Source organism: Streptomyces sp. NPDC058701, from assembly GCF_042715295.1.
Taxonomy (GTDB): domain Bacteria; phylum Actinomycetota; class Actinomycetes; order Streptomycetales; family Streptomycetaceae; genus Streptomyces.
The window spans coordinates 217,332-275,002 of sequence record NZ_JBHXSY010000003.1; the positions used below are offsets into that span (position 1 = coordinate 217,332).

Annotated in this window: 43 protein-coding genes and 1 pseudogene (2 of these 44 cut by a window edge); 21 read left to right on the top strand and 23 right to left on the bottom strand. The window is 74.5% G+C overall.

What is annotated here, in order from left to right; translation table 11 throughout:
* The 6 genes from ACFWW8_RS04490 to ACFWW8_RS04515 form a co-directional block, all read left to right on the top strand.
* Positions 1-447, top strand: the 3' portion of a protein-coding gene (locus tag ACFWW8_RS04490; RefSeq protein ID WP_386523486.1) for a BTAD domain-containing putative transcriptional regulator. The gene continues 1,458 nt to the left of window position 1, outside the view; the window shows 447 of its 1,905 coding nt (coding positions 1,459-1,905); its start codon lies off the left edge, out of view; the stop codon is at positions 445-447.
* A gap of 96 nt (positions 448-543) precedes the next feature.
* Complete coding sequence (locus tag ACFWW8_RS04495) at positions 544-3,843, top strand: amino acid adenylation domain-containing protein (protein ID WP_386523488.1); 3,300 nt, start codon at positions 544-546, stop codon at positions 3,841-3,843.
* A gap of 46 nt (positions 3,844-3,889) precedes the next feature.
* A complete protein-coding gene (gene glyA, locus ACFWW8_RS04500; protein ID WP_386523491.1) occupies positions 3,890-5,299 on the top strand; it encodes a serine hydroxymethyltransferase in 1,410 nt (469 codons plus the stop codon).
* Positions 5,296-5,985: a DUF2461 domain-containing protein gene (locus tag ACFWW8_RS04505; RefSeq protein WP_386523493.1), complete on the top strand. Its 690-nt coding sequence runs from the start codon at positions 5,296-5,298 to the stop codon at positions 5,983-5,985. Before glyA ends, ACFWW8_RS04505 begins: the two co-directional genes overlap by 4 nt.
* Positions 5,982-7,100, top strand: a complete 1,119-nt coding sequence (locus tag ACFWW8_RS04510) for a threonine aldolase family protein (protein WP_386523495.1) — start codon at positions 5,982-5,984, stop codon at positions 7,098-7,100. The genes ACFWW8_RS04505 and ACFWW8_RS04510 overlap by 4 nt, the downstream gene beginning before the upstream one ends.
* A gap of 23 nt (positions 7,101-7,123) precedes the next feature.
* Positions 7,124-7,705, top strand: a complete 582-nt coding sequence (locus ACFWW8_RS04515; protein ID WP_386523497.1) for a GNAT family N-acetyltransferase — start codon at positions 7,124-7,126, stop codon at positions 7,703-7,705.
* A 110-nt stretch (positions 7,706-7,815) separates the two neighbouring features.
* Here ACFWW8_RS04515 and ACFWW8_RS04520 read toward each other — a convergent pair whose 3' ends face one another.
* The 15 genes from ACFWW8_RS04520 to ACFWW8_RS04590 form a co-directional block, all read right to left on the bottom strand.
* Entirely contained in the window at positions 7,816-8,961 is a 1,146-nt protein-coding gene (locus ACFWW8_RS04520) for an acyl-CoA dehydrogenase family protein (RefSeq protein WP_386523500.1), read from the bottom strand.
* Positions 8,958-10,148 (bottom strand): acyl-CoA dehydrogenase family protein, encoded by a 1,191-nt coding sequence (locus ACFWW8_RS04525; protein WP_386523502.1) that lies wholly within the window; start codon positions 10,146-10,148, stop codon positions 8,958-8,960. The genes ACFWW8_RS04520 and ACFWW8_RS04525 overlap by 4 nt, the downstream gene beginning before the upstream one ends.
* Positions 10,149-10,158: 10 nt before the next feature.
* A complete protein-coding gene (locus ACFWW8_RS04530) occupies positions 10,159-11,562 on the bottom strand; it encodes a condensation domain-containing protein (protein WP_386523504.1) in 1,404 nt (467 codons plus the stop codon).
* Complete coding sequence (locus tag ACFWW8_RS04535) at positions 11,562-14,918, bottom strand: amino acid adenylation domain-containing protein (RefSeq protein ID WP_386523507.1); 3,357 nt, start codon at positions 14,916-14,918, stop codon at positions 11,562-11,564. The genes ACFWW8_RS04530 and ACFWW8_RS04535 overlap by 1 nt, the downstream gene beginning before the upstream one ends.
* Entirely contained in the window at positions 14,911-19,005 is a 4,095-nt protein-coding gene (locus ACFWW8_RS04540; RefSeq protein ID WP_386523510.1) for an amino acid adenylation domain-containing protein, read from the bottom strand. The genes ACFWW8_RS04535 and ACFWW8_RS04540 overlap by 8 nt, the downstream gene beginning before the upstream one ends.
* A gap of 297 nt (positions 19,006-19,302) precedes the next feature.
* The gene (locus tag ACFWW8_RS04545) at positions 19,303-20,574 is read right to left on the bottom strand and encodes an MFS transporter (protein ID WP_386523512.1); all 1,272 of its coding nucleotides are present in this window, start codon (positions 20,572-20,574) and stop codon (positions 19,303-19,305) included.
* 89 nt (positions 20,575-20,663) lie between these two features.
* Positions 20,664-21,734 (bottom strand): winged helix DNA-binding domain-containing protein, encoded by a 1,071-nt coding sequence (locus ACFWW8_RS04550; protein ID WP_386523515.1) that lies wholly within the window; start codon positions 21,732-21,734, stop codon positions 20,664-20,666.
* A 12-nt stretch (positions 21,735-21,746) separates the two neighbouring features.
* Positions 21,747-22,391, bottom strand: coding sequence for a 4'-phosphopantetheinyl transferase family protein (locus tag ACFWW8_RS04555; RefSeq protein ID WP_386523516.1), 645 nt, complete (start codon positions 22,389-22,391; stop codon positions 21,747-21,749).
* On the bottom strand, positions 22,391-26,329 hold the full coding sequence (locus tag ACFWW8_RS04560) for an amino acid adenylation domain-containing protein (protein WP_386523519.1): 3,939 nt from the start codon (positions 26,327-26,329) through the stop codon (positions 22,391-22,393). Before ACFWW8_RS04560 ends, ACFWW8_RS04555 begins: the two co-directional genes overlap by 1 nt.
* A 15-nt stretch (positions 26,330-26,344) precedes the next feature.
* Positions 26,345-27,556, bottom strand: coding sequence for a cytochrome P450 (locus tag ACFWW8_RS04565; protein ID WP_386523521.1), 1,212 nt, complete (start codon positions 27,554-27,556; stop codon positions 26,345-26,347).
* Position 27,557: 1 nt separating this feature from the next.
* Positions 27,558-27,839, bottom strand: coding sequence for an MbtH family protein (locus ACFWW8_RS04570; protein WP_386523724.1), 282 nt, complete (start codon positions 27,837-27,839; stop codon positions 27,558-27,560).
* Complete coding sequence (locus ACFWW8_RS04575; RefSeq protein WP_386523523.1) at positions 27,836-28,585, bottom strand: thioesterase II family protein; 750 nt, start codon at positions 28,583-28,585, stop codon at positions 27,836-27,838. Before ACFWW8_RS04575 ends, ACFWW8_RS04570 begins: the two co-directional genes overlap by 4 nt.
* Positions 28,586-28,588: 3 nt before the next feature.
* Entirely contained in the window at positions 28,589-30,571 is a 1,983-nt protein-coding gene (locus tag ACFWW8_RS04580) for a non-ribosomal peptide synthetase (RefSeq protein ID WP_386523526.1), read from the bottom strand.
* A complete protein-coding gene (locus tag ACFWW8_RS04585) occupies positions 30,568-32,076 on the bottom strand; it encodes an aldehyde dehydrogenase family protein (protein WP_386523727.1) in 1,509 nt (502 codons plus the stop codon). The genes ACFWW8_RS04580 and ACFWW8_RS04585 overlap by 4 nt, the downstream gene beginning before the upstream one ends.
* Before the next feature lie 157 nt (positions 32,077-32,233).
* The gene (locus ACFWW8_RS04590; RefSeq protein ID WP_386523529.1) at positions 32,234-33,214 is read right to left on the bottom strand and encodes a BTAD domain-containing putative transcriptional regulator; all 981 of its coding nucleotides are present in this window, start codon (positions 33,212-33,214) and stop codon (positions 32,234-32,236) included.
* Between the two features lie 173 nt (positions 33,215-33,387).
* Here ACFWW8_RS04590 and ACFWW8_RS04595 point away from each other — a divergent pair, with 173 nt between their 5' ends.
* The 3 genes from ACFWW8_RS04595 to ACFWW8_RS04605 all read left to right on the top strand — a co-directional run bounded on the left by ACFWW8_RS04595 (position 33,388) and on the right by ACFWW8_RS04605 (position 37,066).
* Positions 33,388-34,989: a tryptophan halogenase family protein gene (locus ACFWW8_RS04595; protein WP_386523532.1), complete on the top strand. Its 1,602-nt coding sequence runs from the start codon at positions 33,388-33,390 to the stop codon at positions 34,987-34,989.
* Positions 34,990-35,112: 123 nt separating this feature from the next.
* Complete coding sequence (locus ACFWW8_RS04600; protein WP_386523535.1) at positions 35,113-35,799, top strand: flavin reductase family protein; 687 nt, start codon at positions 35,113-35,115, stop codon at positions 35,797-35,799.
* Positions 35,786-37,066: a cation:proton antiporter gene (locus tag ACFWW8_RS04605; protein ID WP_386523538.1), complete on the top strand. Its 1,281-nt coding sequence runs from the start codon at positions 35,786-35,788 to the stop codon at positions 37,064-37,066. The genes ACFWW8_RS04600 and ACFWW8_RS04605 overlap by 14 nt, the downstream gene beginning before the upstream one ends.
* A gap of 110 nt (positions 37,067-37,176) precedes the next feature.
* Here ACFWW8_RS04605 and ACFWW8_RS04610 read toward each other — a convergent pair whose 3' ends face one another.
* From ACFWW8_RS04610 to ACFWW8_RS04620, 3 genes are all read right to left on the bottom strand, one after another.
* Complete coding sequence (locus ACFWW8_RS04610; RefSeq protein ID WP_386523541.1) at positions 37,177-37,599, bottom strand: universal stress protein; 423 nt, start codon at positions 37,597-37,599, stop codon at positions 37,177-37,179.
* Between the two features lie 9 nt (positions 37,600-37,608).
* The gene (locus ACFWW8_RS04615) at positions 37,609-39,126 is read right to left on the bottom strand and encodes an APC family permease (protein WP_386523543.1); all 1,518 of its coding nucleotides are present in this window, start codon (positions 39,124-39,126) and stop codon (positions 37,609-37,611) included.
* A gap of 97 nt (positions 39,127-39,223) precedes the next feature.
* Positions 39,224-39,817, bottom strand: a complete 594-nt coding sequence (locus ACFWW8_RS04620; protein WP_386523545.1) for a histidine phosphatase family protein — start codon at positions 39,815-39,817, stop codon at positions 39,224-39,226.
* A 211-nt stretch (positions 39,818-40,028) separates the two neighbouring features.
* Here ACFWW8_RS04620 and ACFWW8_RS04625 point away from each other — a divergent pair, with 211 nt between their 5' ends.
* Positions 40,029-40,610, top strand: coding sequence for an RNA polymerase sigma factor (locus ACFWW8_RS04625; protein ID WP_386523547.1), 582 nt, complete (start codon positions 40,029-40,031; stop codon positions 40,608-40,610).
* Here the strand turns inward: ACFWW8_RS04625 and ACFWW8_RS04630 are convergent.
* From ACFWW8_RS04630 to ACFWW8_RS04640, 3 genes are all read right to left on the bottom strand, one after another.
* Entirely contained in the window at positions 40,537-41,556 is a 1,020-nt protein-coding gene (locus tag ACFWW8_RS04630; RefSeq protein ID WP_386523550.1) for a MerR family transcriptional regulator, read from the bottom strand. The two genes, ACFWW8_RS04625 and ACFWW8_RS04630, sit on opposite strands and share 74 nt — an antisense overlap.
* A 123-nt stretch (positions 41,557-41,679) precedes the next feature.
* On the bottom strand, positions 41,680-43,056 hold the full coding sequence (locus ACFWW8_RS04635; RefSeq protein WP_386523552.1) for a cryptochrome/photolyase family protein: 1,377 nt from the start codon (positions 43,054-43,056) through the stop codon (positions 41,680-41,682).
* Positions 43,057-43,090: 34 nt separating this feature from the next.
* Entirely contained in the window at positions 43,091-44,698 is a 1,608-nt protein-coding gene (locus ACFWW8_RS04640; protein WP_386523555.1) for an SDR family oxidoreductase, read from the bottom strand.
* Between the two features lie 232 nt (positions 44,699-44,930).
* Between ACFWW8_RS04640 and ACFWW8_RS04645 the strand changes: the two genes are divergently transcribed.
* From ACFWW8_RS04645 to ACFWW8_RS04695, 11 genes are all read left to right on the top strand, one after another.
* Entirely contained in the window at positions 44,931-47,024 is a 2,094-nt protein-coding gene (locus tag ACFWW8_RS04645; protein ID WP_386523558.1) for an MMPL family transporter, read from the top strand.
* Positions 47,021-48,304, top strand: coding sequence for an NAD(P)/FAD-dependent oxidoreductase (locus ACFWW8_RS04650; protein WP_386523561.1), 1,284 nt, complete (start codon positions 47,021-47,023; stop codon positions 48,302-48,304). Before ACFWW8_RS04645 ends, ACFWW8_RS04650 begins: the two co-directional genes overlap by 4 nt.
* Positions 48,301-49,035 (top strand): DUF1365 domain-containing protein, encoded by a 735-nt coding sequence (locus tag ACFWW8_RS04655; protein ID WP_386523563.1) that lies wholly within the window; start codon positions 48,301-48,303, stop codon positions 49,033-49,035. Before ACFWW8_RS04650 ends, ACFWW8_RS04655 begins: the two co-directional genes overlap by 4 nt.
* Positions 49,032-50,264: a class I SAM-dependent methyltransferase gene (locus ACFWW8_RS04660; protein WP_386523565.1), complete on the top strand. Its 1,233-nt coding sequence runs from the start codon at positions 49,032-49,034 to the stop codon at positions 50,262-50,264. The genes ACFWW8_RS04655 and ACFWW8_RS04660 overlap by 4 nt, the downstream gene beginning before the upstream one ends.
* The gene (locus tag ACFWW8_RS04665; RefSeq protein WP_386523568.1) at positions 50,261-51,061 is read left to right on the top strand and encodes a DUF1295 domain-containing protein; all 801 of its coding nucleotides are present in this window, start codon (positions 50,261-50,263) and stop codon (positions 51,059-51,061) included. The genes ACFWW8_RS04660 and ACFWW8_RS04665 overlap by 4 nt, the downstream gene beginning before the upstream one ends.
* Before the next feature lie 111 nt (positions 51,062-51,172).
* Positions 51,173-51,652 carry an Lrp/AsnC family transcriptional regulator gene (locus tag ACFWW8_RS04670; RefSeq protein WP_386523571.1) on the top strand — a complete coding sequence of 160 codons (480 nt, stop codon included), beginning with the start codon at positions 51,173-51,175 and terminating at the stop codon, positions 51,650-51,652.
* Between the two features lie 45 nt (positions 51,653-51,697).
* Positions 51,698-52,375, top strand: coding sequence for an HAD family hydrolase (locus tag ACFWW8_RS04675; protein ID WP_386523573.1), 678 nt, complete (start codon positions 51,698-51,700; stop codon positions 52,373-52,375).
* A gap of 93 nt (positions 52,376-52,468) precedes the next feature.
* Positions 52,469-53,833 (top strand): cytochrome P450, encoded by a 1,365-nt coding sequence (locus ACFWW8_RS04680; protein ID WP_386523576.1) that lies wholly within the window; start codon positions 52,469-52,471, stop codon positions 53,831-53,833.
* Between the two features lie 162 nt (positions 53,834-53,995).
* Positions 53,996-54,247, top strand: a complete 252-nt coding sequence (locus ACFWW8_RS04685; RefSeq protein WP_386523579.1) for a hypothetical protein — start codon at positions 53,996-53,998, stop codon at positions 54,245-54,247.
* Positions 54,248-54,264: 17 nt separating this feature from the next.
* Positions 54,265-54,747 carry a hypothetical protein gene (locus ACFWW8_RS04690; protein ID WP_386523582.1) on the top strand — a complete coding sequence of 161 codons (483 nt, stop codon included), beginning with the start codon at positions 54,265-54,267 and terminating at the stop codon, positions 54,745-54,747.
* A gap of 314 nt (positions 54,748-55,061) precedes the next feature.
* Positions 55,062-56,186 carry an FAD-dependent oxidoreductase gene (locus ACFWW8_RS04695; RefSeq protein ID WP_386523730.1) on the top strand — a complete coding sequence of 375 codons (1,125 nt, stop codon included), beginning with the start codon at positions 55,062-55,064 and terminating at the stop codon, positions 56,184-56,186.
* 246 nt (positions 56,187-56,432) lie between these two features.
* Here the strand turns inward: ACFWW8_RS04695 and mltG are convergent.
* Together mltG and ACFWW8_RS04705 are read right to left on the bottom strand one after the other, a co-directional pair.
* Positions 56,433-57,285 (bottom strand): annotated as a pseudogene (mltG, locus tag ACFWW8_RS04700) (endolytic transglycosylase MltG).
* A 63-nt stretch (positions 57,286-57,348) separates the two neighbouring features.
* Positions 57,349-57,671, bottom strand: the 3' portion of a protein-coding gene (locus ACFWW8_RS04705) for an ABC transporter ATP-binding protein (protein WP_386523585.1). Its footprint extends 1,570 nt past the window's final position; the window shows 323 of its 1,893 coding nt (coding positions 1,571-1,893); the start codon falls outside the window, past its right edge; it ends in the stop codon at positions 57,349-57,351.

Consider the following 57,671-nt stretch of genomic DNA (forward strand, 5'->3'; position numbering starts at 1 on the left):
CGGATCGTCGGGACGCGGATCGCCGCCCGGCCGCTCTGCAGCCCCGACCGGCTGGCCGGCCGGCTCGCCGATCCGGCGACCCGGCTGCGGGAGCTGCACTCCGGCGACCTGGACGTGCACGCGTCGCTGCTGCCGTCCTGGCGGGCCGTGGCGCCCGAGGTGCGGGAGGTGTTCCCGGTCCTGGCGGGCCTCGGTCCGCAGCCGTTCCCCGCGGCGGACGCGGCGCTCACGCTGAACCGTTCGGAGGCGGAGGCGGAACGGCTGCTGGAGGCCCTGGCCGACGCCGCGCTGCTGGAGGTCAGCGGCGCGGACGAGCGCGGCCAGCCCTGCTACCTGTTCCACCCGCTCGTACGGCTCTTCGCGCTCTCCCTCGGGGAGGACGCGGCGGCCCCGGCCGAGCCCGCCGGCCGCGCGGAGCATAACCGGCGGCTAACTCACCGCCCCTAGCCTCGCCCTGCCCCGCAGCACGACACCCCCGGGCCGGCACCGGTCCCGGGGCCGCCGGCCCGTATCCGTACCCGTGACACCGAATGGAGTTGGACCATGACCGAGCTCCTGCCCGCCCGTGCGGACAGTGCCGTGTCCTTCCCGATGACCGAGACGCAGCAGGCGCTGATGATCGGGCGGAGCGAAGCCGTCGACCTGGGCGGTATCGGCTGCTACGGGTACTTCGAGTGGGAGCGCCCGGACCTCGATCCGGAACGCTTCGCGCAGGCCTGGCGCACGGTGGTCGCCCGCCACGACATGCTGCGCGCCATCGGCGGGCCGGACGGCACCTCCTGGGTCCCGTCCGACCCGCTCCCCTTCGACATACCGGTCATCGACCTCCGCGACCTGTCCGAGGACGCGGCACGGGAACGCCTGGCCGCACTGCGCGACGAGATGAGCCACGTGGTCTTCCCGGTCGGCAGCTGGCCGCTGTTCGACCTGCGGATCATCCGGCTGGGCGGCCCGGACGGCCCCGGCCGGATCCACCTCGGCATCGACCTCCAGGTGCTGGACGCCTCCAGCGCCTTCCAGGTGCTCTTCCCCGAGCTGGTCGACCTGTACGAGAACCCGGACGCGGTGCTCCCGGAGCCCGGGATCTCCTTCCCCGAATACGCCCGCTGGCGTGCCGACGCCCTCCCGCACACCGAGACCTTCCGCGCCGCGCGGGAGTACTGGGTCGAGCGGATCCCCACCCTGCCGCCCGCCCCCTCGCTGCCCACGGCCGGCGCCGCGGAGGGCGGGGACGGCCACGAGGTCCGCTTCGACCGGCGCGAGCACCGCCTCTCGCCCGCGGACTGGCAGCGGTTCGCGGCACGGGCGCACGGGGCGGGCCTGACCCCGTCGCTCCTGCTCACCGCCGCGTTCGCCGAGGTCGTCCGCTGCTGGGCGGAGGAGACGGACTTCACCCTCAACTACCCGGTGTTCCAGCGGCCCGCCGTGCACCCGGACATCACCGGCGTGCTCGGTGACTTCACCAACGCGGTGATGCTCGCCGCCGACGGTTCCGGCGCGACCTTCCTGGACCGGGCGCACGCCCTGCGCGACCAGCTCGCCCGCGACGTGGAGCACGGCTCCTTCAACGGCGTCCGCGTCCTGCGGGAGCTGACCCGGTTGCACGGCATGGGCGCCCAGGCGGGGATGCCGGTGGTCGTGACGAGCCTGCTCGACTACCCGGTGCGCCGGCCCGTGACCGACCTGGGCCGGGAGGTGTACTCCATCTCGCAGACCCCGCAGGTCTCGCTCGACGTGCAGCTGCGCGAGCTCGACGGTGAGCTGCGCATCATCTGGGACTTCGTCGACGGGGCCTTCTCGCCGGGGTTCGTCGACGCGGCCTTCGGCGTGTACGTGGACCTCGTCGGGCAGCTCACCGAGGACCCGGACAGCCTGCACACCAAGCGCTTCGACCTGATCCCGCCGGCCGAGCGCACCCTGCGGCGCAAGGTCAACGACACCGCCGGGCGGATCCCGTACACCACCCTGCACGAGCTGTTCGCCGCGCAGGCCGAGCGCACGCCCGGCGCCGAGGCCGTGGTCGACGGCGGCCGCCGCCTGAGCTACGCCGAACTGGCCGCGTACGCCTGGCGGATCGGGCGCACGCTGCGCGACCACGGGGCGGCTCCCGGCGAGCTGGTGGCCGTGGTGATGGAGAAGGGCTGGGAGCAGTACGCCGCCGTCTACGGCGTCCTCGCCTCCGGCGCCGCCTACCTGCCGCTGGACCCGTCGGTGCCGCCGGAGCGGCTGCGCCGGCTGCTCGCCGAGGCCGGCGTCGACCGGATCCTCACCCAGTCGTCCCTGGAGTCCCGGGTCAGCTGGCCGCCCACGGCCCGCCGCTACCGCGTGGACCGCGACTTCGAATCCGGCGACGCCACCCGTCCCGACACCGCGCAGACCCCGGCGGACCTCGCGTACACGATCTTCACCTCGGGCTCGACCGGCGAGCCCAAGGGCGTGATGGTCGACCACATCGGCGTGGTCAACCTGGTCCAGGACGTCGCCGCGCGCTTCGGCGTCGGGGCCCAGGACCGGCTGCTGGCCATCTCGGGGCTGCACTTCGACGCGTCGATCTACGACGTGTTCGGGGTCCTGACCCAGGGCGGGACCGTGGTGGTCCCGCCGCCGTTCGAGCACGCGGAGCCCGACGTCTGGGCCGACCTCGTGCGGGCGGAGCAGGTCACGCTGTGGAACTCGGTGCCCGTCCTGATGGAGCTGCTCGTCGGGGAGGCCGAGGTCCGCGAGCGGCGCGGGGGCGGCCGGCCGCTGGAGTCCCTGCGGTTGTCGGTGCTGTCCGGCGACTGGATCCCGCTGACCCTGCCCGACCGCCTGCGCGCGCAGAGCCCCCGGATCGAGGTGGTGGGCTCGGGCGGTCCGACGGAGACGATCTGCTGGTCGCTGTTCCAGCCGATCGGGGAGGTCGACCCGTCCTGGACGAGCATCCCGTACGGCAGGCCCATCACGAACCAGCGGTACTACGTCGTCGACGCCGCGGCGTACGAGCGCCCCCTCGGGGTGGTCGGCGAGATGGCCGTGGCCAGCGACGTCGGGCTCGCGCTCGGCTACTGGAACGATCCGGAGCGCACCGGCAGCCGCTTCGTGAACCTCCCCGAGACCGGGGAACGGGCCTACCTGACGGGCGACCTGGGCCGCTACCTGCCCGACGGCGCCATCGAGATCCTGGGCCGCGACGACTTCCAGGTGAAGATCCAGGGCCACCGGATCGAGCTCGGTGAGATCGAGGCCGTGCTGCGCCAGGACGCCGAGGTCGAGGCGGCCGTGGTCGTGGCCCCGGCCAGCGCCCACGGGGTGCGCCGGCTGCACGCGTTCGTCGTGTCGGGCTCGGGCGCCGAGGCGGCGGGACCCGTACTGGAGCGGCTCGCCGCGCAGCTCCCCGCGTACATGGTGCCGTCCGGGCTCACCGTGCTGGCGGAGCTGCCCCTGACCCGCAACGGCAAGGTCGACCGGCTGCGGCTGGCGGACTCCGCGGGACGCCAGCAGTCGGCCGCGGACTCGGCGGCCGCCGACGACGCGCCGACGGGTACGGGCAGCCCCCTGGAGCTCGTGCTCTGCGCCGCGGTCGCCGACATCCTCGGCCTGGACCGGGTGGCGCCCGGCGACAACTTCTTCAGCCTGGGCGGCGATTCGCTCAGCGGCACCCGGCTGGCGGGCCTCCTGGGGGACCTCCTCGGGGTCCCGGTCCCCGTCAAGACCGTGTTCCAGAACCCGCTGATCTCCGAGCTCGCCGGGAAGATCGCCGCCGACGAGCAGCACGGTGCGGAGGCGGTCGCGGCCGCCGAGGCGTTCGGCGACCTGGACGCGGAGGAGCCGGACGAGCCCGCCGGGGGCGCCGTCGCCCCGTAGAGCACAGCCCGCACGGCCACCACGACCCGTCCGAGAGGGGACAGCCATGAGTCTCACCCTGCCCGCGCCCGTCACCGATCCCGTGGACGAGGAGGCGCCGCTCGTCGCGACGGCGCCGCCCGTGCCCGGGGCCGATCCCGACCTGGTCGATTTCGCCGGTCACGCCACCCGGAGGCTCAGAGAGCGCGATTCCGCCCTGTACGCGCTGCTGGCCCGCGAGTCGGCCCGCCAGCGCGACACCCTGATGATGGTCGCGGCGTCCAGCGTCGCCGATCCGTCCGTCCTGGCCTGCGAGGGAAGCGCCCTCGGCAACCTGACCGCCGAGGGGTTCCCCGGGAACCGCTACCACGCCGGGTGCGGGGTCGCCGACGAGATCGAGCGCCTGGCGATCGAGCGGGCGTGCGCGGCCTTCGGCGCGCAGGACGCGATCGTGCAGCCGCACTCCGGCTCCTCCGCGAACCTGGCCGTGATCACCGCGCTGCTCAGCCCCGGCGACAGTCTGCTCGGCCTCGACCTGGACTGCGGCGGCCACCTCACCCACGGCTCGCCCGCCTCGGTGACCGGCCGCTACTACCGGGCCCACGGCTACCGGGTGACGCCGGACGGTCTGCTCGACTACGACCAGATCCGCGAACTGGCGCTGGAGCACCGCCCGAAGCTGATCGTGTGCGGGGCGAGCGCCTACCCGCGCAGCATCGACTTCGCCCGGTTCCGGGAGATCGCCGACGAGGCCAACGCCTATCTCCTCGCCGACATCTCGCACATCGCCGGCCTGGTGGCGGCCGGGCTGCACCAGAGCCCCGTCGACCACGCCCACGTGACGACGACCAGCACCTACAAGCAGCTGTACGGTCCGCGCGGCGGCCTGATCCTGCTCGGCCGCGACGCCCGCACCTCCGGTCCGGAGCGCGGCACCCTGGCGGCGACGCTGCGCCGCGCCGTGTTCCCCTTCACCCAGGGCACGCCCGACCTGGCGTCGGTCGCGGCGAAGGCGCGGGCCCTGGACTTCGTGGCCAGCCCCGACTTCGCCGAGCTCGCCAAGCGGCTCGCCGACGGGGCGCAGGCGATCGCCGAGCGGCTCACCGACCGGGGCCTGCGCCTGGTCACCGGTGGTACCGACACCCACATGGTCCTGCTCGACCTGCGGGGCACGGGGGTCACCGGCGACGTGGCCGAGCAGGCCCTGGAGTCCTGCGGGATCGTCGTCAACCGCAACCGGGTGCCCGGTGACACCACGCCCGTGCGGGTGACCGGAGGCCTGCGGCTGGGCACCAACACCCTGGCCGCCCGCGGGATGGACCGCACCGTGGCCGCCGAGTGCGCCGACCTCGTCGCGGACGTCCTGGACGAACTGCGCGCGCCGGGCGGGGTCCTGCCGGACGCGGTCCGGAACCGGGTGCGCGCGGAGGTCTCCGAGCTGTGCGCCCGCCACCCCCTGCCGGGGTACCTTCCGTGACCTTCGGCGGCTTCCCGCCCTCGGCACTGCGCCTGTACGAGGACCTCGCGGACGACAACGACAGGGACTCCTGGCGGCTGCGCCACCGCGAACGGTACGAGCGCGACGTGCGCGGGCCGATGGACGGGCTGGCCGCTGAGCTGAACACGACCTTCGGGGAGTGGTCCGGACCGGGCGGAGTGCAGGTGCTCGGCCCGGTCCGCGACACCCGGATGTCGCACGACAAGTCCCCGTACAAGACCTATCAGGGTGCCTACCTGGACCTGCTGCCCTGTCTGGGGCTGTGGGTGCACCTGGACCGGCACGGGCTGTACGCCTCCGGGCGCTACTACCCGTACGCCGGCGCCGAGGTCGCCCGGTACCGCGCCGCCGTCGAGGAGGAGGACGGCGGCGCGGAGCTGGCCGCGATCACGGGCCGGCTGGAGCGCCGGGGGTTCACCATCGGCGGCGACCGGCTCAAGTCCCGCCCCCGGGGGGTTCCGGCGGACCACCCGCGGCTGGACCTGCTGCGCCACCGCAAGATCGACGCGGGCCGCCGCTTCGGGCCGGCCGACGGCCTGCACACGGCCCGCGCCGCGGACCTCGTACGGGAGACCTGGCTGTCGGTACGCCCCCTGCTGGACTGGGTGGCGGCCCGGGACCTCACCCCGCGCCCACGCGAACAAGGAGTTGACGAAGCGTCATGAGAACCCCGACCACCCCCCGTCCCGACCCCGGGCCCGGCATCGGTTCCGCCGCCCGCACGCCCCCGGCCGTCGACCTGCGCAGCGACACCGTGACCCGTCCGGGCCCCGGGATGCGGGCCGCGATGGCGGCCGCGGAGGTCGGCGACGACCTGTTCGGCGAGGACCCGACGGTACGCGCCCTGGAGGACCGGCTCGCCGGGCTGTTCGGTTTCTCCGGCGCGCTGTTCGTGCCGTCGGGGGTGATGGCCAACCAGATCGGGCTCCAGCTGCTCGTCGGCCCGGGCGAGGAGCTGGTGTGCGACGCCGAGGCGCACATCCTGGCCCACGAGGAGGCCTCCCCGGCCCGCTACGGCGGGATCCAGACGCGGACGGTCGCCGCGGACCGGGGTGTGATCAGCGCGGCGGCGCTGGCCGGGGTGGTCCGGCGCGGGAACCCGTACACGCTGGGCACCCGCGCGGTGGAGGTCGAGCAGACCCACACCCGGGCCGGCGGCACGGTCCATCCGCTGGAGACGCTGCGCGCGGTGCGGGAGCTGACGCAGCGGGCCGGGGTGGCGGTCCACATGGACGGCGCCCGGATCTGGAACGCCATGGCCGCGAGCGGCACTTCGGCGGCGGCGTACGGTGCGACCGCCGACTCGCTCTCCGTCTGTCTGTCGAAGGGGCTGGGCGCCCCGGTCGGCTCCGTGCTGCTGCTCGCGGCCGCACAGCTGCCGCGGGCCCGCAGACTGCGGCACGGCCTGGGCGGCGGCATGCGGCAGTCGGGCATCCTGGCGGCCGCCGGGCTGTACGCGCTGGACCACCACGTGGAGCGGATCGCCGAGGACCACGCCAACGCGCGTCTGCTGGCTGCGGGTCTGCGGGACGCGGGGTTCACGGTGCGCCGGCCGGAGACCAACATCGTCCTCGTCGAGGCGCCCGGCGCCGAGGCGATCGTCGCACGCGCCGCACGGGAAGGAGTGCTGGTGACCGCGCCCGGACCGGACGTGCTCCGGCTGGTCACCCATCTGGATGTAGGACGGGAGGCGTGTCAGCGTGCCCTGGAGGTCCTGGCCGCGGCCAGGATCGAAGTCGGCCCCCGGGTGCGGAACTTCGCACCCGCGGGGCACTTGTAAGAGCGGAAGAGAGCGAAGTAGGCATGAGTTTAGAAGTACGGCCCGCCACGGCGGATCTGTGGGACGACGTGCGCAAGGTGCTCCAGCCGAAGAAGAGCGCGCACACGTGCTGGTGCATGGCGTGGCGGCTCTCCACGGGCGACTACGGCCGGATGACGGCGGAGGAGAGGGGCGAACACCTGCGCACCCTCGCGGAGAAGGCAGATCCGCCGCCCGGGGTCCTGGGCTTCGTGGGCGGCGAGGTGGCCGGCTGGTGCAACGTGGCACCGCGCCGGCAGCTCGACCGGCTCACCGCCTCCAAGACGATCACTCCGGTGGACGACCTGCCCGTGTGGTCGGTCACCTGCTTCGTCGTGCGCAAGGAGTTCCGCGGGCAGGGGGTCGCCTCGGGCCTGCTGGAGGGGGCCGTCGAACACGCGCGGTCCCACGGCGCGCCGGCCGTGGAGGGCTATCCGGTCGATCCGGAGGGCGGCCGGGTGAACCCGACGCTCGCCTACGTCGGCACGATGGACATGTTCGAGCGGGCCGGCTTCCGCCGGGTCACGCGGACGGAGGCGAAGAGCGACAAGCGGCACCGCTGGGTCATGCGCCGCGACCTGGAGTGAGGTGTCCCGGCCGGGGCCGGGTGATCCGGCCCCGGCCGGGAGGTGAGGGGAAGGGGGTTCCCGCGGTGCGGGGGCCCCTTCCCCTCGTACGGCCGCCTCGGTCGGCGGTCTCAGGGGGTGTGCGCCGCGGTGTCCCACAGCTGGGTCGGACGGCCGCAGCGCATGGCCTCCCAGGCCGCGCGCCGGTAGCAGCCGGCCACCAGGCCGTCCCGGACCAGCCCGGAGGCGCCGTGCAGGTGGACCGCGTCGCGCGTCACGTCGAGGGTGGTCTCCGCCGTGAGCGCGATCAGTCCCGCCGCCTCTCCCGGGGTGAGGCGTCCCTCGTCGAGGTCCCGGGCGGCGTCGCCCACGGCCCAGCGGACGGCGTCCAGCCGGGCCAGCAGTCCCGCGACGCGCAGCCGCGGCCCCTGGTGCTTGACGAGGGCCTGGCCGAACTGCTGGCGGCCCCGGATGCGGGAGACGACCGCGGTGAGCGCGGCCGCCGTGATCCCGGCCAGCAGGGACGCCTGGTGGACCGCCGCCCGCAGCCCCACGCGGGCGAGCGCGTGCTCGGCCGCGAGGCCGCGCAGGAGCACCGCTTCCGCCGGCATCCGGGCCTCGTCGAAGACGGCGCTGGAGACGGCGCCGCCGCCGTGGTCGCGCAGCGGGCGTACCTGGACGCCCGCCGCGGGCAGCTCGACGAGCACCACGCACGGGCCGTCGGGGCCGCTCGCCAGGACCAGCAGGGCGCCCGCCCCGACGCCCGCGGCGAAGGGGCCGCCGGCGCCGGTGAGCACGACGCCGCCGGTGTCCCCGTCGGGCTTCCACGTGATGCCCGGCGGTACGGCGCCGCGCGGGTCCGGCAGCCGGCCCGGTACGGCGAGGGGCAGTTCCCCGGTCCGCACCCGGTCGAGCAGGGCGTCGGCCGACTCCGGTGCGAGTGGGCCGAGCCCGGAGACCAGGTCCAGGGCGAGCAGGGTGTCGGGCAGCGGGACGGGCTGCATGGAGTTGCCCGCCTCCTCGCAGACCATGGCGAGGACCGCCTGGCCGAGGTCGAGGCCGTCCTTCTCGATGGGCAGCGCGAACTCCCACGCGCCGACCTGCGTCAGTGCCTCCCAGGCGCCGCCGGGGGTGTCCCCGTCGACCTCCAGGCCCTGCCGCACGGTGAGCCGGAGCTGCCGGAAGAGGGAGTCCTCGTCCTCCCGTTCCCGCCACCGCTCGGGCGCCGCCGGTGCTCCGCCGCCCGTCCCGTTCCCGTTGACCGCCTGTGGTGTCACGGCCGTACCTCCGCCCCTGAGTCGAGACGCAGCCGGGCCAGCGTCTCCAGCATCATTTCGGCGGTGCCGCCGGATATGCGCATTCCCGGGGCTTCGCGCATCGCCGAATCGAGTGGGTGTGCCACCCCGTCGACCTGGGGGTCGTCGAGGGTCATGCTGCGGTCGCCGTCGAGTTCGGCGGCCCACCAGGCCACCTCCGCGGCGAGTTCGGTGGTGTACCACTTGGCCGCGGCGGCCTCGTCCTCGTTCAGCTCCCCCCGGTCGAGGCGGGTGAGGACGCGGCGGACCAGCGTGCCCGCCGCGAGCAGCCGGGCGTTGAGCTTGGCCAGGCCGATCTGGTCGTGCTGGCCGGCCTCCAGCCGGTCGGTGTGGGCCTCCAGGCGTTCCACGGCGGCCCGGTACCAGCGCAGCGCCTTGACGTAGTAGTCCAGGCCGGTGCGTTCGAAGGCGAGCGTCTTGACGACGATCGCCCAGCCCTGGCCGGTCTCGCCGACGACGTCGTCGGCGGTCACGGCCACACCGTCCAGGGTGACCTCGTGGAAGGCGTCGTCCATGATGCCGGGGATCTGCCGGATGGTGACGCCCCGCTGGGCCAGCGGGACGAGGAACAGGCTGAAGGCGTCGTCCTCACCGCGGGCCAGGCACAGCCCGTAGTCGGCCATCCGGGCGAAGAGCGAGTGGACCTTGGTGCCGTACAGCTTGTACCCGCCCTTCCCGTCGGAGACGGCTCGGGTGGAGAGGATGTTGAGGTCCGAGCCGGCCTGGGGTTCGCTGAACAGCACGCAGCCGAAGGCGGTGCCGGCGGCGAAGCCCGGCAGGTGCCGGGCCTTCATCGCCGGACTGGCGACGTTGAGCAGGGTGGAGCCGACGATCTGCACGGTGAGGGTGTGCAGCAGGTCGGGCACGTCGTGCATGGCCAGTTCCTCGACGAGGACGGCGGCCGCGACCTGGCTGACGCCGCGCCCACCGTACTCCTGCGGCCACTGGGGGGCGAGCAGGCCCCGCTCCCCCAGGGCGCGGTGGACGGGTCTGGGGTCCCGGGTGCGGCGGGCCTCGGCGACGGGCGCGGAGACCAGGACGTCGTGGACGTCCTCGCGCAGGGCCCGCATGGGGGTGCGGGGCACGTCGGCTCCGCTCCGTACGAGCCCGCAGTCCGCGGGCGCACGGTAGAACTCGGTGGTGAGCACGGGCAACTCCCTAGTGCCGGGGGGTGAGCGGGGATGCGGGGGCGGTGTGGGCCCGGTCCAGTACCTCCTCGATTCCGGTGAGCAGGCCCCGCACGTCCTCGGGCGCGGCCGCGTGCCGGTTGTACTCGGCGGTGCCGCCGATCTCGCCGTCCCGTTCGACGAGGCCGATGCAGGCGAGGGCGGCGGCCGGGTCGGGGCTGTAGAGCTCCAGGTGGCGGGCGGGCGGGCCGGGCAGCTGGCCCACCTCGATGCCCGGCAGGTCCAGGGGGACGGCGGGATAGTTGTGGAGGGCGAACAGGACGTCGTACGGCGGGGGCGCGCCGTCCGCGAACAGGACGTCCACGGGCAGCCGCTGGTGGCCCAGGGCGTCCGCGACGGCGGCCCGGGTGCGGTGCAGCAGCTCCCGGAAGGTGGGCCCGCCCGTCAGGTCGAGCCGGATCGGCACCACGGTGGTGAACTGCCCGACGGCGCCTTCGAGTGCGCCCGCGAACCGCCCCGCGGCCGGGGTCCCGATCACCATCCCGGTGCGGCCCGCGCGGCGGGCCAGTACGACGGCCAGCGCGGCGAGCAGGGTCATGAACGGGGTGGCCCCCTCGGCCGCGCCGAGCTCCAGCCCGCGGTCGACCGGCCCGCGGGCCAGGCGTACGGGCAGGTGCCCGCGCTCGAACCCGCCGGCGGCCCTGCGGGCCGGCGGGTCCGCCGCGAACACCGAGCGGCGGCGGGCGAGTTCGGCGGAGCCGTCGGGCCCGTCGAGCCACCGGTGCTGCCAGGCCGCGTAGTCGGGGAACTGGAGTTCGGGCGGGGGGAGGTGACCGGCGCCCTCGCGGTAGCCGGCGGCCAGGTCCGCGAGGAAGACCCCGGAGGACCAGCCGTCGAAGACCGCGAGGTGCGAGGCGAGGATCAGGACGTGTTCGTCGGGCGCGGTCCGCAGCAGCCGGAACGCGCTGGTCCGGCCGCTCTCCAGGTCCAGGACGGTGGAGGCGCTCTCGGTGATCTGCAGGGCGGTGCGCGCGGCCGCCGCCTCCGGGGTGAAACCGCTGAGGTCGGCCTCGGTGAACCGCAGGACCGGTTCCTCGTCCACCTCCAGCAGGGGCCGGCCCGCGGTGGATCCGGTCAGCCGGGTCCGCAGCGCCTCGTGGCGGCGGAGCACCCCGGTCAGGGCGTCGCGCAGCCGCCGCGTGTCGAGCGGTCCGGTCAGCCGGAGCGCGTGCGAGCCGGTCGCGACGGCGGGGTGGGTGCGTTCGCGCCGCCGGAGCCGGGTCTGGAGCGCGGTCGGGGGGACCGGCCCCGCGCCGGAGCGCGGGGCCGGGTGGGCGGGGACGGGCTGCCGGGCGGCCAGCATCATCCGGGCGAGTTCGCGCTTCGCCTCGGGGAGCGCGGCGAGCGCTCCTTCGAACCCGGCCGCGGTGGCCATCAGGGACCGTCCGGGTGCTGCATGGAGCCCAGGAGGGCGGCGGCTTCCTCGTCGCTCATGTTCTCGATCTGCTCGAAGACCGCGAGCAGCCGGTCCTGCTCGCCGGCCGCCTCGGCCTTCGCGCTGCGGACGAGTTCGGCCAGCGCGGCGACGGTCGGGTGGCCGAAGAAGTCGGCGAGGGCGATGTCGATGCCGAAGAGGGCGCGGACCCGGGAGACCACGATGGTCGCCTGGAGGGAGCTGCCGCCCAGGGCGAAGAAGTCACCCTCCACGTCCGGGTTCTGCCACTCCAGCAGCGGGGTGAGGATGTCCCGGCAGATCTGCTCCTCGACGGCGTCCCGCGGCGCGGTGCCGCCGGTGCCGGTCTGGTCGGCCGGCAGGGGCAGGGCGGCCGTGTCGACCTTGCCGTGCGGGGTGAGGGGCAGCTCGGCCAGGACGACGACGACCGGCACCATGTAGCCCGGCAGCCGCACGGCCGTGTAGGCGCGCAGTCCCTCGGCGTCGGCGACCTCGGAGGCGTAGGAGCCCACCTGCTCGACGGTGACGTAGGCGGTCAGCATGCGCTCGCCGCCCGCAGCGGGCTGGGCCACGACGACGGCCTGCTGGACGGAGGGGTGCCCGGTGAGGACGGACTCGACCTCGCCCGGCTCGATGCGGTGGCCGCGGACCTTGAGCTGGCGGTCGGTGCGGCCGAGGAAGTCGAGGTTGCCGCCGGGCAGCCAGCGCACCAGGTCGCCGGTCCGGTAGAGCCGGGCGGTCTCGGGTCCGTCGGCGTACGGGTTGTCGGCGAAGCGGTCGGCGGTCAGGTCGGGGCGGCCCAGGTATCCGCGGGCGACGCCGGGCCCGGCCACGCACAGTTCGCCGGGCACGCCGGGCGGGACGGGGCGCAGCCGCTCGTCGAGCACGAAGGCCTGGTGGCCCGGCATGGGGCGGCCGATCGGGGGGTTGCGGTCGTAGCTGCCGGTGCAGTCCATGAGGGTGACGGCGACGGTGGCTTCGGTGGGGCCGTAGCCGTTGACGAACCGGCGTTCGCCGGCGGTCCACTCGGCGACCAGCCGGCCGGGGAAGGCCTCGCCGCCGACCGATACCAGGCGCAGGTCGGGCAGGGCCGCCTGGTCGAGGAGCGGCAGCAGGGCGGGCGGGAGTTCGGCGACGGTCACCGCGTCCTCGCGCATCCGGGCCTGGAGCAGGGCCGGGTCGCGGCGCTCGTCGTCGGTGGCGATGACGAGCGAGCCGCCGGCGAGGAGGGTGGTGAAGAGCTCGAAGACCGAGACGTCGAAGGTGAGCGGCGCGAACTGCAGGACCCGGTCCTCGGCCCGGATCTCGTAGGCCTTGGCGATGGTCCGGGAGAAGTGGGTGACCGAGCGGTGCTCGATCATCACCCCCTTGGGGGTGCCGCTGCTGCCCGAGGTGTAGAGGACGTACGCCAGGTCGCCGGGGGTGGCGCTGGGCGCGAGGGAGGGGACCTCGCGGACGGGCGCGGCCGTGCCGGTGTTCACCAGCTCCAGCGGTACGGGCAGCTCCGCGGAGCCGTCGACGAGGGCGTGCCGGACCTTGGCGTCGGCCAGGACCGTACGGGTCCGCTCGGCCGGGGCGGACGGGTCGACCGGAATGTAGTGGGCGCCCGCCTTGAGCACGCCGAGCACGCCGGCGACGGCGGCCGGGCCGCGGGCGACGCAGACGGCGACCGGCTCGCCGTGCCGGACGCCGCGGTCGCGCAGCCGGTGGGCGATGGCCTCGGACCAGCGGTCGAGGGCGGCGTAGTCCAGCCGGACGGAGCCGAAGCGGACGGCTTCGGCGTCGGGGTGGATGGTGGCGCGCTCGCGGAACGCGCGGTCCAGGGTGGTCGTCCAGGCCGTCTCGTCGAGGGGTCCGCCGCGGGACAGCTCGCGGGCGTGCCGGGAGGCGGCGGGCTCCTCCACCAGGCTGATGTCGCCGACCTGGAGTTCGGGGTTCTCGGCGACCTGCTCCAGCACCTGCTGGAAGGCGGCGAGGAGGGCGCTGGCGGTGCCGTGCCGGTAGAGGCTGGTGTTGTACTCGAGGGAGAGTTCCAGGCCGTCGTTCTCACCGACGAGGAAGCTCATGTCGAACTTGGCTGCGCCGTCGTGCAGTTGGTCCATCGTGAAGTCGACGTCGGCGGCCTGTGCGCGGTGGGTGCCCCACCGGCCGAGCGAGGTGAACTCGATCTGGAAGAGCGGGTGCCGGAGCGGATCGCGGACGGGACGGACGGCCTCCACGACCTGCTCGAAGGGCAGTTCGCTGTTGGTGAAGGAGTCCATGACCGAGGCGGCGGTGCGGGCGACGAGCTCGCGGAAGGTGAGCTGGTCGGTGACCTCCGTCCGCAGCGTGATCATCTGGACGAAGCAGCCGATGACCTGGTCCAGGTCGGGGTGCGGGCGCGAGGCGCTGGCCGTTCCCACGACGACGTCCTCGGTCCGGGTCCAGTGCCGCATCAGCGCGTTGAAGCCGGCCAGCAGGGTCGTGAAGACGGTGGTGTTGTTGGCGTCGGCGAGTTCGGTCAGCCGGTCCAGCAGTTCCTGGTCCAGGTTCAGCTTCAGGCCGCGGCCGTCGCCGCGGGTCTCCGGGCCGCGCGCGTGGTCGGGCATGACCTCGGTGGCCACGGCGCCGGCGAGGATCTGGCGCCATTTTCCGGCGAGCGCCCGGCCATGCTCGTCGTTCTCCAGCTTGGCCCGCTGCCAGGCCGCGAAGTCGGCGTACTCCACGGCGAGCGGCGGGGCCTCGGGGCGCTGTCCGGCGGCCGCCGCGGCGTAGCTGGCGGTCAGCTCCTCGGTGAAGATCCGGGTCGAGCCCGGGTCCCATGCGACGTGGTGGACGACCCAGAGCAGGACGTGCCGGTCCTCGGCGAGCCGGACCAGATGGGCGCGGACGGGCGGCGCGGCGGCCAGGTCGAAGGGGGCGGAGGCGCAGGACGCGGTGAGTTCGGCGAGTTCGCGGTCCGCGTCCTCGCTGCCCGCCAGGTCGGTGCTCTGGACTCCGAGCACGAAGGAGGGCACGGGCTCCTGCCACGGGACTCCGTCGATCTCGACGAGTTTGCTGTGCAGCACCTGGTGGCGGGCGACCACGGCGTTGAGCGCCTCGTGCAGGGCGGCCCGGTCCAGCGGTCCGCCCAGCTGTATCGCCAGGGCTATGTTGTTGCGGGCCTTGCCCGCGCCCAGCTTGTCGACGAACCACATCTGCTCCTGCTGGAAGGAGGAGCGGGACCGCGGTCCGTGGTCGGCGCGCTGGAGTTCGATGCGGCGGCCGACGCCGGCCGTCATCTGGTTGCGCATCCGGCCCAGCAGTCGGGACCGCTGTCCCTGGGGCAGCCGGCCGAGCCGTTCGGCGAGATCAGACATGGGTTCCTCCGTTGCGGTGCAGATCGGCCAGCAGGGCGGCCAGCCGGTCGGGCAGGTGCTTGGCGAAGTAGTGGCGGCCGCCGGGGATCACGGCGAGCCGCAGGTCGGACGCGTACCGGCCCCAGGCGCGGTAGCCCTCCTCGTACCCCTCGGTCGCGTCGTCGGCGTCGCCGATGATGCAGGTGAGCGGGGTGGTCAGGGGCCGGTCGTAGCCGTCGGGCGTGCGGGCGAAGAAGCGGGCGGCCTCGGTCATGTCGTGCCGGACCATGCGCAGGACGGCGGTGAGGTCGCTGTCGTCGAGGACGCCGTCGAAGCCGTCCATGGTGGTCAGGTAGGCGACGAGGTCGTCGTCGCCGGAGACGCGTTCCATCTCCAGGGCGTACTCGGGGTCCTCCTCGGGCAGGGCCGCGGCGAGGTCCAGGGCGACGGGCCGCTGCCCGAGGCGCTCCAGTACGTGGGTGGTCTCCAGCGCGGTGACGACTCCGGCGCAGTGGCCGTAGACGGCGTAGGGGCCGCGGACGGTGCGGGCGATCTCCGCGGCGGCGAGTTCCGCGAAGTCGGGGACCGGCAGCATCGGCCCGGGGCGCAGCGGGTCGTGCCCCGGCGGGGAGACCGCGAGGAGCTCGATGTGCGGGGGGAGCTGGGCGGCCAGCGGCTGGTAGGCGATGGCGTCTCCGCCCCCGTGCGGGAAGCACACCAGGGTCAGGGTGGTGGTCCCGGCGGGCCGCTCCGGGGTGAGCCGGTGCAGCAGCCGGTGCTGTGCGGCTCCGCCGGCGCTGTCGGCGAGTTCGGCGGCCCGGGCGGCGAGCCCGGCCGGGGTGGGGTTGCTGAACAGGTCGACGACGCGCAGGGCGGCGGCTCCGCCGTCGGGCAGGGCGGTGGCGACGGCGCGGACGGCGCGGACGGCCGCGAAGGAGTCGCCGCCGAGGGCGAAGAAGTCATCGCCGGGGGCGACCTCGGCCACGCCGAGCACCTCGGCCCACACGGCGGCGATCCGCAGCGCGGCCGGGTCGGCGTCCGCGTCCGGCGCGGCGGCGGGGCCGCGGTCCGGCCGCGGTCCGGCGGCCCGCGGGTCGGGCAGGGCCCCGCGGTCCACCTTGCCGTTGGGGCTGAGCGGCAGCCGCTCCAGGAGCACCAGGTCGGACGGGACGCAGTGCGGGGGAAGGACGGCGCCGAGCGCGGTGCGCAGGGCCGCCGGGTCCGGGGCGGCGCCGTCCTCGGGGACGACGTAGCCGGTCAGCCGGGCGGAACCGGCCGTCTGACGGGCGGCGACCACGGCCTCGCGGACTCCGGGGAGGTCGCGCAGGGCGCTCTCCACCTCGCCGGGCTCGATGCGGAGCCCGTTCAGCTTGATCCGGAAGTCGGTGCGGCCGAGGAGTTCGATGGTGCCGTCCCGGCCGTAGCGGGCCAGGTCACCGGTGCGGTAGAGCCGCTCGGTGCGGCCGGGCTCCAGTTCGACGTCGACGAACTTCTCCCGGGTCAGGTCGGGGCGGCCCAGGTAACCGCGGGCCAGCCCGACGCCGCCGAGGTGGAGTTCGCCGGGGACGCCGACGGGGACGAGGTGGTCGTGCGGGTCGAGGATGAAGGCGAGCTGGTTGGCCATGGGCCGCCCGTACGGGAGCTTCGTCCACGCGGGGTCCACGCGGCCGACCGGGAACTCCACGGAGTGGATGGACGCCTCGGTCGCCCCGCCCAGGGCCACGAACGACAGCTCCGGAGCGAAGGCGCGGATCCGGTCCGGCTGGGTGACGGGGATCCAGTCGCCGCCGAGGAACGCGGTGCGCAGTCGCGGCAGGCGGGGGCCGTTCGCGTGTTCCAGCTGGTCGGCGAGGAGGCCGAGGAGCGCGGGGGCGGAGTTCCAGACGGTGACGCCGTGGCGGTCGACGAGGTCGGCCCAGTGGGCCGGGTCCTTGGCGGCCGCCGGGTCGGGCAGGACGAGCGTGCCGCCGGCCGCGAGGATGCCGAGGGTCTCGTAGACGCTCATGTCGAAGCTCGGCGAGGAGAGGGCGAGGACGGAGTCGCCGGGGCCGATGCCGTGGGAACGGTTCAGGTCGAGCAGGTTGTTGACCACGCCGCGGTGTTCCAGGGCGATGCCCTTGGGGGTGCCCGTGGAGCCCGAGGTGAAGATGACGTACGCGAGGTCGCGGGCGCTCACGGGTACGGCCGGCCGGGTCGCGGGCAGTGCGGCGAGGGCCGCCCGGTCGGTGTCCAGGAGCACCTGTGCGGTGCCGTCGGGCACGGGCAGCCGGCCGATCAGCTCGGAGTCGGAGACGACCAGTGGCGGGGCGGCGTCGCGCAGCAGCAGCGCCAGCCGCTCGGCCGGGTAGTCCGGGTCCAGCGGCACGTAGGCGCCGCCGGCCTTGAGGACGGCGAGGATCGCGGTGACCAGCGCGGGGCCCCGGCGCAGGCACAGGGCCACGGTCCGGTCGGGTCCCGCGCCGGCCTCGACGAGGCGGTGGGCGAGCCGGTTGGCGCGCTCCTCCAGCTCCCGGTAGGTGACGCTCCAGCCGCCGAGGCCGCCCAGGACGACGGCGGGCGCTTCGGGCCGCCGGTCGGCGTGCTGCTCGAAGAGCTGGTGCAGACAGGCGTCCTGCGGGAAGGGGGCGCGGGTGGCGTTCCAGTCGTCCAGGGCGGCGCGCCGCTCCCCGTCGGTGAGCAGCGGCAGGGCGGACAGCGGGAGTTCGGGACGGGACACGGCCCCGTCGAGGGTGGTGAGGAAGTGGCCGAGCAGCCGGTCCACGGTCGGGGCGTCGAACAGGTCGGTGGGGTACTCGACGAGGGCGCGGACGGCGGTACCGGTGTCGTGCACGCTGATCATGAGGTCGTACTTGGTGGCGTGCGAGGAGAAGTCGATCGGCTCGGTGGCGAGGCCCGCCAGGCCCGGCGCCGTGTCCGGGGTCTCGTCGAGCAGGAACATCACGGAGGTGAGCGGCGGCCGGCTGGGGTCCCGGGGCAGCGCGAGCGCGTCGACGATGAGGTCGAAGGGGAGCTCCTGGTGCGCGTACGCCTGGAGGGTGGTGCGGCGGGTGGCCCGGACCAGCTCGGCGAAGCCGGGGTCGCCGCCGGTTCTGATGCGCAGCGGCAGGGTGTTGACGAAGAAGCCGACGAGGTCGCCGAAGGCCGGGTGATCGCGTCCGGAGACGGACGTGCCGACGACGATGTCCTCCTGGCCGGTCCAGCGGCGCAGGGTGGCGGCGAAGCCGGCCAGCATCGTCATGTAGAGGGTGGCGCCCTCGGACTTCCCGAACTCCCGCAGTCTGGCGATGAGCTGGGGCGGCAGGTCGATGTAGCGGGAGGCTCCGGCGTGTCCGAAGACGGGCGGCCGGGGCCGGTCGGTGGGCAGGTCGACGGGGGCGGCGCCGCCGAGCTCCTCCTGCCAGAACGACGTGAGCTGCTCCAGCCGGTCTCCGCTGATCCGGCGCCGCTGCCAGGCGGCGAAGTCCGCGTACTGGAGGGCGAGCGGGGCGAGCCGCTCGGCGGGGGCGCCGGTGCGGGCCGCGTAGGCGCGCTCCAGTTCGGTGTACAGGAGCCGCATCGACCAGCCGTCGGTGACGATGTGGTGGAGGTTGAGGACGAGGACGTGGTCGTCGTCGGCGAGCCGGCCCAGCCGGGCGCGCAGCGGGACGGCGCCGGCCAGGTCGAAGGGGGCGCCGGCGTCGGCGTCGTAGAACGGCCTGACGTCCTCCTCGCCGGGCAGTTCGATGACCGGCAGGGGCAGCCGGAACCCGTCGATCACCCGGGGCACGGCCTCGGAGGCGCCCTCCCGGTAGGTGTAGACGGTGCGCAGCACCTCGTGGCGGTCCACGATCTCCTGGAGCGCCGCGTGCAGGGCGGGCAGGTCCAGGGGGCCGCGGATGCGGGTGGCGACGGGCACGTTGTACGCGGGACTGCCGGGCTGGAGCTGGTCGATGAACCACAGCCGGCGCTGGGCGAAGGAGAGCACCGGCGGTTCGGCGGGGTCACGGGGGGCCGGCTCGGGGTCCTCGCGTACGGCGGCGCGCCCGCCGTTGCGGCCCGAGAGGGCCTGGAACAGTGCCCGGCGGGACTTCGGCAGTGCGGCTATGCGTTCGGCGAGGGACTCGCTCACCTTGAGCCTCCGTGCGTCTTCGGGAGTCGGGAGAGGGATACGGCGAGGGCGCCGCGGATCGCGGCGCGACGGTACGGGTGCGGCGGTGCGGGTGCGGCGGGACGTGCGGGGTGTACGGGCCGTACCGGTGGGTGCCGGCGTACGTCGCACGGGTTGCGGGGCGGCCGGACGGTACGGGCGCACGCGGTACGGGTGCGTTGTCCGGGCGGCGGCCGCGTGGCCGCGGGGTGGTGCGCGGAGCAGTGCGGAGCGGGTGCCGTTCGGCCGGCACCCACTCCCGCACCCCCGGGGTGCCGCTCAGGCAGTGATCTTCGATTCGGCCTCGGCCGGACTGGTTTCCCCGGCGTCGCCGCCGGGCATCTCCTTGATCTTGGAGACCGGTCCGCCCAGCAGCGTCAGTCCGCCGATGATGGTGACGGCACCGGCCACCGCGAGGCCGGCCGTCAGGCCCACCGCCTCGCCGAGGGCGCCGCCGGCGAAGTAGCCCAGCGACAGGGCGCCGTACACCGCCGACAGGGCGGTTCCGCTGACGCGGCCCATCTGCTCGTTCGGGGTGACCCCCTGCACGAGGCTGAGCACGTGGATGTCGAACATCGGGGAGACGAAGCCGATGACGGCCTGGACCACGATCAGTCCGACGAAGCCGCCGACGGCGCCGCCCGTCGGGACGAGGATGTAACCGATGCCCAGGACGACCGCGGTCAGCACGAGGACGCGGCCGACGGTCAGGAACTTGGCGACCTGCTCGGAGAGGACCGCGCCGACGATGACGAAGACCGACATGACGGCGAAGGCGATGCCGACCTGGCCGGGGCTCAGGTCGAGCACCTTGTACGCGTAGACGATCAGCAGGGCGTCGCCCATGGCGGCGCCGAGGTTGACCACGACGTTGGCGGTGAACAGGCCGCGCAGCACCGGGTTCCCGAACAGGGTCCGCATGCCCTCCTTCATCTCCGCCTTGGCGGAGGCCTTCCGCTCCTCGGTCCGCTCGCGGACGTCGCGGTGGCGGATGACGAGCAGGGCGATCAGCGAGATCAGGAAGGTGAACGCGTCGGCGGTGATGGCGCGCGCGGCGCCGAGCATCTGGATGAGCGCACCGCCGGCGCCCGCGCCGACCGCTTCGGCGACGCTGCGGCTGATCTGGAGTTTGGTATTGCCCTCGATGAGGTTCTCGGTACCGATGAGCTGGGGGAGCCAGGACTGGTACGAGACCTCGAAGAAGGTGGTGAGGCAGCCGGTGACCGCCGCCACGAGGTAGATGTGGACCATGCTGACCGAGTCGAGGGCGAACGCCAGGGGGATCGTGCCCAGGGCCAGGAAGCGGCCCAGGTCGGCGACGATCATGACGGTGCGCCTCGACACCCGGTCGGCCACCAGCCCCGCGACCGGGGCGAGCAGCAGGAAGGGGAGGAAGCGCAGCGCGCCCAGCACGCCGACCTCGAAGGCTCCCCCGTCGAGGATCACGACCGCGAGGGTCGGGAGCGCGAGGAGGGAGATCTTGTCGCCGAAATTACTGACGGTCTGCCCGAACCACAGGCGATTGAAATCGGAATGCCGACCGAGTGCCATGTCGACGCCCTTTTCTGATTGGGTACGGAATTGTCGGACGGCACTGACGCTATGGACCCCGAGTTAGCGTCCGGTTATGAATCAGCGGACTATAGGCCTTTTGTAGACAGGCTGTGAGTTCCGCTGGAGAAGCGGGCGATGTCGGCGCTCTCGCGGGCGAGGGCGGCGGTGACGGCGGGGGTCGGGGGCGCGGCCGAGGGGAACGGTTCGACGTTCACGCCGGCCCCTCCGCGACCCCGTGACCAGGTGCCGACGGCCAGACCGTCGACCAGGACGGTGGCCCGGATCTGCCCGCCGCCGGGCCAGACCCGGCGTTCCTCCGCGGCGGGGACGGACAGGTCCCGGTCGCGGTAGCCGACGAGGTAGTTGTCGTACGCCGGCAGCAGCCGTACGTCCGGTGCCGCGGGGTCGGGCGGGCTGGCGCCGGCACCGTCCCCGCCCTCCCGTACGGCGGCCCAGGCCGCCTTGCCCGCCGTGGTCCTGAGCCCGGACCAGTGGATGAAGTCCAGTGCGTCGCTGGGGCCGTGGGCGAGGCGGTAGCGGCGGGCGAGCTCCCGCTCGGCGGCCGCTCCGGTGAAGGGCGGGGGCCCGCCCGCGGGCAGCCAGTCGTCGAGGAGGACGAAGGTGGCCTCGCCGTCGCGCTGCGGCCCGTGGCAGATCCGGCCGGCCAGGGCCGCGCGGCGGATCAGGTGGAAGGCGGACTGGCCCTTGGGCTCGACCCCCAGGGTGGTGAGCCGGTCGGTGAGCTGGGCGCGGGTCAGCGGCCCCTCGCCGTCGATCGCACCGGCGATGAGCCGTTCGGAGCGCTCGCACAGGTCCGGGTCCAGGCCGAGTTCGCGCAGCCGCCGCGCCGCGAGGGCGAGGTACACCGGCCCGAACAGGGCGAGCAGCCAGCGGGCGTCGGCGGCGGGCACCAGTTGGAGGGTGCCGCGCATGAACCAGCCGCGGACCGCGGTGCGTTCGGTGTCGGTCGCCCGTCGCACCGCGTCCAGGGTCAGTCCGCGGGACCGGACCCGCAGCCCGAGCGCCGCCGCGGGCAGGTCCTGGGCCTGGACGGCCAGCACCCGGTCGAGGACGGCGGCGACGGAGTCCTCCCGGACCCCGCCCCCGATCGCCTGTGCGCGTGCCCTGAGCAGCCGGTCGGTCGTGCGTCGTTCCACGGTTCCAGTCTTTCAGCCGAGCAGCCGCAGCCGCGTCTCGTCGCGGGCCGCCACGCATCCGACGGCCCCGTCACCGCCCCAGTCCACCAGGTGCCAGCCCCGCCAGCGGGACGGCTCCCGCCCGTACACGGGAAGGTCGAGGCGGGCCGCCTCGTCCAGCGTGCCCGCCCCGACCTTGACCAGGGATTCCTTTCGCACCCACTGGCGCAGGAAGGCGCGCCGCGGGTCGCCGGCCGCCCGCAGGGCGTCCAACTCCTTCTCCGTACAGGCCAGTGCGGCCGTCCGCCAGTCCAGCGGACGGCCGTCCACGGCCTCCAGGTCCACGCCGACCGGGCTGGGCGCCGCCGCGGCCGCGACCCAGCCCCGGGTGTGCGCGAGGCTGACGCCGGTGCCGGGGGCCTCGGCCAGGCTCGGCCTGCCGTGCGGCCGCGTGCACCTCCCGCAGCTCTGGACGACGGTGAGGCTCTGCGCCGGGCGGCCCAGGAGCCGCCCGGCGCAGAGCCGGACCAGGGCGTGGGCGGCCAGGAAGTCGTCCCGGTCGCCCGCCGACCGCAGGGCGCCGGCCCGGTCCAGTTCGGTACGGGTCAGCAGCTCCCGTACGTCCCCGGCCGCAGCCAGCACCGCTGCGGTCGGCCCCGCCAGTGCCAGACCCGCCATCAGCGCCGGCGGCGCAGCACCGCGTAGTAGCCGGGCAGACGCAGCGCGTCCGAGTCCGACTGCGGGTCGATGGCGTGCAGTTCTATCGCCTCGTCCTCGACGATCTCCCACGCGTCGGCGCCGAACGCCTCGGCGAGCTCGGGCCGGGTGAAGCGGTGCGAGTGCCGCACGCCGGCCGCTTCCAGGGGGCCGACGAGGTCCTCGGCACGGCCGCGCTTGCCGCCGACGAACCCGAGGTAGCCGAAGGAGTTGCTGGAGTAGTCGGGCTCGTGGACGATCAGCGTCCCCTCGCTGCCCAGCAGACGGCCCGCGATGTCGGCGAGCCGGGCCCGGGCCTCGCCGTCCAGGACGTGGAAGACGCCGCGGACGAAGATGTTGTACGGCCCCTCCCCCAGGACGGCGGCCTGCTCGGCGTCGGTCATGTCGATCGCCAGGTAGTCGACGTTGTCGACGCCCTTCGCCTCGCGCTTCGCGTGGTCGATGGCGCTGGCCGAGACGTCGACGCCGACGACCGAGGGGTAGTGCGGGGCGAGTTCGCGGCTGTAGCGGCCGTTGCCGCAGCCGAGGTCGATGACCGGCAGTCCGGCCTGGAAGTGGTTCTGCGCCTGGCCGAGCAGCCAGTGGAACTCCTCGCCGCTGTCGGCGTCCCAGATGACGTCGCCGCCCCGGCCGGTGCGCTGGATGCCGGCCCAGTAGCGCTCCCAGGCGTCGCCCGTGTCGCGCTCCTCGGCCTTGCCGGGGGCGGCGCTCTCGTCGCCGGGCGGCGGCGAGTGGCGCTCCCACGCCTCGTCCTCGGCGAGCGCCTCCAGCAGCGCGGTGAACTCCTCGAACATGGAGTCGATGAGCCCGTCGGGGTAGACCGCCGGCAGGAAGTCCCAGTTGAAGGTCAGCCCGTCGGGCTTCTCGAAGACCTGGAAGTCCAGGGAGACCTGCGGGGTCTGGGAGATCCCGTAGACGGGCGCGCCCAGCTCGGTCTCCTCGTACTGCGGCGGGTGGCCGGCCAGGCTGGTCATCACCACGGGCATGGCGGGGGCGAGGGAGCCACGCAGTTTGGTGAGCTCGCGCAGGACCTGCACACCGCTGAAGTAGCGGTGTTCCAGGTCGGCCCAGAGCCGGCGCTGGACGGCCTGGGCCCGCCCGGCGAAGGTGCTGTCCTGCTGTTCGACGGCGAGCAGCAGCGTGGTGGTGGTGTCCGCGAGCAGCGCGTTGACCTGCGGGTGCAGCGGAAGCCGGTTGAAGAGGGGGAAGTTGATGGTGAAGCGGGCCTGGCCGGACGCCGTGCCCAGGATCTCGGCGTACGCCGCGGCCAGCACCCCGGAGGGGGTCACCTCGCGGGCGTGCGCCCGCTCCTGGATCCGGGTCCACAGGGCGGGGGCGACGACGTGGGTGCGGCGTTCGAAGCGGACGGGCAGCTCGGGGGCGTCGGCCGGCCGCTCGGGCAGGGCCGGGGCGGGCGGCAGCGTCGCGAGGCGGTCGCGCCAGTACCACTCGGAGCGGCGGTAGAGCTCGCTGTCCCGCAGCGAGTTCCCGACCGCCAGGACGTAGTCGCGGAACGTTAGCTCCAGCGGCGCCAGTTCGGCGCCGGGCTCCACGTAGTAGGTGACCAGGTCCGGAATGAGGACCTGGAAGTAGCTCCAGGCGTCGGCCACCAGGAAGTCCAGCGAGAGGTGGATCCGGGCCCGGCCGCCGCCGAGCAGACTGATCCGCACGTCGAACAGCGGCCAGCTGTCGGCGTCCAGCACCTGGTGGGACAACCGCTCGCGCAGGCAGGCCAGTTCCTCGTCGCGGGACTCCTCGTCGAGCCCCCCGAAGTCGGTGACGGGGATCTCGTAGGCCGGGATCTCCTCGAAGACCTGCTGGGTTCCGTCGGGCAGCACCCGGGTGCGCAGCGCGTCGTGGCGTTCGACGAGCCGGCGCCAGGCGCCCTCGAAACGGGCGACGTCGAGCTGCTCGCTCTCCCACTCGAAGTAGCCGTGGCAGCCCACGTTGCCGAGCTCGACGAGTCCGCCGCGCCCGATCCACAGCGCCTGCTGGCTCTCGGTGAGCGGGAACGGCTCGAAGCGTCCCGCCGGGTCGGGGACGATCGCCGGGAGTCCGCCGAACGAACCGCGGGCGCCCGAGCGTTCGGTGGTGACGAGGGTGGCGAGTTCGGCGACGGTCGGGTAGGTGGACAGGTCGGAGAGGCTCAGCTCGACGCTGTAGCGGCGGCGGATCTCGTCGATCAGCTGGAAGGCGAGCAGGGAGTGTCCGCCCAGCTCGAAGAAGTTGTCGTGGATGCCGACGCCGTCGGTGCGGAACGCCTCGGCCCACAGGCGGGTGAGGCCGTCCTCGACCTCGTTGCGGGGGGCCTCGTACCCGGCGCCGACGCCGTCGCGGCCCTCCGGCGGCTCGGGCAGGCTGCGCCGGTCGACCTTGCCGTTGGGCAGGCGCGGGAGGGCCGGCAGGACGACGACGGAGGCCGGGACCATGTAGTAGGGCAGGGTGCGGGCGACGTCGGCGCGCACCGCGGCCGGGTCCGGCGCGGCCGCGCCGTCCGCCGACACGTAGGCGACGAGGCGCTTGTCGCCCGGGCCGCGCTCCTGGGTGACGACGACGGCCTCGGCGATCCCGTCGAGGCGGGCGATGTGCGTCTCCACCTCGCCGAGTTCGACGCGGAAGCCGCGGATCTTCACCTGGGAGTCGGAGCGGCCGAGCAGTTCCACGGCCCCGTCCTCGCGGCGCCGGGCGAGGTCGCCCGTGTCGTAGAGCACCGGGTGCGGGTCGTCGGCGACGAAGTTGGGGTGGAACTTGGCGGCGGTGAGCTCGGGGCGGCCGTGGTAGCCGGCAGCGACGCCGGCGCCGGAGACGTGCAGCCGGCCGACCTCGCCCTCGGGCACCGGTGCGCCGTCCTCGTCCAAGAGGTGGACGCGGAGGTTCGCGATGGGTACGCCGACGGGGACCTGCCGGGTGGCCCGCACCTCCTCGGGGGTGGTCTGGCTGGTGAAGTCGACGCCGGCCCCGAGGTCGAGGCAGGACAGCACGTTGGTGGTCTCGGTGGTGCCGTACGTCATGACGACCCGGAAGGGGGTGTCGACGGGCGGCCAGCTGTGGACCCGCTCGGCCGTGGTCACCAGGATCCGAAGCGCCGTGTCCGCGGGCCACTCCAGACCCCAGGCGGGCTCGGCGAGGGCGGCCACCAGCATGGTGTGGGTGATGCCCTCGCCCACCAGCCAGTCGCGGATCTGCTCCGGGGTCTGTGCCTGACCGGCCTCGGGGATGTGGATCGCGGCGCCGGCCGGCAGGTAGGCGAGCCACTCCATGATCTGCACGGCGAAGCCGGGCGTGGACATCCAGGAGGCGCGGTCGCCCTCCCGGACCCCGTACGCCCGCCGGGTCCAGTGCACGAGGTTGGTGAGCGCGCCGTGGCGTTCCAGGACGGCCTTGGGGGTGCCGGTGGAGCCGGAGGTGTAGATGAGGTGGCTGACGGTGTCCGGCCCGGTCACGACCCCGGGAGCGGTGTCCGGCAGGCCCTGGCCGGCGGCGAGCACCTCGGCCTGGGGCACGTCCTGCGGTATGCGGCGGCCGAGCTCGGCCGGGGTGAGGACCAGCAGCGGCCCGGCGTCGGCGATCATCGCGGCGAGCCGGTCGTCGGGGTTGACGGGGTCGAGGGCGACGACGGCCGCGCCCGTCTTGAGGACGGCGAGGGAGCCGATGACGTACTCGGCGCCGCGCGGGTAGCAGAGCCCGACCCGTTCGCCCGCGGCGGCGCCGCGGGCGATCAGGCCGTGGGCCAGCCGGTTGGTGACGGCCTCCAGTTCGGCGTACGTCCAGGAGCGGTCGCCCTGCGCCAGGGCCGTGGCCCGGGGGGTGCGGGCGGCCTGCTCGGCGAGCAGCTCGGGGTATCCGGTGGCGGGGAACGCCGTGTCGGAACGGTTGAAGTCGACGAGTGCGGTGGTCACAGTGCGGGCCCTTTCTTACTTCGCGAAGGCTCGGCTGCGCAGCAGCCGCACGGGGAGACTGTTGATCCCCCAGGTGAAGTTGGACGAGTTGAAGGTGGCGGGTCCGGTCAGCTCGAAGCCGTCCAGGACGGTGAGCATCTCGGTGAGCAGCGCCCCGAGTTCGAAGCGGGCCAGGCGGGCGCCGAGGCACAGGTGGCGGCCGTGGCCGAAGGCGACGTGCCGGTTGGGCCGGCGGTCGACGCGGAAGGCGTGCGGGTCGGCGAAGAGGTCCTCGTCCCGGTTGGCCGAGACGTTCCAGAGGGTGACGCGGTCGCCCTCGGCGATGCGGGTCCCGTTGATCTCGGTGTCGCGTACGGCGGTGCGCAGGGCGTGCACGCCGGGGGTGGTCCAGCGCAGGATCTCCTCGACTGCGGGGGCGATGCCCCCGGGGCCCAGCCCCCGTAGCAGCCGCCACTGGTCGGGGTGTTCGGCGAACATGTGCACGGCGCCGGCGGCCGAGTAGCGGGTGGTCTCGTTGGCGCCGGAGAGCACGCCGTTGAGGTTGAAGACGATCTCCTCGTCGCTGAGGGGCCGTTCGGTGCCGTCGCCCTCGTCGACGAGGGTGTCGTGGGCGATCTGGCTGACCAGGTCGTCACCCGGGCGGACGCGCCGTTCGGCCAGCAGCTCGATGAAGTAGAGGAAGATCTCCGAGTGCGCGTTGGTGCGGACCGCCTCGTCCGGCGAGTCGAAGGCGCCGGTGGTCAGGGCTCCGATCCACGCCCAGTCGGCGCGCGGGATGCCCATCATCGCGCAGACGACCCGGTTGGGAAGCTGCTTGGCGAGGTCGATGAAGTCCAGCTCGTCGCGTTCGGCGGCCTCGGACACCAGCTCACCGACGACCTTCTCCACGAGCGCTTCCAGGCGGGGCATCTGCTGCGGGCCGAACGCCTGGTAGAGCGCGCGCTTGAGACGGGTGTGGTGGGGGACGTCGGAAACGATCAGCATGCGCTGGGCGACGGCGGCGACGGCGGCCGGGTCGCTGCCCAGCCGCATGCCGCGCGCCGAGCTGAAGGTGTCGCTGTCCGCGTAGACCTTCACGATGTCGCGGTGCTTGCTCAGCACCCAGAAGCCGTCGTCGCCGCCGGGCTCGGGGTGCCAGTGCACCGGCGCGTTGGCCCGCAGCCAGGTGAAGGCGGGCCAGAAGTCGTTGCGGGCGAAGGGGCCCGGGTCGAGCAGGTCGATCTTCATCTCAGGCTCCTCGCAGGCTGAGCGGGCGGGTGTCGGGCCAGTGCGCGTCCACGAACGCGGCGCACGCGTCCTCGGTGCCGTCGAAACCGGCCGGGGTCCAGCCGTCGGGCGTCTCGCGCGTGGCGGGGTACAGCGCGTACTGCCCCTCGTGGTTCACGAGGACCTGATGGGTGGTGGGCACGGTGTCCTCCGGGCTGGGGCGGGCGGATGCGGGCGGGCGAACGTGCGGGTTCGGGCAGGACGTACGGGTGCGGGCGGAGCGTGCGGGCGTGCCGTTCGTCAGGGGGTGGGGGCGAGCGGGGCGCCCTCTCCCCGCAGCAGCCCGGCCAGGTGTTCCAGTACGGGCTCGGGGCGTCGCAGGACGGCGTGGTGGCCGCCGGTGGTGCGGTGCCGGGCGAATCCGGCGGTGGTGACCGCGGCCCAGCCGTCGAGCTCCTCGGAGCTGACGGTCTCGTCGCCGTCGGCGCCCCAGGCGTGCACCGGCACGTCGAGGCGGTCGCCGGGGCGGTGGACGTAACTCAGCGACAGCCGGGCGTCCTTGCGGAGCATCGCGACCATCAGGTCGCGGGTGGCCTCGTCGAGGAGCGCGGGGTCGACGCCCGCCGTGTCGAAGAGCTTGTCCAGTTCCTCCGCGTCGTCGACGATGCCCCGGCCGGCCCCGTCCCAGAAGCCGGGGGCCCGGCAGCCGCTGACCACCAGGGCCCGCGGCCGCACCAGGCGGGAGAGTTCGTAGCCGAGGAGCCCGCCGAAGCTGTGGCCGAAGACGACCAGCGGCCGGTCGGCGGCCAGGGTGGCCGCCAGCTCCTCGGCGGCGGCGGCGACGGCCTCACCGAAGGTGTCCGGCATGGGCGCGCGCCACCGGTTCTCCCGGCCCGGCAGCTGTACCCCGTACACCTGGGCGGTGCCGGACAGCCTGGGCTGCCAGGAGCGGAACTGCTGGCAGCCGGCCCCGGCCGGGGGCAGGCAGAGCAGCGCCGGGAGGGCGGCGTCCGCCGGGTCGGTGCTCCAGGTGGAGATCCAGGTGCCCACGGCTCAGGCCCCCTCGGCGGTGTCGGCCGGCGCTTCCCGGGCGGCGAGGAGCCGGTCGAGTTCGGCGGCGAACTCCGAGGCCGTCGGCCGGTCCAGCAGGGTGTCCAGGCCGACGCGCAGGCCGGTGATCCGGCGCAGCTCGGACACCGCCCGGGCCGCGGCCAGGGAGTGGCCGCCCAGCTCGAAGAAGTCGGCGCGCAGGTCCGGCACCTCGATGGCGAGCACCTCGGCCCAGACGCCCGTCACCAGGCGCTCGGTCGGGGTGGCCGCGGCGAACGCCCCGCGCGGGTCCGCGCCGGACTCCGGCGCCTCCGGGGCGGACAGGGCCAGGGACAGCGCCTCGCGGTCGGCCTTGCCGGTGGTCAGGGTCGGGATCCGGTCGAGGACCCGCACGGTGCCCGGCACGGCGGCCGCGGGCAGCTGCTTGCGGCAGCGCTCCACGACGCGGGCGGACAGCCCGGCCGGGTCGGCGCCGGGTGCGGCGACCACGGCGAGGCCGAGGGTCTCGCCCGAGGCGAGCGGGCAGCAGGCCGCGGCGACGACCTCGGGGAGCTCGGCGGCGACCCGCTCCACCTCGCCCAGTTCGATGCGGTGCCCGCGGATCTTGACCTGGTCGTCCCGGCGGCCCCGGTACTCCAGTTCGCCGCCGGTGCGGCGGACGACGACGTCGCCGGTGCGGTACATGCGGGTGCCGCCGCCCAGGAAGGGGTCGGGCAGGAACCGGCTCGCGGTGAGTCCGGGGCGCCTGCGGTAGCCGCGCGCGACGGCGGGCCCGCCGAGGTACAGCTCGCCCTCGGTGCCGGCGGGCACCGGCAGCAGGTCCTCGTCCAGGACGTACGCCCGGTAGCCGGGGAGCGGTCGCCCGATCGTGCTCACGTCGTCACCCCGTTTGCTGTCGGCCCAGGTCGCGGCGATGGTCACCTCCGTCGGCCCGTACACGTTCAGCAGGCGGCGGCCGCGGGCGTACCGCTCGGCCAGCGCGGCCGGGCAGGCTTCGCCGGCGACGAAGACCACCTCCGCCGAGTCGAGTCCGGCTCCGTGCGCGGCCAGCAGCGAAGGGGTGAGGGAGACGGTGCGCAGACCGGCGGGCAGGGCCTCGCGGCCCTCCGCGGCGGCCGCGCGCAGTCCGTCGAGGGAGAGGTCGACCAGGGCCACGCCCTGGCCGTGGGTGAGGTAGAGCAGGGTGCACCAGAGCCAGCCGTCGAAGGCGGGCGAGACGGCGTTGAGCCCGAGCCCGCCGGGCGGCAGCCCGAGCCCGACGAGGGCCTCGACGAAGGTGTCCAGGCCCCGGTAGGTGACCTCGACCCCCTTGGGGCGGCCGGTGGTTCCGGAGGTGTAGATGAGGTACGCGCAGCCGTCGGCGGCCGGTACGGACACGGCCAGCGGGCCGGGCGCCGTACGGCGGACGTCGGCGGGGGTCAGCAGGCGGGCCGCGCCCGCCTCCAGCCCGTCGGGCGCCGCGGGGGCGACGAGTACGGCGGCGTCGGCGTCGCGCAGCACGTGGCCGAGGCGCTCGACCGGGTGGCCGGGGTCGAGCGGGACGGCGGTCGCGCCGAGGCTCCAGACGGCGAGGAGGGCGGGCACGCTTTCCCGGGATCGGCCGAGGAGCAGTCCGACCGAGGTTTCCGGGCCGACGCCGGCGGCGGCGAGCGCGGTGGCGTAGCGGGCGGTGCGGGTGGTGAGCGCCGCGTAGGTGAGGGTGCCGTCCGAGGCCTTGACGGCGTACTCGTCGGGCTGCTCGCGGGTCCACCGCTCCAGCCGCGCGAACAGCGGCGGGAGCGTCTCGGCCGCGGGCCGCCCGGCGGCGGCGCTCGGAGTGCCCGCGGCCGCAGTGCCCGCGGCCGGGAAACCGGCCGTCGGGCCGGCCTCCGCCCACCCGGCGGGTGCCAGGTCGAGCCGCTCCGGGTCGGCGGGGGTCGGTGTGTCGTCTGCCGGTACGCCGGGGGCGGTGGCGCCCCCGGGGTGCTCGGCGGTCCGCTCGGTCATCCGTCGTTCCTCTCCGTGTCCGCGGGGCGGGCGGCCGCGGTGGACCGCAGCCGCGGGCCCACCACCTGGTCGCCGCCCTGCGGCAGTTGCATCGACTTGGTCTCCAGGAAGGCCTCCAGGCCGGCCGTGCCGCACTCGCGGCCGATCCCGGACTGCTTGAAGCCGCCGAACGGGGCGGCCGGGTTGAACTGGCCGCCGTTCACGTCGACCAGGCCGGAGCGGAAGCGGCGTGCCACCCGCTCGGCGCGGGCGCCGTCGCCGGACCAGACCGCGCCGTGCAGTCCGTAGCGGGTGCCGTTGACGATCCGGACCGCCTCGTCCTCGTCGTCGTACGGGATGACCGAGAGCACGGGGCCGAAGATCTCCTCCTGGCCGATCGTGGTCAGCGGGTCCACGTCGGCGAAGATCGTCGGCTGAACGTAGTAGCCGGTGGCGAGTCCCGCGGGCCGGCCGGCGCCGCCGCGGACCAGGCGGGCGCCGCCCTCCTCCGTGCCGCGGCGGATGTACTCGGTGACGCGGGCGTGCGCTTCGGCGGACACCAGCGGGCCGAGGTCGGTCGCGGGGTCGCGCGGATCGCCGGTGACGTAGCCGTCCATGGCCTGGCCGGCGAGCCGTACGGCCTCGTCCTGGCGGGCGCGGGGCACCAGCAGCCGGCTCCACTGCAGGCAGGTCTGGCCGGTGTTGAAGAGCATCTGGTCGACGGTGGCGGCGACGGACGCCGCGAGGTCCGCGTCGTCGAGGACGAGGCTGGCGTTCTTCCCGCCGAGTTCGAGGTGGACGCGCTTGACGCGGTCGGCGCCCAGCGCGGAGACCTCGCGGCCGGCCCGGGTGGAGCCCGTCAGGGAGACCACGTCGACCAGCGGGTGGGTCACCAGGGCGGTGCCGACGGTGGGTCCGGTGCCGACGACCATGTTGAACACCCCGGGCGGCAGATCGGCCTCGGCGATCGCCTCGGCGAGCAGCCGGGCGTGCAGCGGGGTGATCTCGCTCGGCTTGTGCACCACGGTGCAGCCGGCCGCCAGCGCGGGGAAGATCTTCTGCACCGTCAGGAGCAGCGGCGTGTTCCACGGGGTGATGCAGGCGGCCACTCCCGCCGCCTCGCGCACCACCAGGGAGTGGCCCACGCGCTGCTCGAAGGCGTACGAGGCCGCGGTCTCCACGCAGTGCGCGGCCATGCCGAGGGAGAGCCCGACGTGGGTCTGGCGTGCCATCCGGGCGGGCGCCCCGACTTCCGCGGTGATCACCTCGGCGAAGCGGTCGGCCCGCACCTCCATGGCCTCGACGACCCGGCGCAGCAGGGCGGCCCGTTCGCGGGGCGGGGTGGCGGACCAGCGCTCGAAGGCGCCGGCGGCGGCGCGCGCCGCGAGGTCGGCGTCGCGGACCGTGCCCGCGGGCACGGTGGCCAGGGCGCGTTCGGTACTGGGGTCGGTCACGACGAGGCGGCCGTCGGCGTCGGAAGCGGTCCAGGCTCCGCCGATCCACTGGTCGTCGTGGCGCGGGGGCAGGGGGGTCCCGCCCGGGTCGGTTCTGCGCAGGCCGGAGTCCTGCGGCGCGGTGGGCACGGTCAGCACGGTCACGGTGGAGTCCTCACTCGGTCACGGAAAGCGCGGGGATCGCGGGGATCGCGGCGTCGCGGAATCACGCGGGCGCCCGGACGGCGGCTCAGTCGGCCGTGCGGGCCAGGGCGGCTTGGGCCCTGTTGTCGGGCCGGGCCCGCCGCACCGGGCGGGCGAGGGCGGTCGTACGGGGATCCGCGCCCCACGCCGCGGCGGCCGCCGGCCGGCGGGCCGGGGACCGCAGCGCCCGGACGGTGGCGGGGGCGCCGGAGGGGGTGGCCCCGGGGGCGGAGGTCCGGGCGGCGGCGGGGATCAGGGTGCGCAGGAGCTGCTGGGTCTCGTGGCCGGGTGCCACGGCCAGCTCGTCGCGCATCCGGCGGGCGCACAGCTCGTACCAGCGCCGGACGCAGGCGAGTTCGCCCCGGCGGCCGTGCGCGGACATCAGCGCGCGGTACGTCTCCTCGTGGTGCCGGTCGATCTCCAGCGTGCGCATGCACAGTTCGATCAGCTCCACCGCGTCCTCGCGGGCCTCGGCGTCGGCGCGCAGCACACCGAGGGCCCGCAGCGCGAGCGCCCGGAGGTACTCGCGCTGTTCGACGACCCAGTCGGCGCTCTCGCCGCGCAGGAACTCCCCGCCGTACAGGTCGAGCGCCGCCCCCAGCCGGGTCCGGGCGAGCGCGGCGTCCCGGGCCACGGAGGCCCGTAGGCCGGTGTGCACGAGCTCCTGGAACCGATCGAGGTCGGACCACAGTCCGCTCACGTGCAGGACGTAGCCGAAGTCGCGGTAGACCAGCCGGATCCCGGAGTCGCCCGGCCGGTCGGGGTGCGCGTCGAGCACGCGGCGCAGCGCGTGGGCCGCCACCTTCAGGGAGCTGCCCGAGGTGCTGTCGGTGCCGGGCCACAGGGACTCGTAGAGCCGGTCTCGGGTGAGCATCTGGCCGCGGTGCACCACGAGGTACTGGAACAGGCCACGGGCCTTGCCGGCCCTCCAGCGCTCCACACGGGCCCCGTTGACGGTGAGTTCGAAGTCGCCGAGGAACCGGACCCGTACCCTCGGCTCCGCTGTCTCGATCGCTGCGGTGCTCATGGAGCCCTCCCCCTGGTCTGCGCCTGCCGCTCTGCCTGCGACGAGTGTGTTCGGGGGGTCTACAAGCGCTCTACAACGGCCGGAAGGGCACTGTGTAGAACGGTGAAAGGCCGGTTCTCCACCCTGATGAGCACGACCACCCGAACCGCCGACTCCGAAATGAGGGCTGTTTCATGACCAGCACCGACACCCGGCTTCAGAAGGTCGTCATCCTGGGCGGCGGCACGGCCGGCTGGATGACCGCCGCGTATCTCGGGAAGGCGCTCCAGGGCACGGTCGACATCACCGTCCTCGAGGCGCCCTCCATTCCGCGCATCGGCGTCGGCGAGGCCACGGTGCCCAACCTGCAGCGGTCGTTCTTCGACTACCTGGGCATCGCCGAGGACGAGTGGATGAGGGAGTGCAACGCCAGTTTCAAGATGGCCGTGCGCTTCGTCAACTGGCGCACCGGGGGGCAGGGCGAGGCGACGGCGCGCGAGCTGCCCGGCGGTGGCCCGGACCACTTCTACCACCCGTTCGGACTGCTCCCGGACTACGATCACACCCCGCTGTCGCACTACTGGTTCAAGCGGAAGTACGAGGGCCGCACCACCGAGCCGTTCGACTACGCCTGCTTCCGCGAGCCCCCCGTGATGGACGCGATGAAGGCCCCGCGCTGGCTGGACGGCCGCCCGGCCACCCGGTACGCGTGGCACTTCGACGCCCAGCTCGTGGCCGACTTCCTGCGCCGCTTCGCCACGGAGAAGCAGGGCGTCAAGCACGTGCAGGACGAGATGACGCGCGTCGAGCAGGACGACCGCGGCTACGTGACCCGTCTGCACACCAAGGCCGGACTGGCCCTGGAGGCCGACCTGTTCGTGGACTGCTCGGGCTTCCGCGGCCTGCTCATCAACCAGGCGCTGGCGGAGCCGTTCATCGACATGAGCGACCACCTGCTGTGCGACAGCGCGGTGGCCACCGCCGTTCCGCACGACGACGAGGCGAACGGCGTGGAGCCGTACACCTCGTCGATCGCGATGTCCTCCGGCTGGGCCTGGAAGATCCCCATGCTGGGACGCTTCGGCACCGGATACGTGTACTCCAGCAAGTTCGCCGACCAGGACACCGCCACCCGCGAGTTCGCGGACATGTGGGGCCTGGACGTCGAGGAGACGAAGTTCAACCACATCCGCTTCCGCGTCGGCCGCAACCGCCGCGCGTGGGTGAAGAACGTCGTCAGCATCGGCCTGTCGTCCTGCTTCCTGGAGCCGCTGGAGTCGACCGGGATCTACTTCATCACCGCGGCGATCTACCAGCTGGCCAAGCACTTCCCGGACAAGACCTTCAACAAGGGTCTGATCGACAGCTTCAACAACGAGATCGAGGTGATGTTCGACGACACCCGCGACTTCATCCAGGCGCACTTCTACTACGCGCCGCGCAACGACACCCCGTTCTGGCAGGCGCAGAAGACGCTGACGCTCCCGGACAACATCCAGCAGAAGATCTCCGCCTACAAGGCCGGACTGCCCATCAACTCGCCGATCACCGACGAGTCCACGTACTACGGCAACTTCGAGGCGGAGTTCCGCAACTTCTGGACGAACGGCAGCTACTACTGCATCTTCGCGGGCCTCGGCCTCGAACCGGATGCCCCGCTGCCCTCCCTCGCCCACCGGCCGGAATCGGTCGCCGGCGCCGAGCCGCTCTTCGACACCGTCAAGCGCCAGCAGCAGAACCTGCTGGAGACCCTGCCCAGCGCATACGACTACCTGCGCCAACTGCACGGCGCGTAAGGCCTCCCGGCCGCCGCGACCGCCCCAAGGGCGCGGCGGCCGGCCCCCCGCTCCCACGGCCCGGCAGCACGGCTCTCCGCCGGCTGCCGGGCCGCAGTGTTTCAGCCACCTCAGGAGTCAGACATGCCCCACCACTCCGCGCCCCATCCCACCGCGCCACAGCAGGCGCCGCCCTCGCCGCCCGACGCCCCGGACGAATCCGCGGCCGCCGGCGGCAGGCAGGCCGACCTGCGCCCCTTCATGGCCGCCTTCCCCACCGGGGTGTCCGTCGTCACCACCCTGGACTCCGACGCCGCGCCCCACGGCCTGACCTGCAGCTCCGTGGCCAGCGTCGCCCTGGAGCCGCCCACCCTGGTGGTGTGCATACGGGCGGCGAGCCCGACGCTCGCCGTGCTCCTCGCCCAGGGCCACTTCGCCCTCAACCTGCTCCACGAGCGGGCCCGCGGCACCTCCGACCTGTTCGCCTCCGGAGCGGCCGACCGCTTCGACCGCACCGAGTGGCGGCTGCCGCTGGGCGCGGGCGGCCCGCACCTCACCGAGGACGCCCACGCCGTCGCGGACTGCACCGTGGTGCGGACCGTCGGCTTCGGGGACCACACGGCCGTGTTCGCCGAGGTCGGACGGGTGACCGTACGGGACGACCCGCAGCCGCTGCTGTACGGACTGCGCCGCTACGCGCTGTGGTCCGAGGCGGCCTCCGCGCCGCCGCCTCCCGCCGCTCCGCCCGCAGCCCTGCCCGCAGCCCTGCCCGCCGCCCCGCTCGTCCGGCCCGCCGCCACCGCCGAGGGAGGCACCCGTGTCATCCGCTGACCCGATGCCCGCGCTCCTGGTCGCCGTCCCGGTGGTGATCCTCGCCTGCCAGGCGGGGGCCGCCCTCTTCCGGCGCTTCGGCCAGCCGCCGGTGGTCGGCGAGATCGCCACCGGCATCCTGCTCGGCCCCTCGCTGCTGGGCTGGCTGTGGCCGGACGCCCAGCACTGGCTCTTCCCGCCGGCCGTGCTGCCGTACACCTCCGTGCTCGGCCAGCTCGGACTGCTCGCCTTCATGTTCCTGGTCGGGCTGGAACTCGACCTGAAGAGCCTGCGCGGGCACACCCGCGTCGCCGTGGCCGTCAGTCAGGCCGGCATGCTGCTGCCCCTGGCCCTCGGCGCGCTCCTGGCGGTCGCGATGTACGGCGACTTCGCGCCGGACGGGGTGGGCCGGGTCCCGTTCACCCTGTTCATCGCGGTGGCCATGAGCATCACCGCGTTCCCCGTCCTGGCCCGCATCCTCATCGACCGGGGGCTGTACGGGACCCCGCTCGGCGCGCTCGCCATGGCCTGCGCGGCCGTGGACGACGTCGTCGCGTGGTGCCTGCTCGCCTTGGTGGTGGCCCTGTCCTCGGCCGGCTCCCCGGTGGAGGCGGCGACCACCGCGGCGCTCGCCGTGGCCTTCACCCTCGTCATGTTCTACCTGGTGAGGCCGCTGCTGGCCCGCTGGGCGGCCCGCGCCGAGCGGCACCAGGACGGGATCGTGCTCGTCGCGCTGTTCAGTGGGCTGAGCCTGTCGGCGCTGGCCACGGACCGGATCGGCGTGCACGCCCTGTTCGGCGCGTTCCTGTTCGGGGTCGTCACCCCGCGCACGGGTCACCGGATCGAGGCGTCCGCGGCGCGGCTGCGGGCCTTCGCCGTGCCCGTGCTGCTTCCGCTGTTCTTCGTCCACACGGGGCTGCGCACCGACATCGGGGGCCTGACGGCCACGCCCGAGCTCTGGCTCTGGGCGGGGGCGATCCTCGTGGTGGCCGTCCTCGGGAAATGGGGCGGTGCGACGGTCGCGGCCCGCGCCTGCGGCAGACCCTGGCGGGAGTCGATGTCGATCGGGGCGCTGATGAACTGCCGGGGGCTGACCGAGCTGGTGGTCCTCAACGTCGGTCTCGAACTCGGCGTCATCGGGCCGGAGCTGTTCACCATGCTCGTGCTGATGGCGCTCGTGACGACGGCCGTCACCAGCCCGGCCCTCACCCTGCTCCGCTCCGGGAAGGCGCTCCGTCCGGCCGCCCCGGTCCAGCCCGTGCCCGAGAGCGCGCTCTCCGGCCCCTGACGGTCGGCCGGGCCCCGGCACGCCGCCGTGGTGCGGTCCGTCCCCGTACGGGCCGTACCGCGGACGGCGTCGTCACCGCGGGGGCGGTGCGGCGCCGCGGCCGTACGGCGTCAGGGCTCGTTCTCGGTCGGTACGCACAGCACCGGGACCGGCGAGAGGTGCAGCAGCTTGTGCGGGGTGGAGCCCAGCAGGGCGCCCCGGATCGGGCTGTCCCCCCAGCTGCCGACGATGATCACCCGGGCGTCGTGCCGCGCGGCGGCGTCGAGCAGGGCCTGGGCCGGCTTCTCGTCGACCACTTCGACAGCGGACGGCACCCCGGCCGCGTCGGCCGCCTCGACGGCGTGCGCCAGGGCGCTGCGGCCCGCCTGCCGGACGGCTTCGCGGTGGGCGCGGTACTCCTCCCCGGTGGAGCCGGGGGCGGCGGCGCCGAACACGAGGACGAGGGGCTCGCCGAAGGCCGCCGCGACCTCCAGAGCGACCCTCAGGGCCCGTTCCGCACCGGGCGACTCGTCGTACCCCAGAACGACGGACATCGGGCCTCCTCAGGACTTCTTCGCGTGGACGAGTTCCGGGTCGGCCACGCTGCGCCGCTCCTGCCAGAACCTGCCGTCCCGTACCCGCCAGAAGCACATGACGAGCACGCCGACGACGGCGATCGCGATGCCGATGACCAGGGGCGGGCCGAGCCCGAACCAGGAGACGCCGCCGGCGGAGTTCTCGGGGTCCGACATGTCGCCGATCGATTCCACGAGCAACCACGCCAGCAGGCCGGCCCCGACCACCGGGCCGAGGCCGATGAGCACGAAGTTGTGCACGTTCTCCAGGAGGTGGCGTCGGTAGTAGATGGCGCAGGCCAGCCCGGTGAGCGCGTAGTAGAACGCGATGAGCAGGGAGAGCGCGGTCAGCGAGTCCAGCAGCGCGTTCTCGCTGATCTGGTTGACGACGAGGTACCAGCCGATCGCGATGCCGGCCACCCACCACGTGCTGACGTCGGGGGTCCGGAACCGCGGGTGGATGTGCGCGAGCCGCGGCGGCAGCGCGTGCCGGCGGGCCATCGACAGTGCCGTCCGGGAGGCCGGGATGATCGTGGTCTGCGTCGAGGCGAGCGCGGAGGTGCAGACGGCGAGGAGCACCACCCAGTCCCAGCCGCCCATGACCTCGTGGGCGAGGACCGCGAAGACGGCCTCCTCCTCGGAGGCGTTCTCGGCGAGGAAGACGGTTCCGGCGTACGCGACGACGGCGAAGCCCACCGACAGGTAGGTCACCAGCAGCACCACGGTCGACCAGATCCCGGCCTTGCCGGGGGCGGTGGCGGAGTTCTCGACCTCCTCGGTGAGGTTGACCGCGGATTCCCAGCCCCAGTAGATGAACACCCCGAGCAGCAGTCCGCCGGTGAGCGCGGCGCCGCCGGCCCCGAAGGGGTTGAGCCAGGCCGCGGACGGCTTGATCGAGTCGAGGGTGCTGGTGTCGGCGTAGACCCGGTACAGGGCCACGACGGCGAAGACCAGGAGGAAGAAGACCTGGGCGAGGATCAGCACGTTCTGCAGCTTGGCGGACATCTCGGTGCCGATGACGCAGATGGCGGTCATCACCAGGATCACCAGGACGGTGAGGCCCTGGCGGACGAGCGCGTTGTCGGCCCAGCCGTCGAGCCCCGCGGCGAGCAGGCCGAAGTGGACGGCCACGTCGGCGAGCGAGCCGATGACGAGGACGCCGGTCATCGCGATGGCCCAGCCGCCGAGCCACCCCGCCCAGGGCCCCATGGCCCGGGTGACCCACGAGAACGTGGTCCCGCAGTCCTGGTCGACCTTGTTGAGGTAGTAGAAGGCGGCGGCGATCAGCAGCATCGGGACGAAGGACGCGAGCATCACCCCGGGGGCGTAGATCCCGACCAGGGCCACGATCGGGCCGATCACCGCTGCCAGGGAGTACGCGGGCGAAGTGGAGTTCAGGCCGATGACGAGCGCGTCGAGGAAACCGATCGCGTTGGCCTTCAGCCCCGCTTCCGGGATTCCGGTCTCCGGTCCGCCGCCACCGCCCGCACCGTCGTCGTGGGCCATGTACGCATCGTCGCCCCGGGCCCCCGTCCGCGCGAGGCGAGCGGCCGGTAACAGGGCCGGCCGGGTCGGAGCCGGACGGACCGGCGCCGGGAAGGGCTCAGGGGTGGGTGTTCCAGCCGGCGATCACCGGGAGCCCGTGCTCGGTGGACAGCACGCTGACCGTGCCGGTGCGGAGCAGGAACAGCCGGCCCTCCTCGGGCCCGAGCCCCAGGTAGCGGGCGGTGAGGACGCGCAGGAAGTGCCCGTGGGCCACCACGACGGCGTCCCCGGCGTCCGCGCGGAGCACGGGTGCGATCCGGGCCAGGACGTGGTCCGCTCGGGCGCCCACCTGGGCGGCGCTCTCCCCGGGGTGCTCGGCGTCGCCGGGGGGCACCCCGTCGGTCCACAGCGACCAGTCGGGGACGGTACGCCGGATCTCGGCGGTGGTGACGCCCTCGTAGCCGCCGTAGTCCCACTCGTACAGGTCCGGGTCGGTGACCCCGCCGGTGAGGCCCGCGAGCTGCGCGGTGGCCACCGCCCGGCGCAGCGGGCTGGTCAGCACCAGTGCCGGGTGCCGGTCGCGGAAGTAGGGGGCCAGCGAGATGGCCTCCTCGACGCCGCGCGCGGTCAGCGGCACGTCGGTGCGTCCGGTGTGCCGCCCGTTGGCGCTCCACGCCGTTTCGCCGTGCCTCACCAGCAGCAGATCGCTCATCCCCCGGACCCTACGCCCCGCGGCCCGCGCGATGCCCCGCGGCCCCCCGGCATGTCGGCGCGGGACGATCCCGGGAGGTGTGCCGCCGCCGGGCGTCACGGAGGTCGAGCGGGGTGCTCCTGGCTGTTCGGGCCGTGCACGGATCCGGCCCGGAATCGATGCGAAAACGCTGCGAGTTTGCCGGACGGGGCGTGCTCGCGAGGCTCGTGCCATGGACGACGAGGAACGCGAGGAACGCGTCACCGCCGGCTTCACGGCGGGCGACGAGGGCTGCATGGAGGAGGTCTACCGCCGCTGGCGGCCGCTGGTGCACTCCCTGGCCCGCCGCTCACTGGGCGACGAGCGGGAGGCCGAGGACGTGACCCAGCAGGTGTTCCTGGCCGCGTGGCGCGGCCGGCACGGCTACCGGCCGGGGCCCGGCGGACTCGGGGCGTGGCTCACCGGCATCACCCGGCACAAGGTGGCCGACGCCCTGGAGGCACGGACCCGGCGCGCCCGCGCCGCCGCCGCGGCCGCGCGCGCCTTCCCGTCCCTGGTCCCGCGGCCCGGCGGTCACGCCTGGCCGGAGCCCGAGCCGGAGCGCGTGGTGGACCGGGTGCTCGTGCTGGGGGAACTGTCCCGGCTGCCCTCGGCGCAGCAGCGGGTGCTGCGCCTGGCCTTCTACGGAGACCTCACCCAGACCCAGATCGCGGCCCGCACCGGGCTGCCGCTGGGCACCGTCAAGAGCCATATGCGGCGGGCGCTCCACGTCCTGCGCCGGTCGCTGGAGGCGCCCCCGCTGCCAGTGCCGTGATGACGTCGACCCCCGAGCGCAGCCCGAACAGCCGCTCGGCGCGCGGGTCCTGCGACCCCGAGGCCCATCCCGGTCCGGCGAGCAGCAGGGCCGAGTGCCCGCGGGCGCCGCGCAGGCCCCACTCGATCCCGGCCACGGAGCGGACCAGGGCCCGGTCGGCGGTCATCCGGGACTGGGACCACAGCACGACGGCGCGGGGGCCGGTGCGCCGTACCGCCTCGTGCAGCGCGTCGGCGGGCAGCGCGGGCCCGAACATCCGTACCGGCAGGCCCCGCTCGCCGAGGGCCGCGGCCAGCGCCTCCATCGGCAGGCTGTGCAGCTCGCCGGGCACGCACGCGAGCAGCACCGGCGGGGTGTGCGGCCTGCCGGGCGCGGTCCGGATCCGGCGCAGCGCCGAGGAGACGTACCAGGACAGCAGGTGCTCCACCTCCACGTAGCGCTCCCCGGCCGAGGCCCACTTGCGGCCCACCGCGTGCAGCGTCGGCGCGATGACCTCCTCCCAGGCGGTGACCAGGCCGTGCTCCGCGACGGCGGCGTCCAGCAGTTCCTCCACGGCCGGCGCGTCCAGGCGTACGGCGGCCCGCGCGAGCCCCCGGCATTCCGGGCGGACCTCGCCGAGGGGCAGCGCGTTGGGCCCGCCGGGGGCGCGGCCCGCCTCCTCCCGCAGGACGGGGGCGTCGGGGGCGGCGCCCCGGGCGGCCCGCGCCGCCTCGGCGGGGGGCACGCCCTGCGCGGTGAGCCGGCACATCAGCTCCAGCCGGGCGATGTCCTGGGCGGTCCAGCGGCGGTGGCGGCCGTCCTCGCGGCGGGCGGGGCCGATGGCGTACCGGCGCTCCCAGGAGCGCAGCGTGGTGGGCGACACCCCCAGGCGCCGGGCGACGGCTCCGGTGCTCAGCGCGGCGGCGGGGAGGTCCTGCGGCGGTGTGGTCGGCGGCACGGGCTGCACCCGCTCACGATACGTCCGGCGCGGGGCCGGACGTCCGGGTGCGGAGCCCGCGGGCCGGGCGGCGGCGGGAGGGGCGCGGGGCGGGGTGGCGGGGCACGGGGCGGTGCGCCGGAACGGCGGCCCTCATCCGGTCCCCCGGCCGTTGCGGAAGCGGTCGAGGCCGTCGGCGAGCTCCACCACCGGGTCCGGGTAGTCGTACCGGGCGCGCTCCGGGACGGACAGCCGCCAGGGTTCGTGGACGCGCGGCGCCGACAGGCCGGCGAGCTCCGGTACCCAGCGGTGCACGTAGCGGCCCTCGGGGTCGTAGCGCAGGCCCTGGCGGACCGGGTTGAGGACGCGGTTGGGCCGGGTGTCGGTGCCCGTCCCGGCGACCCACTGCCAGTTGAGCTGGTTGTTGGCGAGGTCCCCGTCCACGAGCAGGTCCATGAAGTGGCGCGCGCCGACCCGCCAGTCGACGTACAGGGTCTTGGTGAGGAAGCTCGCGGCGAGCAGCCGGCCGCGGTTGTGCATCCAGCCCTCGTGGCGCAACTGGCGCATCGCCGCGTCGACCACGGGGTAGCCGGTGCGTCCCTCCTTCCAGGCCTCGGTCTCCTCCTCCGCGGCGCGGTCCGCGCGCCAGTGGTCCCGGCGGTCGCGGTAGTCCTCGGCGGCGGCCGCGGGGCGGGCGGCGAGCACCTGATGGTGGAAGTCGCGCCAGCACAGCTGCCGTACGAAGGCGTCGCCGCCGGGACCGCCGGCGGCGCGGGCGCGCTGCACGGCCTCGGTGGGCGAGAGGGTGCCGAAGTGGAGGTGCGGGGAGAGCCGGGAGGTGGCGTCGCCCGCGAGGTCGTCGTGGACGTCCTCGTAGCGCGTGATGCCGGAGCGCAGCCAGTGCGACAGCAGCCGGCGGGCCTCCGTCTCGCCGCCGCGGGCTAGGCCCGGGGAGGCGCCGGTGACGGCGCTGCGCTCGGGCAGCGGCTCGGAGCCGATGCCGTCGGGCACGCTCAGTGCGCGCGGGGCGCTGGCCACGGGCCGCGGCGGCAGGTCGGCCCAGCGGCGGAAGTACGGGGTGAAGACGGCGAAGTGGTCGGAGCCTGCGGGGGTGATGGCCCCGGGGGCGACGGTGGTCACCACCATGTCGTGCACGTACAGCCGCCGTCCCTCGGCTTCGAGGGCGGCGCGCAGGCGTTCCTCGCGGGCATGGGCGTAGGCGCTGACCCCGGCGGACATGTGGACCTCGTCGGCGTCGGCCTCCCGGACCAGGGCGGCGGTCTCCTCGACGGCGTTCCCGGAGCGGACGACGAGCCGGCCGCCGCGCTCGCGCAGGCCGGCGTCGAGGTCGGCGAGGCAGTCGGCGAGGAACGCCCGCCGGTTGGGCGAGGCGAAGCCGGGGGCGGCCTCGACGGCGCGGTCGCGGACGAACAGCGGGACGACCCGGTCGCAGGAGGAGAGGGCCGCCCGCAGCGGCGGATGGTCGTGCAGGCGCAGGTCGGAGGTGTACAGGACCACCGCGACGTTCATGGGCTCTCGCTCCGCGTCAGGACTGTCAGGAGGGTCAGGTTCGTGGGGGACGGCTGTCGACCGGTACTTCGGTGACGGGGCCCCCCTTGGATGCGCCGTCGCCCTCGGCGCCGTCGAGGCGTTCGGCGGCGCGGGCGATGTTGCGGGCCATGCCGCCGAAGACGACGGCGTGGAAGGGCGACACGCTCCACCAGTACAGGTGTCCGAGCAGCCCGTGCGGGTGGAACAGCGCCCGCTGCCGGTACCGCGTCCGGGCCGTCCCCGAGCCCGTGGCCGGGGCCGTCCCGGAGCCGGTGGCCGCGCCGGGCTCGTCCTGGCAGGGGTCCGCGTACATCTCCAGCCAGGCGAGTCCCGGCAGGCGCATCTCGGCGCGCAGGCGCAGCAGGCGGCCCGGTTCGATCTCCTCCACCCGCCAGAAGTCGAGGGAGTCCCCCACCCGCAGGTGGACCGCGTCCCGCCGGCCGCGGCGGATGCCGACCCCGCCCGCGAGGCGGTCCAGCCAGCCCCGCACGGACCATGCCAGCGGGAAGGAGTACCAGCCGTTCTCGCCGCCGATGCCCTCCACCACCCGCCACAGCGCCTCGGGCGAGGCCCCGACGTCCCGCTCCCGCTCGTCCTTGTAGAGGCTCCCGCCCGCCCAGTCGGGATCGGTCGGCAGCGGGTCGCTGGGCGCGCCCGGGACGGAGGCGGAGGACCAGCGGGTGTCCACCTTGGCCTCCCGCACCCGGCGCAGGGCCAGTGCGAGCGCCTGGTCGAAGCCGATGGGGGCGTCCGGCGGATCGGGCACGTACCGCGCGATGTCGTGTTCGGAGCAGATCACCTCGTGGCGCAGGGACTCGGCGAGCGGCCGCGCCAGCGCCCGCGGAACCGGGGTGACCAGGCCGATCCAGTGGCTGGAGAGTCGGGGGGTGAGCATGGGCACCCGCAGGATGAGCCGTCTGGGGAGCTCCGCCACCACGGCGTACCGGCGCATCATCTCCTCGTACGTGAGCACGTCCGGGCCACCGACGTCGAAGGCCCGGTCGACCTCGGGCGGCATGGTGGCGCTGCCGACGAGGTAGCGCAGGACGTCGCGGACGGCGATGGGCTGGCAGCGGGTGCCGACCCAGCTGGGGGTGACCATGACCGGCAGCCGCTCGGTGAGGTAGCGCAGCATCTCGAAGGAGGCCGAGCCGGAGCCGATGATGACGGCGGCGCGCAGGACGGTGGCGGGGACGGCGCCCGCGAGGAGGATCTCGCCGACCTCGGAGCGGGAGCGCAGGTGCGGGGAGAGTTCCCGGACCGGGATGCCGGAGGGCGTGAGGCCGCCGAGGTAGACGATGCGGCGGACCCCGGCCGCGGCGGCCTGCTCGGCGAAGATCCGGGCGGCGTCCCGGTCGCGGCCCTCGAAGCCGGATCCGCCGCCGAGTGCGTGGACCAGGTAGTACGCCACGTCGATGCCCTCCAGGGCGGCCGCGACCGATCCCGCGTCGGTGGCGTCGCCCCTCACCACCTCGGCGCGGTCGGCCCAGGGGTGGTCGCGCAGCTTCGCCGGGGTGCGGGCGAGGCAGCGCACCCGGTGTCCGGCGTCGAGGAGTTCGGGCACCAGTCGGCCGCCGATGTAGCCGGTGGCCCCGGTGACCAGACAATGCAGGCCCGTCATGGCTCTCTCCGCTCCTTGTCGTCCCGTACGGGTTTCCGCTGGTCCGGCCCGTCCGGATGCGCCGTTCCCCCGATCGGCGCATCCGGATGACGTGTCCTGGCCGAAAGCCGATGCAGTTACCCCTGACACTCCCACCGCGGCGCCGCGAGCGCCGCACCACCAGAGCCACCAGGACCACCGCGCCACCCGAAGCACCACCAGAACACAGACGCCCCTCGGAACCGGGAGTGCCATGCACCCGTCCCCGCGGATCACCCGCCTGGTGATTCCGTTCCTCCTGCTGATCGGCTGGCTGGCCGTCGGCGGGCTGCTCGGCCCCTACGCCGGCAAGCTCGGCGAGGTCGCCACCAACGACCAGGCGGCCTTCCTCCCGCGCAGCGCGGAGTCCACCCGGGTGGTGGAGGCCCAGCGCGCCCTGCGGCAGACCGAGTCGCTTCCCGCCGTCGTGGTGTGGACCGTCCCGGAGGGGCAGCGGGTGACCGACGGTCAGCGGGAGGCCGCGACCGCCGCCCTCGCCTCGCTCGGCGGCCGCGAGGGCACGGCCGGACCGGCCTCGCCGGCCCTGCCGTCGCAGGACGGCCGGGCGCTGCAGGGCGTGGTACCGCTGCGGCCCGACCTCGGGGACGCGCTGGCGGACGTGCTGGACGAGGTACGGGAGGCGGCCGAGACCGTGCCCGGGGCCACCGCGCTGCTCGCGGGACCGGCGGCCACCCAGGTGGACCTGGGCGACGCGTTCGCCGGGATCGACGGGCTGCTGGTGGGGGTGGCGCTGACCACCGTCCTGGTCATCCTGCTCGGGGTCTACCGCAGCGTGCTGCTGCCGCTGGTGGTCGTCTTCGCGGCGGTACTCGCCCTCGGGCTGGCCTGCGCGATCGTGTACGCGCTGGCCGACCGGGGCCTCGTACGGGTCGACGGCCAGGTGCAGGGCATCCTGTCGATCCTGGTCATCGGCGCCGCGACGGACTACGCGCTGCTGCTGACGGCCCGCTTCCGCGAGGAACTGGCCGAGCGGCCCGACCGGTTCGACGCGATGCGGGCCGCCTGGCGGCGCACGCTCGGCCCGGTCACGGCCAGCGCGGCCACGGTCGCCCTCGGGCTGCTGGCGCTCCTGCTCAGCGACCTCACCAACAACCGGGCGCTGGGCCCGGTGGGCGCGATCGGGATCGGCTGCGCGGTCCTGGCCGCCCTGACCTTCCTGCCCGCCGTCCTGGTCCTGCTGGGACGGGCCGCGTACTGGCCGGCCCGCCCGAAGTCCGCGGCGGACGGGGGCCACCGGCTGTGGGCCCGGGTCGCGGCGCTGGTGGACCGGGCGCCGCGGCGGGTCTGGGCGCTGACCCTGGCCGGGCTGCTGGCCTGCGCCGCCTTCTCCCCGATGCTGCACTCGAAGGGCGTGCCGCTCGACGAGATCTTCGTGAACGACGCCCCCTCCGTGTCCGCGCAGGCCGCGCTCGGCGCCCACTTCCCGGGAGGCGCGGGCAATCCGGCCGTGGTGATCGCGGACGCGGACCGCTCCGCCGAGGTCGTCGCCGCCGCCCGGGCCGTCCCGGGCGTGGCGAGTGCGGCCCAGTCCGGCGGGCCCGGTCCGGGCGGGCGGGTCCGCATCGACGCCGTCCTGTCGGACGCGGCCGACAGCGACGCGGCGAAGGAGTCGGTGGCCGGACTGCGGACGGCCGTGCATGCGGTCCCCGGCGCCGACGCGCTCGTCGGCGGCTACACGGCCCAGCAGTACGACACCCAGCAAACCGCCGCCCGGGACCGGGTGCTGATCGTGCCGGTGGTGCTGGCGATCATCCTGGTGATCCTGGCGGTGCTGCTCCGGTCCCTGGTGATGCCGCTGCTGCTGGTGGCCACGGTGGCACTGAACTTCCTCGCCACGCTGGGCGTCAGCGCCCTCGTCTTCGGCGGGGTGTTCGGGTTCACCGGCACGGACTCCTCCGTCCCGCTCTACGGGTTCGTCTTCCTGGTCGCCCTGGGCGTCGACTACAACATCTTCCTGATGTCCCGGGTCCGCGAGGAGACCGCGGCGCACGGCCACCGGGAGGGCGTCCTGCGCGGCCTGACGTCCACCGGCGGGGTGATCACCTCCGCCGGGGTCGTGCTCGCGGCGACCTTCGCGGCCCTCGGGGTCATCCCGCTCGCCTTCCTGGTGCAGATCGCCTTCATCGTGGCGTTCGGCGTCCTGCTGGACACGCTGGTGGTCCGCTCGCTGCTGGTTCCGGCGCTCGTCCTGGACCTCGGCCCGAAATCGTGGTGGCCCGGTTCGCCCGGCGACACATCCGGGACCCCCTTCGGCTCCGAAGTACCGCTGAAGGAAGGAAAGCGATGACCGAACGAGAAGGACCGCGGCCGCGCACGGCCGTGGTCGGCGGGGGCGTTTCGGGGCTCACGGCGGCATACGTGCTGGCCCGGAGCCACGAGGTCACCCTGTACGAGGCCGACGACCGGCTGGGCGGACACGCCCACACCCACGAACTGAAGGGCCGCGACGGGCGGATACGGGCGGTGGACTCCGGCTTCATCGTCCACAACGACCGCACGTACCCGCAGCTGCTGCGGCTCTTCGGCGAGTTGGGCGTCACCACCCGGCCGACGACGATGAGCCTGTCGGTGCACTGCGAGGGCTGCGGCCTGGAGTACGCGGGCGCCCGCGGGCCCCGGGGCCTGTTCGCCCGGCCGCGCAGCGCCCTGCGGCCCGCGTACCTGCGGATGCTGGCGCAGGTCCCGGTGTTCCACCGGCAGGCCCGGCGGCTGCTGGCCGCGCCGGAGACCACCCGCGAGATAACCCTCGGCACGTTCCTGGAGCGCTGCGGCTTCGGGCCCTACTTCACGGCGCACTTCGCGATCCCGCTGGTGGCCTCGGTGTGGTCCTGCCCGGCGGACACCGCGCTGCGCTACCCCGCCAGGTACCTGTTCCGCTTCCTCGACCACCACGGGATGCTCGCGGTGGGCGGCTCGCCGAGCTGGCGCACGGTCACGGGCGGCTCCCGGCAGTACGTGGAGCGGCTCCGGGAGCGCCTGGACACGGTGTACTCCGCGACCCCGGTACGGGCGCTGGCGCGCACCCCGGAGGGCGTGCGCGTCACCACCGCCGGCGGCGCCGAGGCGCTGTACGACTCGGTGGTCGTCGCCGTCCACGCCGACCAGGCACTGGCGCTGTTGACCGACCCGACGGACGCCGAACGGGCCGCGCTCGGCGCGTTCCGCTACTCCCGCAACCGGACGGTCCTGCACACCGACGACTCGGTGCTGCCGCGCGCGGGCGGGGCCCGGGCCTGCTGGAACTACCGGCTGTCGGGCTGCGGTCCGGACGAGGCACGGGTCCGGGTCAGCTACGACATGAACCGCCTCCAGGGGCTGGACTCGCCGGAGCCCTACGTCGTCACCCTGAACGCGGGCGCCGGCGCGGTGCGCCCGGACCGGGTCCTGGCGGAGATGGAGTACGAACACCCCGTGTACACGCCGGAGTCGGTGGCCGCCCAGCGGCTGCTGCCCGCCCTGTCCGGGCCGGTGACGGCCTTCGCCGGGGCCTACCACGGGTGGGGGTTCCACGAGGACGGCTGCCGTTCGGGCGTGAAGGCCGCGGCCGCGCTGGGGGTGGTGTGGTGAAGCCCGCTCTGTACGAGGCCGACATCCGGCACGTCCGCGCCGGCGGACCCGCGTACGCGCTGCGGCACCGCACCTATCTGTGGCTGGTGGACCTCGACGAACTGCCCCGGCTGCCCGGGCCGCTGCGGACCCTGGCCCGCTTCGACCCGCGGGACCACTTCGGCGGCGGCCGGCCCACGATCCGGGCGGGCCTGGACGGCTTCCTCGCGTCCCGGGGCGTGCCGCTGCCGCCCGGGAGCCGGGTGCGGATGCTCGCGCACGCCCGGGTCTTCGGGTACGTCTTCAACCCGCTCACCGTGTACTGGTGCCACGGCCCGGACGGGGCCCTGCGCCAGGTGGTGGCCGAGGTGCACAACACGTACGGCGGGCGCCATTGCTACCTGCTCGGCCCGGAGGCCGCCGAGGCCGAGGGCAGCGTGCCCAAGGAGTTCTACGTCTCCCCCTTCCTCGACGTGGACGGCGCCTACCGGATGCGGCTGCCCGCGCCGGAGGGCCGCCTCGCGCTGAGCGTCCAGCTCGCCGGCGGGGCCGACGGCGCCCGGCTGACGGCCACCGTCCGCGGTGTGCGCCGGCCCGCCGGCGCCCGCGGCGTCCTGCGGGCCGCCCTGCGCCACCCCTGGTCCACCGCCGCCGTGGCGGTGGGCATCCGTTTCCACGGCATCCGGCTGTGGCTGCGCGGCGTGCCGGTGCGGCCGCGCCCCCGACCCGTACCCCAGGAGGGTGTGAAGTGAGCGCGACGACGACTCTTCCCTTGGTGCCGCCGTGCTCCCGGACCCGGGCGGCGGTCGGCCGCCTGATCATCCGCCGGGCCCTGGACCGGCTGCCGCTCCAGGTCCGGATGGGGCCCGACGGGACCCTGGGCCGGGGCGGTCCCGCCATGGCCGTGCACGACCCCGTGGCCTTCGAGCGGCGGATCGCGGCCGAGGGCCTGATCGGCTTCGGCGAGTCCTACGTGGCCGGCGAGTGGGACGCCCGGGACCCGGTGGCGGTGCTGACGGTGCTGGCCGGGCACGTCGCGGCCCTGGTGCCGGCGCCGCTCCAGCGGTTGCGCGGACTGTGGGCGGCCCGGCACCCGGTGACCGACCGCAACACCCCGGACGGTTCCCGCAGCAACATCGAGCGGCACTACGACCTGTCCAACGAGCTGTTCGCCGAGTTCCTCGACCCGACGATGACGTACTCCTCGGCGGTGTTCCGCGCCCTGCCGGCCCGTCAGGCGGACCTCGCCGCGGCGCAGCACCGGAAGATCGACATGCTGCTGGACCTGGCCGCCGTCGGCCCGGACACCCGGCTGCTGGAGATCGGCACCGGCTGGGGGGAGCTGGCGATCCGGGCCGCCCGGCGGGGCGCGACCGTGGTCACCCTGACCCTGTCGCGTGAGCAGAAGGACCTCGCGGAGCGACGGATCAAGGCCGCCGGGCTGGAGCACCGGGTGGAGGTCCGGCTCTGCGACTACCGCGAGGCGCAGGGCAGTTACGACGCCGTGGTCAGCGTGGAGATGATCGAGGCGGTCGGCGCCGAGTACTGGCCCGTCTACTTCGCCACGCTCGACCGGCTGGTGGCCCCGGGCGGGCGGGTGGCGATCCAGGCGATCACCATGCCGCACGAGCGGATGCTGGCGACCAAGGACACGTACACCTGGATCCACAAGTACATCTTCCCGGGCGGGATGCTGCCGTCGGTCCAGGTGGTGGAGGAGATGGCACGCCGGCACACCGGGCTGCGGGTGGCCCGCTGCGAGGGGTACGGGGCGCACTACGCGCAGACCCTGAAGCTGTGGCGGGAACGGTTCACCGAGCGGGGCGCCCGCATCGCCGAGCTGGGTTTCGACGAGACCTTCCGGCGGATGTGGACCTTCTACCTGGCGTACTGCGAGGCCGGGTTCGCCTCGGGCTACCTGGACGTGCACCAGATCCTGCTGACGGCCGGGAACGGGGACGGGGAGGGTGACCGGGCGTGAACTGGTCGGGTTTCGGGATCAACCTGGCGGTCGCCGCGGCGGTCGCCCTCGCGGTCATGCTCGCCACCTTCGCGGTCGGCGTGCGCAAGCGGATGCACCGCGTCGTGGACGTGGCGTGGGGCCTCGCCTTCGCCGCGGTGGCCGCGGCGACGTACGGGATGTCCGACGGCGGCGGACGGGCGCTGCTGCTGGCCGTGCTCACGGCGGTCTGGGGGCTGCGGCTGGCCGGGCACATCGCGTGGCGCGGCCGCGGGCACGGCGAGGACCCGCGGTACGACCGGATGCTGGCGAAGGCGCCGGGGAACCGGAACCTGTACGCGCTGCGCATGGTGTACCTCCTCCAGGCGGCCCTGGTGTGGCTGGTGTCGCTGCCGGTGCAGGCGGGGTCGTACGCGACCGGCGGGCTCGGCCCGCTCGCCCTCGTGGGCACGTTGCTGTGGCTGACGGGGCTCGTCTTCGAGGCGGTCGGCGACCACCAGCTGGCCCGGTTCAAGGCCGACCCCGCGCACCGGGGGCGGATCATGGACCGGGGCCTGTGGTCCTGGACCCGGCATCCGAACTACTTCGGCGACTTCTGCGTGTGGTGGGGCATCTACCTGGTCGCCGCCGGTTCGGTGGGGGCGGCGGCGGTGTCGGTGGTGGCTCCGCTGCTCATGTCGTACCTGCTGACCGCGGGCAGCGGCAAGCGCCTGCTGGAGCGGCACATGGCGGACCGCCCGGGGTACGCCGCGTACCGGGAGCGGACGAGCGGCTTCTTCCCGTGGCCGCCGCGCGGCGGCCCGGCGCGCTCCGGCTGACGGGGGGGCGGGCCGGCGGAGGGGCGGGCCGGCTGACGGGGGCGCGGTCGGCGGGGCGGGCCGGCAGGCGGTCCGGAGGCCGGCGCGGTGGGCCGTTGGTACAGTCGCGGCATGGCGGTGGACGAGCTCGACACCAGAATCCTGCGCCTGCTGATCGAGCAGCCGCGCACCAGTGTCCGCGAGTACGCCCGGCTCCTCGGGGTGGCCCGCGGCACCCTCCAGGCCCGGCTGGACCGCCTGGAGCGGACCGGGGTGATCACCGGGACCGGCCCCTCCCTGTCCCCCGCCGCGCTCGGACACCCGGTGCTGGCCTTCGTGCACATCGAGGTCACCCAGGGGCACCTGGACGACGTGGGCGATGCCCTGTCCGCCGTCCCGGAGATCATCGAGGCCTTCTCCATCACCGGCGGCGGGGACCTGCTGACACGCGTCGCGGCCCGGGACAACGCCCACCTGGAGGACGTGATCCAGCGGCTGATCCAGCTGCCCGGCGTGGTCCGCACCCGGACCGAGGTGGCCCTGCGCGAGCGGGTGGCGCACCGGTTGCTGCCGCTGGTCGAGTCCGTGGGCCGGGCCGCTCACAAGACCTGACAGAATGGTCTAGACAGGACACGACCGGCAGGACGGGCACAGCGGATGATTTCCGTCATATTCGATCTCGACGGCACCCTTGTGGACAGCGAGCCGAACTACTACGAGTCCGGGCGCCGCACACTGGCCCGGCACGGGGTGCCCGACTTCACGTGGGAGCAGCACGCCCGCTTCATCGGCATCGGAACCCTGGAGACGCTGGACATCCTCAGGGACCGGTACGCCATCGCGGCGCCGGTCGAGGAGCTGCTCGCCGAACAGAACGCCGTCTACCTGGAGCTGGCCCGCACCGGGACCGAGGTCTTCCCCGAGATGCGCGCGTTCGTCGAGCGGCTGCACGCGTCCGGCGTGCCGATGGCGGTGGCCTCCGGCTCCTCCCTGGAGGCGATCGGCGCCGTGCTCACCGGCACCGGCCTGGACGCGCTGCTGACCACGGTGGTCTCCGCGGAGGAGGTCGCCCACGGCAAGCCGGCGCCCGACGTGTTCCTGGAGGCGGCCCGCCGGCTCGGCGCCGAACCGGCCGACTGCGTGGTCGTCGAGGACGCGGCGCCGGGCGCGCTGGCCGCGCGGGCGGCCGGAATGGCGTGCGTGGCCGTCCCGTACGTGGCGGAGACCGCGCACGACCCGGCGTTCGCCGGCGCGGGTCTGCTCTTCCCGGGCGGGCAGCGGGAGTTCAGCGCGCAGGCCGCCCACGACTGGCTGACGGCCCGCCGGACCGCCTGAACGGCGTCCGGCGGGGCGGCCGGTTCACCGCGGCGCCCGAACGGCCCCGCGCGATGCCTGGTGTCCCGCGCGGTCCGCTGCCACCATGCCCGGGTGACCGCCACCCTGCTGCCGCCCCCGGGCGCCGAGCGCGGACCGCGCCGGTGGCCCCTCCTCGGCAATCTCCCCGCCTTCGCCCGCGATCCGCTGTCCTTCTTCGAGTCCCTGCGCGACGACTACGGGGACTGGGTGCCGTGGTCGCTCGGTCCCCACCGCAACGTGCTGGTCTCCCGGCCCGAGCACGCCGGTGAGCTGCTCGGGGCCGTTGAGTCGACCTTCAGACCGGCCGAACTGGGCTGGGCCTTCCGGCAGTTGCTGGGCAACGGCGTGGTCGTCGCCACCGGCGACGACTGGCGGCGCAAGCGGGCGCTGGTCCAGCCCGCCGTACGGCCGCGCCAGGTCCGCTCGTACGCGACCGCGATGGTGGAGTGCGCGGACGCGCTGGCCGGCGGCTGGCGCGAGGGCGACCGGATCGACGTGCACCGGGAGATGGCCGGGCTCACCCAGCGGATCGCGGTCCGCACCCTGTTCGGGAGCGACGCCGCCGGCCGCGAGGCGCCCATCAGTGCGGCCATGGCCACCGCGCAGCGGGAGCTGGGGACCGAGTTCCGCGGGATCACGCTGTTCCTGCCGCCGTGGGTGCGGACCCCGGGGCGGCGCCGGATGCGCGCCGCCGTCTCGGTCCTCGACCGGGAGATCGAGCACGTCATACGCGAGCACGAGAGCGCCTCCGCGTCGGGCGCCGAGCGGGACGACCTGCTGAGCCGGCTGCTCGCGGCCCGCGACGAACGGGGCGGCCCGCTGTCCCGCAAGGAGCTGCGGGACGAGTCCATCACCCTGTACATCGGCGGCCACGAGACTACCTCGACCACCCTGACCTGGGCCTGGCAGCTGCTGTCCGGGGCGCCCGCGGCACGGGCCAGGCTGACCGACGAATGGGACCGGGTGCTCGGCGGACGGCTGCCGACGTACGAGGACTACCCGCGGCTGACGTGGACCCGGCAGGTGGTCAAGGAGGCCCTGCGGATCTACCCGCCGATCTGGCTGATCTCGGCGGTGGCCGCGGAGGGGGCCTCCATCGGCGGGCGGGCGGTGCCCGTCGGCACCTCGGTGTGGACCAGTCCCTGGTCGGTGCACCGGGACGAGCGCTGGTTCCCGCAGCCGGAGGCCTTCCGCCCCGAGCGGTGGGACGCGGACGCGCCGGATCCGGTGCCGGAGCACGCCTGGTTCCCGTTCGGCGGCGGCCCCCGTGCCTGCCTGGGGGCGCGGTTCGCCCTCGTCGAGGCGGCGCTGGTGCTGGCCGTGCTCGGGCAGCGGTTCCACCTGGACACGGGGGTACGGCGGACCGGGGTGTTCCCCGGCCTCACCCTCCAGCCGGCGGGACCCGTCCCGGCCGTCCTGCGCACCGCCCGGCCTTAGGGCGTCCTGGACGGATCGTGCCGGGCCCGCGCTGCCCCTCCCCGCGCCGGCCGGCCCAACTGCCGCCGGGAACTGCCGCTCCGGGCCGTTTCCCCGGCCTACGTTCGTTTCGCCACAGGACCGCGGCGGACCCTCTCCGCCGCCCACACCGGGAGAAGCCCCATGAAGAAGAACAAGCTCAAGGCCGGCGGCGCCGCGGCCGTGATCGCGGCGGGCATCGCGATCACGGCGGTGGGCGCGGCGAACGCGGCCGACGCCGCTCCGAGCCAGTCCACCCGCATCACCTCCGTACAGCAGCTGCACGAGAACCTCGCCCAGGCCGTGGAGCAGGAGCAGGCGCTCGGCCTCCAGGGCACCATCGGCGGGCCCGTCGGCCGTGCGCTGGACGAGTCGACCGCCGCGATCGACGGCTGACGGGACGGGTGAGCACCGTGGGAACCGACCAGTCAGCAGCCGCGCCGGCGACCTGGTGCCCGAGCGGCGACGCCCGGGCCCCCGAGTCAGTCGTCCTCGGCGTCCGTTCGGGGGCCGACGGCCGGGTGACGTACCTCGCCGACCCGGTCCCGGCGTCCGAGGTGCTCGGAGCCGTGCCGGAGGGGATCGAACCGACCCGCGTCCTCCGGTTCGCCTCGCACTGCGTCACCGGCTGCGCGAACCGGCGGGGGAACGACTGCACCCTGGTGGAACGGGTGCTGACCCTGCCGCCGCCGGCGGCGTCGTCCGATGCCCGCGCGGTCCCACGGTGCCACCTGCGCTCCCGCTGCCAGTGGTGGCAGCAGACCGGCGTCGACGCCTGCCACCGCTGCCCGGCCGTCACCACGGCCACCTTCCAGGAGGACGAGCTGGCCACCCTGGTCGCCGACCCGTCCACCACCCCGGAGCAACTCGCCTCCTGGATCGCCGCGTCCGCCTGACCGGCGCGTCGGCACCCGGCCCCGGCCCGACGGCACCCCTCCCGCCCGGAACGCCCGGAGGGCCGAGGTGCTGCCGGGCCGTCGGCGCGTGCGGTCCGCCCGGTGGGGGCCGGGACGGCCGCATCCGCGGGCTGGGCGTCCCGACAGCAGAGACATGAGGTCCAGTCGGCGAGACACCGTTGATCCGCCCCGGCCCTCTGGCCGCTGGTTCGGCGAGGGGGTGGCCCCGGAGCTCGCCGCCATCGCGGGCCGCTCGCCCGGTAGCCGGGAAGATCCCCGCGCCCCCGAGGGTTGGTAGAACCGTGAACGATCTGATGCGGGGCGCGGGCGTGACTGCGGACACGGACGTCGACGTGGTGGTGGTCGGCGCGGGGCAGGCGGGCCTGTCCAGCGCGTACCACCTCACCCGGGCGGGGCTGGACCACGTGGTCCTGGACCACTCGCCCCGCCCGGGCGGGGCCTGGCAGTTCCGCTGGTCCTCGCTCACCTACGGCAGGGTGCACGGGATGCACTCCCTGCCCGGCATGGAGCTGACCGGGGCCGACCCGCTGCGGCCCTCGTCGGCGGTGATCGGGGAGTACTTCGCCGCGTACGAGGACCGCTTCGGCCTGCGCGTGCGGCGCCCCGTGGACGTCTCGGCGGTACGCGGCGCGGCCGACGGCCGGCTGCGGGTGGAAACCTCGGCCGGCACGTGGTCGGCGCGGGCCCTGATCAACGCCACCGGCACCTGGGACCGCCCGTTCTGGCCCCGGTACGCGGGGCAGGAGAGCTTCCGCGGACGCCAGCTGCACACCGCGAACTACCCGGGGCCGCAGGAGTTCGCGGGAGCCCGCGTCATCGTGGTGGGCGGCGGCACCTCCGCGGTGCAGCACCTGCTGGAGATATCCGCGGTGGCGTCGGAGACCGTCTGGGTGACGCGCCGGCCGCCGGTGTTCCGCGACGGGGACTTCGGTGAGGCGGAGGGCCGCGCGGCGGTCGCGCTGGTCGACGAGCGGGTACGCCGGGGACTGCCGCCGCAGAGCGTGGTCAGCGTGACCGGACTCCCGCTGAACGCGGCGGTACGGGCGGGCCTGGCCTCGGGGGTCCTCGACCGCAGGCCCGCGTTCGACCGCATCACCCCGACGGGGGCCCTCTGGGCGGACGGCAGCCGCGTGGAGGCGGACGTGATCCTGTGGGCTACCGGCTTCCGCGCGGCGGTCGACCACCTGGCCCCGCTCCATCTGCGCGAGCCGGGAGGCGGCATCCGCGTCGAGGGCACCCGGGCCGTCCGGGACGAGCGGATCCACCTGGTGGGCTACGGCCCCTCGGCGTCCACGATCGGCGCGAACCGCGCGGGCGGCGCCGCTGCCCGGGAGATCGGCCGCCTGCTGAACCGGGAGCGGACCGCGGAACCGCGGGAGGCTGCGTCGCTCCTGGCGGCCGACGCACCGGCGCGCTGATCCGCGCGGGGCGCTTCCGTGCCCCCGCCGGGGCCGCTGCCGGCCCCCGCCGTCACGGCCCGGGCAACGCCAGGTCCAGGGCGGGGTCACGGCCCTGCGCAGGGCACGGGTGGCCCGGATGGCCCGGGCGGGTCCACGGAGACTTCACGGCTCTGCCCCCTCGGTCCGCTCGTCCGGCAGGCCGCCGATCGCACGGCCGCGCCGGTGGGCCGCGCCGCTCATTGCGCGGCGGCCGCGGTCGGGCCGTCAGTGCGCGGGAGGTCCGGCCTTGGCGCGGGCGCCCGCGGCGGCGCGGAGGCGGTTGAACTCCGCCACGTGCTTCTTGTGCTCCTCGTACGTAGCCGAGAAGCGGGTGTCCCCCGGTCTGACCGTCACGAAGAACAGCCAGTCGCCGGGCGTCGGGGCGACGGCGGCCGCCATTGCCTCCAGCCCGGGGCTGTCGATCGGCGTGGGCGGCAGGCCCTGGCGTTCGTAGGAGTTGAAGGGGCTGTCGATGCGCGTCTCGGCCAGCGTGGTGTCGACCGTGCTGCGGTTGAGTGCGTAGTTGATCGTGGAGTCCATCTGGAGCGGCATCGACTTCGCCAGCCGGTTGTGCACCACGCGGGCCACTTTGCCCATGTCGGCGCGGCTGTCGGCCTCGGCCTCGATGACGCTGGCCAGCGTCGCCGTCTGGTAGGGGGTCATCCCGTGCACCCTGCCGCCGTCCGCGACCGCCCGGGTGGCGAGCTTCCGGTTCGCCGTCTGCACCATGTACGCGAGGAGTCCGGCCGGCGTGGACCTCGAGGTCACCGGGTAAAAGATAGCCCTCCGGGTTGCCCTTCGCCTCCGCGGGCAGTGCCAGTCCCGCGCTCGCCACTGCGGCCTTCGTCGAGCCGGCGGGGAGTTGGAGCTCACGGTCGACCGCGGCGTACACCTGGGAGGCCCGCCAGCCTTCGGGGATCACCAGCATCCGGGGTTCTTCGGGGGCTTCCGCGCCCTGCAGCAGCGGTATCAGGGCCACCACCCCGATCGCGAGGAGCGTACCGAGGAAGAGCGCCAGCCGGCCCCGGCGGGTGAGCCGCGAACGGCGCTGTGGTGGCGGCAGGTACTCATGACGCATGCGGGAACGCTAACCCGCGAAGCATCGCATTCCCGGCATCCCACCCGTGCGCCGGTCATACGATCACACGTTTACCGGGGCCAGCTCGGAACCCTGCGCAGCTCCCGCCCCGCGGGCCGCGTCCGGCGCCGCCACCGGCGCCAGAGCGGCGTCCCGGTCCCGGCGGACCAGGGCCGCGTACCGGCCTTCGGCCTCCAGCAGCTCTTCGTGCGTACCGCGCTCGGCTATGCGGCCCGCGTCGAGGACAACGATCTGGTCGGCGTCGCGGACGGTGGACAGCCGGTGGGCGATGGTGATGGTGGTGCGACCCGCGGAGAGGTTGTCGATGGCCTGCTGGACGGCGTGTTCGGTGCGCGTGTCCAGGGCGCTGGTGGCCTCGTCGAGGA

Excerpts from the sequence above, each read along its gene's own strand:
- ACFWW8_RS04590 (WP_386523529.1), bottom strand. The coding sequence starts at position 33,214 with ATGAGCACCGCAGCGATCGAGACAGCGGAGCCGAGGGTACGGGTCCGG.
- ACFWW8_RS04695 (WP_386523730.1), top strand. The coding sequence starts at position 55,062 with ATGCGGGGCGCGGGCGTGACTGCGGACACGGACGTCGACGTGGTGGTG.
- ACFWW8_RS04515 (WP_386523497.1), top strand. The coding sequence starts at position 7,124 with ATGAGTTTAGAAGTACGGCCCGCCACGGCGGATCTGTGGGACGACGTG.
- ACFWW8_RS04675 (WP_386523573.1), top strand. The coding sequence starts at position 51,698 with ATGATTTCCGTCATATTCGATCTCGACGGCACCCTTGTGGACAGCGAG.
- ACFWW8_RS04545 (WP_386523512.1), bottom strand. The coding sequence starts at position 20,574 with ATGGCACTCGGTCGGCATTCCGATTTCAATCGCCTGTGGTTCGGGCAG.
- ACFWW8_RS04685 (WP_386523579.1), top strand. The coding sequence starts at position 53,996 with ATGAAGAAGAACAAGCTCAAGGCCGGCGGCGCCGCGGCCGTGATCGCG.
- ACFWW8_RS04610 (WP_386523541.1), bottom strand. The coding sequence starts at position 37,599 with ATGTCCGTCGTTCTGGGGTACGACGAGTCGCCCGGTGCGGAACGGGCC.
- ACFWW8_RS04595 (WP_386523532.1), top strand. The coding sequence starts at position 33,388 with ATGACCAGCACCGACACCCGGCTTCAGAAGGTCGTCATCCTGGGCGGC.
- ACFWW8_RS04600 (WP_386523535.1), top strand. The coding sequence starts at position 35,113 with ATGCCCCACCACTCCGCGCCCCATCCCACCGCGCCACAGCAGGCGCCG.
- ACFWW8_RS04555 (WP_386523516.1), bottom strand. The coding sequence starts at position 22,391 with ATGGCGGGTCTGGCACTGGCGGGGCCGACCGCAGCGGTGCTGGCTGCG.
- ACFWW8_RS04670 (WP_386523571.1), top strand. The coding sequence starts at position 51,173 with ATGGCGGTGGACGAGCTCGACACCAGAATCCTGCGCCTGCTGATCGAG.
- ACFWW8_RS04625 (WP_386523547.1), top strand. The coding sequence starts at position 40,029 with ATGGACGACGAGGAACGCGAGGAACGCGTCACCGCCGGCTTCACGGCG.
- ACFWW8_RS04580 (WP_386523526.1), bottom strand. The coding sequence starts at position 30,571 with ATGACCGAGCGGACCGCCGAGCACCCCGGGGGCGCCACCGCCCCCGGC.
- ACFWW8_RS04620 (WP_386523545.1), bottom strand. The coding sequence starts at position 39,817 with ATGAGCGATCTGCTGCTGGTGAGGCACGGCGAAACGGCGTGGAGCGCC.
- ACFWW8_RS04650 (WP_386523561.1), top strand. The coding sequence starts at position 47,021 with ATGACCGAACGAGAAGGACCGCGGCCGCGCACGGCCGTGGTCGGCGGG.
- ACFWW8_RS04530 (WP_386523504.1), bottom strand. The coding sequence starts at position 11,562 with ATGGCCACCGCGGCCGGGTTCGAAGGAGCGCTCGCCGCGCTCCCCGAG.
- ACFWW8_RS04640 (WP_386523555.1), bottom strand. The coding sequence starts at position 44,698 with ATGACGGGCCTGCATTGTCTGGTCACCGGGGCCACCGGCTACATCGGC.
- ACFWW8_RS04535 (WP_386523507.1), bottom strand. The coding sequence starts at position 14,918 with ATGTCTGATCTCGCCGAACGGCTCGGCCGGCTGCCCCAGGGACAGCGG.
- ACFWW8_RS04565 (WP_386523521.1), bottom strand. The coding sequence starts at position 27,556 with ATGAAGATCGACCTGCTCGACCCGGGCCCCTTCGCCCGCAACGACTTC.
- ACFWW8_RS04615 (WP_386523543.1), bottom strand. The coding sequence starts at position 39,126 with ATGGCCCACGACGACGGTGCGGGCGGTGGCGGCGGACCGGAGACCGGA.
- ACFWW8_RS04510 (WP_386523495.1), top strand. The coding sequence starts at position 5,982 with ATGAGAACCCCGACCACCCCCCGTCCCGACCCCGGGCCCGGCATCGGT.
- ACFWW8_RS04645 (WP_386523558.1), top strand. The coding sequence starts at position 44,931 with ATGCACCCGTCCCCGCGGATCACCCGCCTGGTGATTCCGTTCCTCCTG.
- glyA (WP_386523491.1), top strand. The coding sequence starts at position 3,890 with ATGAGTCTCACCCTGCCCGCGCCCGTCACCGATCCCGTGGACGAGGAG.
- ACFWW8_RS04495 (WP_386523488.1), top strand. The coding sequence starts at position 544 with ATGACCGAGCTCCTGCCCGCCCGTGCGGACAGTGCCGTGTCCTTCCCG.
- ACFWW8_RS04635 (WP_386523552.1), bottom strand. The coding sequence starts at position 43,056 with ATGAACGTCGCGGTGGTCCTGTACACCTCCGACCTGCGCCTGCACGAC.